This window comes from Algoriphagus sp. (assembly GCF_029254265.1).
Lineage (GTDB): Bacteria > Bacteroidota > Bacteroidia > Cytophagales > Cyclobacteriaceae > Algoriphagus.
Genome location: NZ_JAQWXX010000097.1, coordinates 1 through 57,671, shown reverse-complemented (window position 1 = coordinate 57,671; position 57,671 = coordinate 1). Strand labels below are relative to the sequence as shown.

53 protein-coding genes and 1 riboswitch (1 of these 54 running past the window's edge) are annotated in these 57,671 nt (G+C 39.4%); of the genes, 26 read left to right on the top strand and 27 right to left on the bottom strand.

Annotated elements, in window-relative coordinates; translation table 11 throughout:
* The 8 genes in view from P8O16_RS14810 to atpD are tightly spaced (at most 9 nt apart) and all read right to left on the bottom strand, a layout consistent with a single transcriptional unit that may run on beyond the window.
* Positions 1-218 carry the 5' end (the start) of an alternate F1F0 ATPase, F1 subunit alpha gene (locus P8O16_RS14810; protein WP_300316218.1) on the bottom strand. The gene continues 1,327 nt to the left of window position 1, outside the view, so the window shows 218 of its 1,545 coding nt (coding positions 1-218); its start codon is at positions 216-218; its stop codon lies beyond the left edge, outside the window.
* A 3-nt stretch (positions 219-221) separates the two neighbouring features.
* The gene (locus P8O16_RS14805; protein ID WP_300316217.1) at positions 222-995 is read right to left on the bottom strand and encodes a F0F1 ATP synthase subunit delta; all 774 of its coding nucleotides are present in this window, start codon (positions 993-995) and stop codon (positions 222-224) included.
* 9 nt (positions 996-1,004) lie between these two features.
* On the bottom strand, positions 1,005-1,274 hold the full coding sequence (locus tag P8O16_RS14800; RefSeq protein ID WP_075351392.1) for a F0F1 ATP synthase subunit C: 270 nt from the start codon (positions 1,272-1,274) through the stop codon (positions 1,005-1,007).
* Positions 1,267-1,974: a F0F1 ATP synthase subunit A gene (locus tag P8O16_RS14795; protein ID WP_300316216.1), complete on the bottom strand. Its 708-nt coding sequence runs from the start codon at positions 1,972-1,974 to the stop codon at positions 1,267-1,269. The genes P8O16_RS14800 and P8O16_RS14795 overlap by 8 nt, the downstream gene beginning before the upstream one ends.
* A complete protein-coding gene (locus P8O16_RS14790) occupies positions 1,964-2,272 on the bottom strand; it encodes an ATP synthase subunit I (RefSeq protein ID WP_300316215.1) in 309 nt (102 codons plus the stop codon). The genes P8O16_RS14795 and P8O16_RS14790 overlap by 11 nt, the downstream gene beginning before the upstream one ends.
* The gene (locus tag P8O16_RS14785; RefSeq protein WP_300316214.1) at positions 2,265-2,585 is read right to left on the bottom strand and encodes an AtpZ/AtpI family protein; all 321 of its coding nucleotides are present in this window, start codon (positions 2,583-2,585) and stop codon (positions 2,265-2,267) included. Before P8O16_RS14785 ends, P8O16_RS14790 begins: the two co-directional genes overlap by 8 nt.
* 1 nt (position 2,586) lies before the next feature.
* Positions 2,587-2,970, bottom strand: coding sequence for a F0F1 ATP synthase subunit epsilon (locus P8O16_RS14780; protein WP_300316213.1), 384 nt, complete (start codon positions 2,968-2,970; stop codon positions 2,587-2,589).
* Between the two features lie 7 nt (positions 2,971-2,977).
* The gene (atpD, locus tag P8O16_RS14775) at positions 2,978-4,387 is read right to left on the bottom strand and encodes a F0F1 ATP synthase subunit beta (protein WP_367182817.1); all 1,410 of its coding nucleotides are present in this window, start codon (positions 4,385-4,387) and stop codon (positions 2,978-2,980) included.
* A 408-nt stretch (positions 4,388-4,795) separates the two neighbouring features.
* On the opposite strand from atpD, the gene P8O16_RS14770 reads away from it, so the two are divergent.
* The 3 genes from P8O16_RS14770 to P8O16_RS14760 all read left to right on the top strand — a co-directional run bounded on the left by P8O16_RS14770 (position 4,796) and on the right by P8O16_RS14760 (position 8,928).
* Complete coding sequence (locus tag P8O16_RS14770; RefSeq protein WP_300316212.1) at positions 4,796-5,545, top strand: DUF6090 family protein; 750 nt, start codon at positions 4,796-4,798, stop codon at positions 5,543-5,545.
* A gap of 89 nt (positions 5,546-5,634) precedes the next feature.
* Positions 5,635-7,860: a prolyl oligopeptidase family serine peptidase gene (locus P8O16_RS14765; protein ID WP_300316211.1), complete on the top strand. Its 2,226-nt coding sequence runs from the start codon at positions 5,635-5,637 to the stop codon at positions 7,858-7,860.
* Between the two features lie 48 nt (positions 7,861-7,908).
* Positions 7,909-8,928 (top strand): aldo/keto reductase, encoded by a 1,020-nt coding sequence (locus P8O16_RS14760; RefSeq protein WP_300316210.1) that lies wholly within the window; start codon positions 7,909-7,911, stop codon positions 8,926-8,928.
* A 99-nt stretch (positions 8,929-9,027) separates the two neighbouring features.
* Here the strand turns inward: P8O16_RS14760 and P8O16_RS14755 are convergent, their stop codons facing one another.
* Positions 9,028-11,376, bottom strand: a complete 2,349-nt coding sequence (locus P8O16_RS14755) for an outer membrane beta-barrel family protein (RefSeq protein WP_300316209.1) — start codon at positions 11,374-11,376, stop codon at positions 9,028-9,030.
* A gap of 332 nt (positions 11,377-11,708) precedes the next feature.
* Positions 11,709-12,161 (bottom strand): nuclear transport factor 2 family protein, encoded by a 453-nt coding sequence (locus P8O16_RS14750; RefSeq protein WP_300316208.1) that lies wholly within the window; start codon positions 12,159-12,161, stop codon positions 11,709-11,711.
* Positions 12,162-12,535: 374 nt separating this feature from the next.
* On the opposite strand from P8O16_RS14750, the gene P8O16_RS14745 reads away from it, so the two are divergent.
* From P8O16_RS14745 to P8O16_RS14715, 7 genes are all read left to right on the top strand, one after another.
* Positions 12,536-12,985 carry a GNAT family N-acetyltransferase gene (locus tag P8O16_RS14745; RefSeq protein WP_300316207.1) on the top strand — a complete coding sequence of 150 codons (450 nt, stop codon included), beginning with the start codon at positions 12,536-12,538 and terminating at the stop codon, positions 12,983-12,985.
* 181 nt (positions 12,986-13,166) lie between these two features.
* Positions 13,167-13,400 carry a hypothetical protein gene (locus P8O16_RS14740; RefSeq protein ID WP_300316206.1) on the top strand — a complete coding sequence of 78 codons (234 nt, stop codon included), beginning with the start codon at positions 13,167-13,169 and terminating at the stop codon, positions 13,398-13,400.
* A gap of 133 nt (positions 13,401-13,533) precedes the next feature.
* Positions 13,534-13,812, top strand: a complete 279-nt coding sequence (locus P8O16_RS14735) for a hypothetical protein (protein WP_300316205.1) — start codon at positions 13,534-13,536, stop codon at positions 13,810-13,812.
* A gap of 239 nt (positions 13,813-14,051) precedes the next feature.
* Positions 14,052-14,225, top strand: a complete 174-nt coding sequence (locus P8O16_RS14730) for a hypothetical protein (RefSeq protein ID WP_300316204.1) — start codon at positions 14,052-14,054, stop codon at positions 14,223-14,225.
* A gap of 18 nt (positions 14,226-14,243) precedes the next feature.
* A complete protein-coding gene (locus tag P8O16_RS14725; RefSeq protein ID WP_300316203.1) occupies positions 14,244-14,429 on the top strand; it encodes a hypothetical protein in 186 nt (61 codons plus the stop codon).
* 72 nt (positions 14,430-14,501) lie between these two features.
* Positions 14,502-15,581: an acyl-CoA desaturase gene (locus P8O16_RS14720; protein WP_300316202.1), complete on the top strand. Its 1,080-nt coding sequence runs from the start codon at positions 14,502-14,504 to the stop codon at positions 15,579-15,581.
* A 65-nt stretch (positions 15,582-15,646) separates the two neighbouring features.
* A complete protein-coding gene (locus P8O16_RS14715; RefSeq protein ID WP_300316201.1) occupies positions 15,647-15,907 on the top strand; it encodes a hypothetical protein in 261 nt (86 codons plus the stop codon).
* A 65-nt stretch (positions 15,908-15,972) separates the two neighbouring features.
* Here the strand turns inward: P8O16_RS14715 and P8O16_RS14710 are convergent, their stop codons facing one another.
* Entirely contained in the window at positions 15,973-17,418 is a 1,446-nt protein-coding gene (locus P8O16_RS14710) for a sulfatase-like hydrolase/transferase (protein ID WP_300316200.1), read from the bottom strand.
* 136 nt (positions 17,419-17,554) lie between these two features.
* Between P8O16_RS14710 and P8O16_RS14705 the strand changes: the two genes are divergently transcribed.
* On the top strand, positions 17,555-17,938 hold the full coding sequence (locus P8O16_RS14705; RefSeq protein WP_300316199.1) for an STAS/SEC14 domain-containing protein: 384 nt from the start codon (positions 17,555-17,557) through the stop codon (positions 17,936-17,938).
* On the opposite strand, the gene P8O16_RS14700 is transcribed toward P8O16_RS14705, so the two are convergent.
* Entirely contained in the window at positions 17,935-20,088 is a 2,154-nt protein-coding gene (locus P8O16_RS14700; protein WP_300316198.1) for a toll/interleukin-1 receptor domain-containing protein, read from the bottom strand. The genes P8O16_RS14705 and P8O16_RS14700 overlap by 4 nt on opposite strands.
* Before the next feature lie 214 nt (positions 20,089-20,302).
* Between P8O16_RS14700 and P8O16_RS14695 the strand changes: the two genes are divergently transcribed.
* A complete protein-coding gene (locus P8O16_RS14695; protein WP_300316197.1) occupies positions 20,303-21,250 on the top strand; it encodes an alpha/beta hydrolase in 948 nt (315 codons plus the stop codon).
* 1,484 nt (positions 21,251-22,734) lie between these two features.
* On the top strand, positions 22,735-23,127 hold the full coding sequence (locus P8O16_RS14690) for an STAS/SEC14 domain-containing protein (protein ID WP_300316196.1): 393 nt from the start codon (positions 22,735-22,737) through the stop codon (positions 23,125-23,127).
* 93 nt (positions 23,128-23,220) lie between these two features.
* Here the strand turns inward: P8O16_RS14690 and P8O16_RS14685 are convergent, their stop codons facing one another.
* Positions 23,221-23,721, bottom strand: a complete 501-nt coding sequence (locus P8O16_RS14685) for a hypothetical protein (RefSeq protein ID WP_300316195.1) — start codon at positions 23,719-23,721, stop codon at positions 23,221-23,223.
* 52 nt (positions 23,722-23,773) lie between these two features.
* A riboswitch (SAM-I-IV-variant riboswitch) is annotated at positions 23,774-23,870 on the bottom strand.
* A 466-nt stretch (positions 23,871-24,336) separates the two neighbouring features.
* On the opposite strand from P8O16_RS14685, the gene P8O16_RS14680 reads away from it, so the two are divergent.
* From P8O16_RS14680 to P8O16_RS14665, 4 genes are all read left to right on the top strand, one after another.
* Positions 24,337-24,723, top strand: coding sequence for a hypothetical protein (locus tag P8O16_RS14680; protein ID WP_300316194.1), 387 nt, complete (start codon positions 24,337-24,339; stop codon positions 24,721-24,723).
* 711 nt (positions 24,724-25,434) lie between these two features.
* On the top strand, positions 25,435-25,575 hold the full coding sequence (locus tag P8O16_RS14675; RefSeq protein ID WP_300316193.1) for a hypothetical protein: 141 nt from the start codon (positions 25,435-25,437) through the stop codon (positions 25,573-25,575).
* Positions 25,576-25,695: 120 nt separating this feature from the next.
* Positions 25,696-26,256 carry a hypothetical protein gene (locus P8O16_RS14670; RefSeq protein ID WP_300316192.1) on the top strand — a complete coding sequence of 187 codons (561 nt, stop codon included), beginning with the start codon at positions 25,696-25,698 and terminating at the stop codon, positions 26,254-26,256.
* Positions 26,253-27,206, top strand: coding sequence for a DUF4407 domain-containing protein (locus P8O16_RS14665; RefSeq protein WP_300316191.1), 954 nt, complete (start codon positions 26,253-26,255; stop codon positions 27,204-27,206). Before P8O16_RS14670 ends, P8O16_RS14665 begins: the two co-directional genes overlap by 4 nt.
* A gap of 364 nt (positions 27,207-27,570) precedes the next feature.
* On the opposite strand, the gene P8O16_RS14660 is transcribed toward P8O16_RS14665, so the two are convergent.
* From P8O16_RS14660 to smc, 5 genes are all read right to left on the bottom strand, one after another.
* A complete protein-coding gene (locus P8O16_RS14660) occupies positions 27,571-29,865 on the bottom strand; it encodes a DUF2357 domain-containing protein (protein WP_300316190.1) in 2,295 nt (764 codons plus the stop codon).
* 3 nt (positions 29,866-29,868) lie between these two features.
* Positions 29,869-31,752, bottom strand: a complete 1,884-nt coding sequence (locus tag P8O16_RS14655) for a DUF3578 domain-containing protein (protein WP_300316189.1) — start codon at positions 31,750-31,752, stop codon at positions 29,869-29,871.
* A 300-nt stretch (positions 31,753-32,052) separates the two neighbouring features.
* Positions 32,053-33,576: a M28 family peptidase gene (locus tag P8O16_RS14650; RefSeq protein ID WP_300316188.1), complete on the bottom strand. Its 1,524-nt coding sequence runs from the start codon at positions 33,574-33,576 to the stop codon at positions 32,053-32,055.
* A 669-nt stretch (positions 33,577-34,245) separates the two neighbouring features.
* Entirely contained in the window at positions 34,246-34,692 is a 447-nt protein-coding gene (gene tnpA, locus P8O16_RS14645) for an IS200/IS605 family transposase (protein WP_300316187.1), read from the bottom strand.
* Between the two features lie 353 nt (positions 34,693-35,045).
* Positions 35,046-38,585 (bottom strand): chromosome segregation protein SMC, encoded by a 3,540-nt coding sequence (gene smc, locus P8O16_RS14640; RefSeq protein ID WP_300316186.1) that lies wholly within the window; start codon positions 38,583-38,585, stop codon positions 35,046-35,048.
* 482 nt (positions 38,586-39,067) lie between these two features.
* Between smc and P8O16_RS14635 the strand changes: the two genes are divergently transcribed.
* The 4 genes from P8O16_RS14635 (at position 39,068) to P8O16_RS14620 (ending at position 41,889) form a co-directional block, all read left to right on the top strand.
* A complete protein-coding gene (locus P8O16_RS14635; protein WP_300316185.1) occupies positions 39,068-39,679 on the top strand; it encodes a hypothetical protein in 612 nt (203 codons plus the stop codon).
* Between the two features lie 301 nt (positions 39,680-39,980).
* On the top strand, positions 39,981-40,469 hold the full coding sequence (locus tag P8O16_RS14630) for a Rieske (2Fe-2S) protein (protein WP_300316184.1): 489 nt from the start codon (positions 39,981-39,983) through the stop codon (positions 40,467-40,469).
* Positions 40,469-41,008: a YceI family protein gene (locus P8O16_RS14625; RefSeq protein WP_300316183.1), complete on the top strand. Its 540-nt coding sequence runs from the start codon at positions 40,469-40,471 to the stop codon at positions 41,006-41,008. The genes P8O16_RS14630 and P8O16_RS14625 overlap by 1 nt, the downstream gene beginning before the upstream one ends.
* Positions 41,008-41,889, top strand: coding sequence for a DUF5777 family beta-barrel protein (locus tag P8O16_RS14620; RefSeq protein ID WP_300316182.1), 882 nt, complete (start codon positions 41,008-41,010; stop codon positions 41,887-41,889). Before P8O16_RS14625 ends, P8O16_RS14620 begins: the two co-directional genes overlap by 1 nt.
* A 354-nt stretch (positions 41,890-42,243) precedes the next feature.
* On the opposite strand, the gene P8O16_RS14615 is transcribed toward P8O16_RS14620, so the two are convergent.
* Positions 42,244-43,830, bottom strand: coding sequence for a hypothetical protein (locus P8O16_RS14615; RefSeq protein ID WP_300316181.1), 1,587 nt, complete (start codon positions 43,828-43,830; stop codon positions 42,244-42,246).
* 119 nt (positions 43,831-43,949) lie between these two features.
* Here P8O16_RS14615 and P8O16_RS14610 point away from each other — a divergent pair, with 119 nt between their 5' ends.
* Positions 43,950-44,861 carry a YafY family protein gene (locus P8O16_RS14610; RefSeq protein WP_300316180.1) on the top strand — a complete coding sequence of 304 codons (912 nt, stop codon included), beginning with the start codon at positions 43,950-43,952 and terminating at the stop codon, positions 44,859-44,861.
* Positions 44,862-45,095: 234 nt separating this feature from the next.
* Here the strand turns inward: P8O16_RS14610 and P8O16_RS14605 are convergent, their stop codons facing one another.
* On the bottom strand, positions 45,096-45,314 hold the full coding sequence (locus P8O16_RS14605; RefSeq protein WP_300316179.1) for a hypothetical protein: 219 nt from the start codon (positions 45,312-45,314) through the stop codon (positions 45,096-45,098).
* A 277-nt stretch (positions 45,315-45,591) separates the two neighbouring features.
* On the opposite strand from P8O16_RS14605, the gene P8O16_RS14600 reads away from it, so the two are divergent.
* Positions 45,592-47,157: a S8 family serine peptidase gene (locus tag P8O16_RS14600; protein ID WP_300316178.1), complete on the top strand. Its 1,566-nt coding sequence runs from the start codon at positions 45,592-45,594 to the stop codon at positions 47,155-47,157.
* An 87-nt stretch (positions 47,158-47,244) separates the two neighbouring features.
* On the opposite strand, the gene P8O16_RS14595 is transcribed toward P8O16_RS14600, so the two are convergent.
* Together P8O16_RS14595 and P8O16_RS14590 are read right to left on the bottom strand one after the other, a co-directional pair.
* Positions 47,245-47,574 carry a nucleotidyltransferase domain-containing protein gene (locus tag P8O16_RS14595; protein WP_300316177.1) on the bottom strand — a complete coding sequence of 110 codons (330 nt, stop codon included), beginning with the start codon at positions 47,572-47,574 and terminating at the stop codon, positions 47,245-47,247.
* A gap of 7 nt (positions 47,575-47,581) precedes the next feature.
* Positions 47,582-47,983, bottom strand: coding sequence for a nucleotidyltransferase substrate binding protein (locus tag P8O16_RS14590; protein ID WP_300316176.1), 402 nt, complete (start codon positions 47,981-47,983; stop codon positions 47,582-47,584).
* A 143-nt stretch (positions 47,984-48,126) separates the two neighbouring features.
* On the opposite strand from P8O16_RS14590, the gene P8O16_RS14585 reads away from it, so the two are divergent.
* A complete protein-coding gene (locus tag P8O16_RS14585) occupies positions 48,127-48,252 on the top strand; it encodes a hypothetical protein (protein WP_300316175.1) in 126 nt (41 codons plus the stop codon).
* A 361-nt stretch (positions 48,253-48,613) separates the two neighbouring features.
* On the opposite strand, the gene P8O16_RS14580 is transcribed toward P8O16_RS14585, so the two are convergent.
* The 5 genes from P8O16_RS14580 to P8O16_RS14560 form a co-directional block, all read right to left on the bottom strand.
* Positions 48,614-50,719 (bottom strand): M28 family peptidase, encoded by a 2,106-nt coding sequence (locus tag P8O16_RS14580; protein ID WP_300316174.1) that lies wholly within the window; start codon positions 50,717-50,719, stop codon positions 48,614-48,616.
* Positions 50,716-51,891, bottom strand: coding sequence for a C40 family peptidase (locus P8O16_RS14575; RefSeq protein ID WP_300316173.1), 1,176 nt, complete (start codon positions 51,889-51,891; stop codon positions 50,716-50,718). The genes P8O16_RS14580 and P8O16_RS14575 overlap by 4 nt, the downstream gene beginning before the upstream one ends.
* A gap of 79 nt (positions 51,892-51,970) precedes the next feature.
* A complete protein-coding gene (locus tag P8O16_RS14570; RefSeq protein ID WP_300316172.1) occupies positions 51,971-53,272 on the bottom strand; it encodes an amidohydrolase family protein in 1,302 nt (433 codons plus the stop codon).
* Positions 53,273-53,285: 13 nt separating this feature from the next.
* Positions 53,286-54,665 carry an amidohydrolase gene (locus P8O16_RS14565; RefSeq protein ID WP_300316171.1) on the bottom strand — a complete coding sequence of 460 codons (1,380 nt, stop codon included), beginning with the start codon at positions 54,663-54,665 and terminating at the stop codon, positions 53,286-53,288.
* A 4-nt stretch (positions 54,666-54,669) separates the two neighbouring features.
* Positions 54,670-56,364, bottom strand: coding sequence for an amidohydrolase family protein (locus P8O16_RS14560; protein ID WP_300316170.1), 1,695 nt, complete (start codon positions 56,362-56,364; stop codon positions 54,670-54,672).
* 313 nt (positions 56,365-56,677) lie between these two features.
* Between P8O16_RS14560 and P8O16_RS14555 the strand changes: the two genes are divergently transcribed.
* Positions 56,678-57,037, top strand: a complete 360-nt coding sequence (locus P8O16_RS14555; RefSeq protein WP_300316169.1) for a response regulator — start codon at positions 56,678-56,680, stop codon at positions 57,035-57,037.
* 5 nt (positions 57,038-57,042) lie between these two features.
* Entirely contained in the window at positions 57,043-57,585 is a 543-nt protein-coding gene (locus P8O16_RS14550; protein ID WP_300316168.1) for a hypothetical protein, read from the top strand.
* Positions 57,586-57,671 lie beyond the last annotated feature (86 nt).

Genomic DNA, 57,671 nt, shown 5'->3' with positions numbered 1-57,671 from the left:
TCATCGATGTTATAAGCTATGCCATAGAGATTACCTGGAAACATCAGCAACTCTTCAAAACCCACTCCTGGAAGTCCAGATACTTTTACTATCCCTGCCGATACACTTACTACGTTTCCTACTTCACGAGGGGAAAATGAAAATTCATGATTTCCTCTGATTTCTTCGAGTTGTTTGAAAGTGTTTAGTAGGCTGGTATCTATTTCTTTTTTAGACATAGCTTAGGAAGAGGTAACACCTGATTTTTTAACAATTTCTTTTTCAAAAGCTCGCTCTTCCAAATCCTTAAGATAACCTGAAATGGACCAGGCTAGCTTATAATCTGAAGTACTTATCTCGATACCTCCAATCAAATCAGGAGAAATTTCAACCGAAAAGTCTAATTTCTTTTCAAGCAATTCATTGACTTCTTTTTCTATTTGTTTCAATTGAAGATCAGAAAGCTTAAAAGCACTTCGCAAAGTGATTTTACCACTTTTAAAAGCACTCTTAAATTGATTTAATTCATCCCCTTTTAGGGATTTTAAGCGCTTAATGAACACAGCTGTAGCTTGTTCTTCTAAACTTACCGAAGCAAGATCAGCGAGCGTTTTTCTGGAAATGGCAAATACTTCTTGCTTAATCTTGTGGGAAAGAGTCGCTTCTCGATTATTCTGTTTTTCTTTTTCAGTTTTTTCTAAATGATCTTTCAAAGCTTCCGCCTCTTCTCTAGCTTTTTCCAGAAGTTTAGTCTGCATTTCTTTAGATTCAGAAATCGCAGTATTCATAAGTTCTTTTTTCTCTATATCAAAGGCTGTATTTTTCTTTTTATACTCTTCCTGCTGTTTAAGAGCTTCCGCTTTGCTAGCCTCAGCATCATTCAATTGGTCTAAGATTTTACGCTCCCGTTTTTCAATAGCATCTAATATCGGTTTGTATAAAAACCGTTTTAGTAGCCACACTAAAAGGAAAAAGTTGAAAATTTGAGCGACTAATGTAAACCAGTTTATTTCCATCGTTTCGAATTAAAGTGCAGTAACATGATTCCAAAATGGATTGGCAAAAATGAGAATCATAGAAACCACAAAACAATAGATTGCTGTGGACTCCACCATCGCCAGTCCTACGAATAGAGTTCGGGTAATTGTAGGTGCTGCATCAGGCTGCTGCGCAATTGAATGTAAAGCTGTTGAAACTGCTCTACCTTCTGATATAGCTGGAAATATACTTCCAATAGCGATTGTAAGTCCAGCCATGATAATCGAGACAATTCCAATAATTGTGATACTATCCATTTTTTACCTCCTTTAGTTTAGTTGTTGTTTTTTTTCTTTTTTCACTCACCGCCGCAGCGATGTATACTGTTGCTAGAATACTAAATATATAAGCTTGTACTGTCCCTGTTAATAAACCTAGTACAGTCATAATAACCGGGAAAATAAAAGGCGCTACGCTCAGTAAAACTGCAACAATCAATCCACCACTCATGATATTTCCGAATAAGCGTATAGTCAGTGCAATAGTCCTTGAAAGTTCACCTATGATGTTAAATGGTAACATGATAAAAGAGGGAGACAAGTAGGTTTTCAAATAAGCCTTTAAGCCACTCTCACTTATCCCAAAAAAGGGAACAGCCAAAAGCACTGAAATAGCCAATGCTCCAGTCGTTGATAGTGAACCAGTTGGGGGTGAATACCAAGGAATAATAATCAATAGATTCGAAACCAGGATAAACAAGAACAAGGTGCCGATAAAGCCAATGTACTTCTCGGGCTTTGCTATGCCTACTTCCTTGATTTGACTATTAATTCCTGTCACAATAATTTCAAGCATGCACTGCCATCTGGAAATCTGTATATCTGTTTTTAATCTCCTTGTGATCAAAATTGAGCTGATTACCAGCAACAACATTATTCCCCAAGTAGTCACTAGGGTAAGGTTGATGGTGAGAAATCCATATTCCCAAAATATAGTTTCGTCAGGACTAAGCTTCATGAGTAGTTTCTTCTTTTTGATTCCTCAAATCGTATGCTTTGGTCAAGTGAATGACTAAAAACCGGGCTATAAAAAAACCAGTGAAACAACTTACCAATCGTATTAAATCTCCAACTCCGATTATATAAAACCCTGCCAAAACAAGTGTTAAGCGAAAAGCCAAGCTCCCTAAAAACCATAAAGCAGGTTTTTTTGAGTTGGTAGCGATTTTGACAGTCCACCATAAACCACCGAAGAAAATAAATCCCAGACCTATTCCTGCTAAAAGTGCTAATCCTATTAAAATTATCTCATTCATCGTTTTCGTTTTTATTATTTATCTCTCCATGTTCTTTTTTAATCCAATTCCAAGCCATCAAACAACCCACGAAAAGACCAACAACTAAAAGGCTTAAGGTCCAAGAAAAGGCTTGTGGGGAATTTTTATCTAACCAAATCCCTATGAGCGCACCTGCCATCGTGGGGACTACAATCGACCAACCTATAATCCCAAATAATCCAAAGCCTGACCAAACACTCCGTTTATTTTTTTGTGCAGCTATTTTTCGCCTTTCTTTATCAGCAACCAAATGGCTAAAGGGTGTTCCAGTTTTTTTCCTTCTAGGCTCCATTTTACTTTTTACCAAATTTTTCCAGCTGAAGCATCAGCCCCGTTTCCAGTTTTGATATGACTGAGCGGATGTTTTTCTCTGTTTCATCAAATTGCTTAAAATCCTTTTCCACCAGCTCATGTAATTTACCTAAATCAGCGCCACCGATTGCTTGACGAACAGAAACAAAGACTTCACTACCAGCCTTTATCATAATTCCCTCGTCTACTGCTATATAAGTCACTTTTTCTGATTCATAGGTTAGGATCCCTGGAACCAAGGCTGCCACACAGTCTTGACGTTGTGGTAAAAGTCCATAAGATCCTTCACTCGTTTCCATCACGATCCGTTTTACATTTTTCACCTCAGCGAATACTCTAAATGGAAGCAATATTTTGAGGTTCATTGTCATTTTATTTTTCTTCGGTAGTTGCTTCTTGGCTCTTCTCTTTTTTTCCTTTCATTAAAGCTTCTTCAACTCTTCCTATCATATAAAAAGCACTCTCGGGAATATCCTTGAACTCATCAGCAAGGATTCGTTCACATCCATCCAATGCTTCTTCAAGACTTACTTCTTTACCTTCAATACCACTGAATTTTGTAGTCGTAAAAAAAGGCTGAGTAAGAAACCGTTCTAAGCGCCGGGCTCGATTCACGATCTTATGGTCTTCATTTGACAATTGTTCCAAACCAAGCATTGCAATGATATCCTTAAGCTCTTCGTAGTGCGCTAAAGTTTTCCTGATTGCTTGTGCCAACTCATAATGTCTTTTTCCAATTATGCCCGGCGTTGCCATTTTTGAATTTGATTCAAGCAAGTCAATAGCCGGGTACATTCCTTCACTGGCTTTCTTTCTGGAAAGGACAATAGAAGCGGATAAATGCGAGAAAGTGTGCACTGCAGCAGGGTCGGTTAGATCATCAGCTGGTACATAAACAGCCTGAATAGAAGTAATCGCACCAGACTTGGTATTGGCGATTCGCTCTTCCAATTGTGACAGTTCTGTGCCCAAAGTTGGTTGATAGCCAAGTCTTGAAGGCATTTGACCCATCAATCCAGAGACTTCCATCCCCGCCTGAATAAATCGGAAAATATTATCGATCAGCAGCAAGACATCTCGATGTTCTTCGTCACGAAAATATTCCGCCATAGTCAAAGCAGCATGACCTACACGAAAACGTGCGCCTGGCGGCTCATTCATTTGTCCGAATAACATCACCATGTTTTCCAAGACACCAGCAGTCTGCATATCCTGATACAATTCATGCCCCTCCCGACACCGCTCACCAATTCCGCAAAACATACTCACCCCCTTATTATGACCCACCATATTATGGATCATTTCGGTAAGTAGGACGGTTTTACCAACCCCTGCACCGCCAAACAAGCCAGTTTTACCACCTCGCTCTAGCGGAACAAGAACATCAATCACTTTAATACCTGTCAGGAATACTTCTGACTTGGTAGATCTTTCTGCTAAGGAAGGGGGGGGCTGATGAATGTTTTTCCATTTCACATCGCTTAGCTTCCCTTGATGATCAATCACATTTCCAAAAACATCAAACATTCGCCCCATAATATTTTTCCCTATAGGCACTGCAAGTTGTTTTCCTTCTGTTTCTACAAGCATTCCCCTTGTTAACCCTTGGGTTGGGTTTAAAGCTATGCCTCGGACTCGGTTAGCGTCCAGTTGTGCTAATACTTCTATGGATATATTTTTATCTTTTCCGGTATGCAAAAGCGTATTGATAGAAGGCAAATAGTCCTCAAAACCAATATCTACCACACTGCCTCGTATGCTTATTATTTTGCCGGTTTGAATTTTAGTTTTCAATTTTATTAAGGCTTATAAAAGTGGTTTGATCAAAGAAATAACCATTTATATTTCAGTGAATTATAAATTTACTTATATCTCCTCTTTTTTTTCTTGAGTTAAACCATTTAAAAAACTGATAAAAATCAGTTCCCATTCAGACTGTAAGAACTCTTGAGTTATATCTTTCAAGTTCTAAAGATGAATGACAAACTAGTTACACGGATTAAACAAAAAGTTGCATAATTCAGATGTTTTTAGCATTTGTTTCTTCAATACAAACTCTGTAAAAAGTAGCTGTTGAAGGTTTTATTCTGCAAAAATCACTTTATTGGAGGTAGGATTTCAAGGAAAAGTTTTAGTATAATTTGTCAGGACCCGAGTCTTCGTTAGATAATTAAATCCAGAAAATAGAAAATGATTAAGTTCTTCAGAAAAATTAGACTCCAACTTATCGAAGGAAAGAATGTGGGGAAATACTTTCAGTATGCTATTGGGGAAATTATTCTTGTGGTCATCGGAATCCTTATTGCCTTGCAACTGAACAACTGGAATGTGGAACAAGGCAATAAAAAGAAGTTGAAAAACAATGTGGAAATTCTTATCGAGAACCTACAACGGGATAGTAGTCAGATCGTCAGAGACCAACGAAGAATGGAAAGAGACAGGCTTATTCTTGATGATTACGAAAAAAGGGTAACAGATCCCCAAGCGAACTTGGACACATTAATTAAGATAGCAAGTAAAGAATATAGTCCTACAGTAAATACAATAGAATTTACAAACAAGAGTGCCTACACAACGATGGTGCAATCAGGAGAAATTAATCTTTTTGATAAAGAATTGTTGCAGGAAATTTATGCAGTTTATAGTTTCCAAGCTCGGACGGAAATGGGAAGTGGGAATGCCTATGAGATCTATATGTATGCTGTCAATGAGTACCGAAATAGCTACACATTTAAAACTGATGTTGATGTTGTTTCTAGTGGTCCATTATATGACCAAATCTGGGAAGATATCGATCCAGCAGACTTTATTGCTAAGTTTAATTCGATGGCTGCCGGGAAGAGATTGAATTACAGCCAAACCGAAAATGGCTTGATACGAGTGTCTGAAGTGATCAATGACTTGCTGCCCAAGTTACGAGAACTTATCAAGGAGGATTAGGAGGGTATCCAAAGTTGATTGACCTAATAAAGGTTGATTGAATAATTTTTTCAAAATTGCCCTATCTTGTTTCAACCAAATATTGAAACATGACACAAATCAAATTTTTATCCCTATCCCTTTTCTTTTGGATAGTCGTACTTTCTCCAAGTATAGCCCAAAAAACTGCTTTTACCACTGAAGATGCCCTTCGGGTAAAAAGTTTGAGCAGCCAAACTCTTTCCGATAATGGGAAATACCTTGGAGGAATGATCATGGACGGTAGTGCACGATTTGACACGGACCATTTTAGATTTCAAGATCCAAGCTACCTGAATGTATTCCCCGGTGAATTAGTAATCATCAACACCGAAGATGCTTCTGAAATAAGACCTTATGCTGGGACTGCTAAAATCACCTCATTAGCTTGGGCACCAAACAATACCGAAATCGCTTTTTTGGAAGAAAAAGAGGACAAGCTGCATCTAATGATCTATAATGTAGATCGTAAAAAGCTAAAAGAGGTGAGTATTTCAGGAAACCCTCTAATCGCAAATTCAGACCTTACCTGGACTCCAGATAGCAAATCGGTATTGGTCCATACCCGTGAGTCATCTTGGTTAGGTAGAGCGATGGAAATTTATAATGAAGCTACGAATGGCCCAACTGTAGTTTATGATGGTTCAAAGCCATTCCTGAAATGGGATGAAATACGAAATACAAATAGCCTTACGGAAGTACATCAAGTCAATCTTTCAAATGGCAAAGCATCCAAACTTTTACCTGAATCAAATTATAATGGAATCTATATAGCTGCCGATGGCAAACATTTAATATTCAATGAGGTCTTTCCTTTAAAAACCGCTTATGAGCGAAATAAAGGAACAGAATATCAAACTGCTTACTTGAATCTGATTACTCAAGATACAGCAAAAGTCATCTATCCCCGAAATGAGAAAAGACGGAATTTCACATGGACAGAAAATAAAAGCAAATACGCTTGGGTGGATTCTGGGTATGTCTATATCCAAACGCTAGGGGAGGATAATGCAAAAAATCTAACCAAAGGAAAAGCATACTCTGATGAAGAAAAGAAAAAGGAAGTAAAGTTTTCTATCATGACCTGGAGTCCGAGCGATGGAAAATTATTGCTAAGTTCGGAAAAAGGGTATTGGCTGACTGATACAGCAGGTGATCAACTTGAAATGATTTATGAATTACTTGAGGATAAAGAAAAAGCTCCAAGTCTGGACCTTATAAACTGGTCAGAAGATGAGCGCTACCTATTTTTCAACTATTCCAGCAAAGAAAAATGGGAGAGAGGCTTCACAAGGTTTGATCTAGAAGCGAAGCAGATGGAAGATGTTTTGATCAATAGTAATCTATATACTAACGTTCAGAAATCTAAAGATGGAAGCAAGTACATCCTAAGTGTTTCAGACGGGGATATGCCATCAAATGTAATGTCAACCGATGCTAGTTTTAGCAATATGAAATCGCTGACAGATTTGAACCCATGGATGAGCAACAAGAATCTAACACGTTCAGAATTAATCAGCTACCGTGATATGGATGGCAAGGAATTAAAAGGGGTTTTGTACTATCCGGTAGATTATGAACCAGGCAAAAAATACCCACTGGTATGTGAAGTTTATGAGACGTTTTTTGACAATGGCTACAATCGCAACATGAACCTTATTGCTAATCAGGGTTACTTTGCACTTCGCCCTTCCGTTGATTTAGAGCTTGGATACCCTGGTGAGGCTTGGGTAAAAGGCATCAATTCTGTCATCAATAAACTGGTAGATGAAGGAAAGGTGGATAATGATAAAGTCGGGGTACATGGCGTGAGTTATGGTGGCTACGCAACATCCTTATTAATCACGCAAACGGATCGATTTGCAGCAGCAATCAATATTTCTGGGAAGGTTAATATAATCAGTTTCTTAGGAGATAGCCCTAAAATCGGAACCCGAAACTATGCTGCAGCAGAAGTAGGGCAAGACCGAATTGGAGGATCACTATGGGATGATCCATTGAAATACTTTGCAACTACCGCAGTATTGCACGCCGACCGCATCAAAACTCCCCACCTAATCCTAACAGGCGAAGGTGATTGGAATGTGCCAGGAACTAATTCTCGTGAGCTCTACTACGCAATGCGTCGATTGGGTAAAGAGGTGGTTTGGGTGAATTACCTAAAAGGTGGTCATGGAGCTGGTTGGGCTAGTGGTGAAAGTGACTTCCATGATCAATGGAAACGCATCTTTGACTTTTATGAAAAGCAATTCTCCAAAGAAAAGGAAAAAGAAAAAGGAGAGGATAGCGCAAACTAAGTAAAATACAGGCAACTGAATTATTTATAACTAAAACTCAAACTCAAAATGAAGTATAATTTAGTAGGTAAAACAGGCTTGATGGTTTCCGAACTCTGCTTTGGAACCATGACTTTTGGCGGGCAGAATGCTGGGATTTGGGAGAAAATCGGCAAGCTGCAGCAGAAAGAAGTAAATGAAATGCTTTCTGCCGTCATTGAATCTGGAATCAACTTTATTGATACTGCTAACGCCTATTCCTTTGGTCAATCGGAGCAACTTCTGGGGCAGGGATTAATTGACCTGAAAGTGAATCGAGATGAAATCATCATTGCCACGAAAGTGCTGGCAAGAATGAATGAAAAACCAAATAGCACCGGGCTATCTCGATATCACATTTTCAATTCCGTTGAAGCCAGTTTAAAACGAATGCAATTGGATTATATGGACATCCTGTATGTCCATGGAGTAGATCCATCAACTTCCTTGGAAGAGACTGTTCGATCACTTAATGACATTGTGGAATCTGGCAAAGTACGCTATATCGCCATCTGCAACTGGCCTGCTTGGATGGTAGCCAAAGCACAAGCAATTGCGCATTACCGAGGCTATCACAAATTCATTGGGCTTCAATACTATTATGCTGCCGTGAGCAGAGACATTGAGCATGAGCTGGTTCCAATGGCAGCTGATCATGACTTGGCGATCTTCCCTTGGAGTCCATTAGCTGGGGGTTTTCTCACTGGCAAATTCACCCGGGAAGGGGCAGACGCAGATTCCAGAAGGGCCAATTTTGATTTCCCCCCAATCGACAAAGAAAAAGCTTATGATTTAGTGGATGTAATGGGTGAGATTGCAAAAGCACATTCTGCTAGTATTGCTCAAATTGCTTTAGCTTGGGTAAGACAACAAAAAGGTGTTACCAGTACTATAATTGGGGCAAAATCATTGGATCAACTTCATGCGAATATTGCTTCAACTGAAATTCAATTGACTGCTTCAGATTTTGCAAAAATCGATGAAGTAAGTCCTTTGCCTATGCAATATCCTGGCTGGATGGTGGAGCGGCAATCGGCTTACAGAAAGTAACTTTAGAATTTACTTAATTTAATCAATCGAAAAAGAGCATAATAAAGGGCCTTTGCCATATTATTATGCTCTTTTATTTTATTTCTGAGCTGTTTTTGATCAGAAATTAAATCGTGCAGAAAGTAAGATAATTCTTGTTTCTTGTTTGGAATAGAAATCCTGAGAGAAGCTATTAGTCAGTGAATTGCCTGCATATCTTCTAGTATCAAATATATCCCTTACGCTCAAAGTGACACTTCCTTTTCGCTCCAAAAATGACTTTTGAATGCTGGTATCAATGAAATATACTGCGAGACTTTTTCCCTGAGCTTGAATTTCCGGTGATTCATAATTGGCAGCAATCTGAAAGTTGAATCCTAAAGGAAGTTTGAAATCCTGATTAAGCTTGGCATTCCAAGTGAAGCCCTTATTGGTAAACTCTTCACTGATATTCGATGCATTCACTTCAATTCCAGAAAAAGTCATCCCACCATTGAGTGAGTACCAATCTGTAAGTTCTGCTGTTCCTATAAATTCCACTCCATAGAGCTGGGCAAAATTTAAATTCTCTGGTTGGGAATAAGATATCCCATCTTCTACTATCGTGATAAAATCTATCTGATTGTTGATTTTTCGATAGAATAGGTTGGTCGTTAAGCTGGTCTTCTCAAAGTTGGCTAAGTGTCCTAATTCGAAGGAATTGATCATCTCAGGAATCAAGTTTGGATTACCTCTTCTGACATTCAGACTATCTGTAATATTTGGGAAAGGGTTTAGTCTCCAAGCTCTTGGACGATCTATTCTACGGCTGTAGGTGAATTTAATTCCATGTGTATCATTGACCTTGTATAACCCTTGGACACTTGGAAACAAATTGAAATAACGCTGCTGATTTGCTTCATCTGAATTGTACAGGTAGGTATCTACTTGAGTGAATTCACCACGGACACCGACTCCATACTCAAATTTTGATTTATTACCGGAGTAAATCAGGTAGCCGGCATGAATTTGATCTTCATAGACAAAGCGATTACTAACTGACGGATCAGTCACAAAATCTTGGCTTCCCTCATCAAATCGTTGGTATTGAAAATCATTATCAAATTTTCTAAAATTAGATTTTAGGCCAGTTTCAAATGTTCCGTTTTCCATCGGCTTAATGTAATCAGCTTGAACCACCGTAATATTTCGAACCTCATCTGTAAACGCACGTTCTTGTCCTGTCAAATTTTCAGGTAAAGGCTGAAGTGTATTATTGAAGATGTCAATATTCTGAGTTTTAAACTGATTTCGGTAGGAGTGACTGGCTGTTGCACGGAACAAATGACCTTTGTCTTTGAAATTATGTTCAAAAATCAAGGTATTGTCTAATCCATCATCAGTTTCATTTTCATCATTTTTGCGGACATAATCGAAATTCTTTCCCTGCCGAACCTGTTGGGCAAAAAGTGTATTGAGATTATTGGTTTCATTTGCCTGAAATACGCCTTCATAGCTAAGCGTATTGTTTCCGAAAGTGTAGTCTAAGCCGAAATTGAAGTTATTTCCGATATCCAGGTCTGAGCTTGTGGTATTTTGATTAAGTGTTTCGTCGTCTTCAAAGATTACTCGGGTAGATCTTCTTTCACCGATAGACTTCCAGTTTCTATGATTAAACCCTGCATAAACATTGAAATTGAAATTACGGTGGTTGATTCTTCCCCCTATATTAGATCTATTTCTTGTTCCGTAGGTTCCTTCTAATCCACCATGAGTTCCCAGTTCAATTCCTTTCTTTAATACAATATCAATCACGCCACCCTCAGCCTCGGCATCATAACGCGCGTTAGGATTATTGATGATTTTGATCTCCTCGACAATGCTAGCAGGTAACTGATCGAGGTTTTGAGTCAGTGATGAATTCCTTCCATTGATGAGCACATTGGTATTGGAACTTCCTCTCAATGAAATCCCTCCATCCTCACTTACGGATACTGAAGGGGTATTTCTCAGAATATCGAATAAGGTTCCACCTGCATTGGCCAAGTTGTTTTCTGGAGTGACAATCAAGCCCTCGAGGGTAGTTCGTACAGGTAGTTTGGAGGTAGTAACCAGTACTTCTTCCAAATTTTGACCTTCGCTCACAAAAACCAACTCACCCAAATTCGTAGCTCCGCTTATTTCAAGGTCTGAAACAATCAGATCCTGATAACCGAGAAAAAAAGCTTTGAACACATATTTTCCGGCGGGAACGTTCAAATTGAAAACTCCCTCTTCATTGGTATCTGAGTAAGCTTCAGGATTACTGCTTTCCAAGTTTCCAAACAGGGCAACTTGGGCATAACTTACAGGCTCCTGAGTCTTGGAATCAATTAGTCTTCCTGAAACCTGACTTGTCTGGGCAAAAGAGATTAATGGATTAAAAATTAGGAGAAAAAAAACAAAAGTAATTGACCTCCTTATTGGTTTACTAAGTAAAGTTGTATTCATCTTCAAAGGCTTCAATAGTATTAATTCAGTTCTGATTTAGACTCACAATAGACTTAACCGACTCTTAGTTAATATGTTTATCCTTTTTGATCAGTGGTAAATACTGGTGACACCTTTAATTATGGAAATTAAACCTAGCTTAAGCAGCTGCTTATTCAGTCTAGAAATGGAGGGTTAAAAGGTTGTTAAAGCTTCTTTTACTTATAAAAGCTTATATACTATGCAGACAGGAAACATTGCGGATAATCTAGCCTCCCAATTGAATTACTCAAAAAAAAACATCCCACTCCTAAGGAATGAGATGCTTAATAAAGGTTGGATGGGTTGAATCTTTATTGAATAGTCTCCCCAGCAGTCTTCGCTATTTTCCAAACTCCATTGACTTTTACCAGAGAGTTGGTGTATTTGCCCATGTAGCTCACCTTTTCACCTGTTCCCAATGTTCCTTTGACTTCATAAGTACCGGTTGAGGTGGCTTTATCCATCCCAGCAGGAGTGATTTCTCCCATAGAGATCTTTACCTTTAGATCATTGGCTTCGAACTCAGCCATAAAACCTGCCAATAACTCTGCAGATCCTTGGTAATTTCTACCATCATCAAAAGTTCGGACCCCGTCTTCAGTGTACATTGCTACCAATGTCTTAGCATCTTCTGAATTGTATGCTTTTTCATAAGTGGCGGTCATTTCTTTCATTACCTTGGCCATATCCTGTCCAAGGACTGGAGCAGCAAGAAGTAATGTGACAAAGGCCAGACTTAGGCCATACTTGATAATTTTTTTCATAAAAAGTTACTTTTTCTTGATGCCTACTCTAATCAGTTTTCGACTTCCCTGTAAGTACTCGCACTAAAAATTTATAATCAGTCAACTTAATCCATTCTAATCTCAGAATTAAGGTTTCTAAAATTAGAATTTACGATAAATATCTGATATATATAATTTTATGCTTCTATTTATACTTTTAAACTAGCTACTTATACAGTATCAACTTGTGGAGATTGAACTACAGCTCGGTATAAAATGATATTGATTTTTTGAATTTTAAAAGTAATGACTACCCATAAACAAGTAGTAATCCTCCGAGGACAGTCTTAAATTGCATCTTCATTAGTCTGGAATACCAATTAAAATCGCACATCCTTTCAAACTTTAAATCCATGAACCTAACCCATACTGTCAAAGCTTTTCAGGAACTTACTGTGGATGAACTTTACGATTTATTGCGATTACGAAGCGAGGTGTTTGTAGTGGAGCAAAACTGCGTGTTTCTGGATCAGGATAATAAGGATCAAAAATGCTACCATCTGCTATTGTATTCAGGTGATGAACTGGTAGGCTATAGTCGATTAGTTCCTGCTGGTTTATCCTATTCTGAAATGGCAATTGGAAGAGTGATTACCTCGCCATCGGCTAGGGGAAAGGGTCTTGGGAGAACTCTGATGGAGTTATCCATTGAGTATTGTCATAAATTTTTTGGGGATGGAGCTATCCGTCTTGGTGCACAAACCTATGCACATGGTTTTTATGCTTCTTTAGGTTTTGTATCCGATGGAGATGTCTATGATGAGGATGGGATCGAGCATATTGAGATGGTAAGAAAGGGGTAGTAGATTTTTTAATGAAGGAGTTTATTTAACCACCAAGTACGCAAAGGTTTTCACGGAGGAATCATAGGAAAATAGCTTTTGAAATTAGAAGGCTTAAGTGAGAAATCTAAAATTGAGCCCTATTGAGGCGAATTATACTTTCCAAAGGTTCAGCTTATAGAACCAAGAAGTAAAAATCAACTTGAATCAAGTTCAGAAAGATGGTAGTTTATTCCAAATGCCCGTGCAGATAGCTGTCCATTATAAGGATGGAAAAACTCAGATGGAAATCCTGAACGTAGATAAAAAGACCAACGAGTTTATACTCAAAGTAACTTCTGAACCCAAAGAGACTGTCTTAGATCCAGAACATTGGGTTCTGATGGATGCGGATTTTAAGAAAAAGCGGTATGGTGCAAATACAATCTCATTTTAGGGTTTCCCCGGGTTTTTGATAGGAAGAAAAAAGGTTCCAGTGTGCATTCCCATTTTGCTCGAATTTCATTGTCCTTTTTATTTCGTATATTCTGAGAGTAGCAAATTTTTATACTCTTAAAAAAAAATGACCCATGAATAAATTAGAGAAAGTAGAATTAATGGATAAAATCCTAAATGAATTTGAAGATTTGAGAAATAGCCAACTGTCTGTTTTGAAAAAAATATCGAAGATAGAAGCAGATAATATTAACCTAGGCGTTAGTCTCTTGGAGAAGAAACTCCCTGAAATGTGGCAGAATGTAGATGCCAATCTCAACTTAGTTTCGGCATTGGAAGAAGAGTTTCAAGAATATCGAGACAAGTACTATACAGACAATAATATTGCAGCCTTAGAAGCGGCAAGAGAATAAACTCAGTCAAGTTATTTTCATCCCTCTTAGCGAATAAATCATTCCTTGCTGACGGCAAGGAATTTTTTTTTAAAAAATAAAATATGCCTTTAGCTAAAGATCAAGCAAGTTTATTTTTCCAAAAGCAATTTTAATAAAATTCTATTTTCCCGAATCATGTACTTCATATTAGCCACTATGAATTAATACTGGTATTAAACTGTTGACTAGAGAGCAAGACAGACTAAAAAACAAACCCAATGGATACCCCAGAAGAAACCTATTTCAAAATAGGTGAGCATGTGACTACCAAAGTAGCTCCGAATGTCAAGATGATTGTCAGGAAATATTTCGCCAAGATCTACTACTGCACCTTTGTCGATGATCCTGAAAAGAAGGAATTGGCGCTATTTGAAAGAGAGATAATCCATTAAACACTAATCAACAAAGGCATGAACATAATACGGAGTTGGAGAGAGCAGAAGGTAATGCTCAAACAGCGATTCTCAATTTTACTTGATATGGATTTTGAATACCAAGAAGGTCAACGAGAACAGATGATGGAAAGTCTCTCCAAAAAATTGGAAAAGACCCGTCCAGAATTGGAATTGATTTTTGCCGAATTACAAACCTATTGAACGAATAAAACCCGCTTTGAAATCCGCTATACCTGAAGAGTATAGAGGTAGATAAGCGTTTAAAAAGAGCAAATGAAAAGTATAAAATTCGATAAAACTGGAGCTTCTGATTTTTCAAAAACCCTGCATTCAAGGGTGAATGAATATTTCAAAACCAGTAACAAAGATAAACATGGAGATCGTAGCATGGTGGTTAAAACCATTTTCATGCTTTCGGCTTTCTTTATCCCGCTAGGCTTTATTGGCTCGGGATTGGTGACTAGTACCTGGCTGCTGTTTGGGCTCTATATCCTCAGTGGTTTGGGTATGGCAGGCATAGGAATGGGAGTGATGCACGATGCCATTCACGGATCCTATTCTAAAAGCCCCCTGATCAACAAGTACCTTGGCTACACCATGAATCTGATTGGTGCCAATGCCAGCGTATGGAGAATCCAACATAATGTGCTTCACCATTCCTATACCAATATTGATCATGGGGATGATGATATCAATGCACCGTTTTTCCTACGTTTTAGCCCGAATGCCAAGCGCTATTGGATCCATCGATTCCAGTACCTCTACATCTGGTTTTTCTATGGTCTTTCTACCATCTCTTGGATTACTACCAAGGATTTTGTGAGAGCGAATCGCTATAAGAAAATGGGTTACTTCAAAGCTGATGGGGATTTCAGAAAAGAGATCTTGAAAATTACAGCTTGGAAAATACTTTATTACTCCTATGCTTTGGTGCTGCCTCTGATTATGGTACCACTACCTGCTTGGATTATCATCTTGGCCTTTTTGTCTATGCATTTCGTAACTGGAATCTTGATTAGTTTGGTTTTCCAGACAGCGCATATCCTTTCAGCAACTACCTTTCCCAAAGCTGATGAAAATGGGAAGATTGCGAATGAGTGGATTAAGCATCAGTTGGCTACTACCAGTAATTATGCTCCAAAAAGTAAGATCTTTTCCTGGTTGATTGGAGGATTGAATTTTCAGGTAGAACATCATTTGTTTCCGAATATCTGCCACATTCATTATAAGAAGATATCTAATATTGTTGCAGAAACAGCTCAAGAGTTTAAAGTCCCTTACCTGGAGAAAAAGACATTTCTTTTGGCACTAGGCGATCATGTGAAAATGCTCCGGCAGTTGGGAAGAGCTTAGGAAAATACCCGATAGATCAGTGAATCGAATGATACGGATTTATTGGAATTGAAAAATTGGAAGATTTGAAAATTGAAAGATTAGTCTATTCCAAATTTTTAATTGGTGCCGTAGGCACTCTACCTTTCATGCCTGTCCGCCTTGGAGGAACCTTGGGCGGAGCCAATGGTAAAATAGAGCCCCATACCATTCCCTCCCGCGCAGGATCATCATTTGGAATACATGGGTTGATGCGGGAGGATGGAAACGGGTTTATTTTACGGATTGAAAATTCGATAATAAAGATTCGACATTGCAAATTTCGAATAGCAGAAATAGGGTCTTAGATTCTATTTCAGGTAAGGGAAACATGCTAGCCGAGTTGCTAGGGAGGGAGTTACAAATGACCTGTTTAGTTCAATCCTAATGCTTCTATTTGAAGCTTTTGGAGTTCAGTTTTAAGTAGGACAATCGTTTCTGCGTAGGCTGGATTTCCGATCAAATTGTTCATTTCATAGGGATCGGAATTTAAGTCATAGAGTTCTGCTTCATCAAATCTGAGCCATTTAATGTATTTGAATTGATCCATTATGATTACCCGATAATCCAGTTGAGCAGTCCAGGGAAATGGCTGTTCATTACTAAAGTATTCTACTAAAGCGGAGGATCTGATTTCTTTCTTTTGACCAGTGATCAAAGGAATCAGGGATTTTCCCTGTATAGTTTTAGGCAATTCTAATCCCGCCGCCTCCAGTGCTGTGGCTGACAAATCGATGGACAATACCAATCCGGCTACCTTTGCTTTTTTGTTGCCTAGTGCTGGATAGTTGATAATCAGGGGTGATTTGATAGACTCTTCGTAAGGCAATCTTCGCTCAAGTGAAAATCCATGTTCTCCAAAAAAATAGCCATTATCGCTCGTCAGGATGATCAATGTGTTTTCATACACCCCTTGTTTTTTAAGTTCAGCGACAATCTTTCCTAGGCTTTCATCGACTGCAAGCATCATTTCAGCACGTCGTTGGATAGAGGCTTCCGACACACCTAAGTCCATACTATTGCCCCATCTGGGATCTTCTTGCAGGATAGTGGATCGGATTTTGAAGGCATTTTGAATGACTGGCTTGTCCCCATCCGCCTCCGATGTAGGTGAATAGGAGGGACTCCTTTTGAAGATTTTCCCTTCATACAATCCTTGGTGTCGTTCTGCAGGGATAAATTCCTTTGGTACGCTCAGATCTGTACTTCCATCATTCCGCTGAAAGGATTCCGGATGAATGGCTTTATGTCCAATATACAGGAAAAAATTGTCGCTCCCATTGCGCTCGATAAACCCCACTGCTTTGTCAGTAAAGATATCTGTGGTATATCCTTTTGCCATGTAAGACCGACCATCCTCATACAGCAAGGGATCGTAACTGCTGCCTTGTCCTTCCATGCATACCCAATAATCATAGCCTGGTCTTGGAGCCGAACTGTTACCCATGTGCCACTTCCCGATATGGGCTGTTTTATAGCCGGCTTGCTGGAGGTATTTTGGGAAAAGGTCAAGCATAAAGCTTGCCTGGTCCCGAGAAGTGTTGTCAATAATCCCATGCCTAGAGGGATATTGACCGGTAAGGATACTGGCTCTATTGGGAGAGCAAAGCGGAATAGCATGATAGGCCCGATCAAAAGTTGTTCCTTCGGCAGCCAAGCGGTCAATATTAGGAGTTTGGAGATACGTATGTCCACCACCGCTCCATTCATCAAATCGCATGTCATCCACCACTATCACCACAATATTTGGGCGTGTACTTTGGGCCATAGCTTGGAAGCTGAGGAGGCAAAAAGCAAAAATGGAAAGTAGAATTTTCATTTTAGAACGGGTCAATGGGGTGGATGATTTAGTAGCACAAAAGGAAATCGAATATACTAAAATACTCCAGGTAAAGTCTTCTGGTTAGGGGCTTTGGCTCGATCAAACTCTTTGATCCATTTCCTGTTTCTTTTGCATGGAACCCTACGCAATTATCGACGAATCTTCGTTTCCAATTATTAAAATTGGATTTACGGGAAATAAAAGCACTGATCAGAACTTTCAGTCTTATCTGGACCAAACCAAGGCTTGCTATCGGAACGGGGGCCCGCTAGTCCTAATCTTCGATGCTTCCAAAGCCAGTATTCCCAGCTTAACTCATCAAAAGATGCAGGCCAATTGGCTCAAAGAAAACGAAGACCTGATGAAAACCCATTGCATGGGTACCGCCTATATTATCCCAAATGCGGCGATTCGTGGGATTCTTAAAATGATTTTTTCCTTTCAAAAGCAACCTGTGCCATACCGAGTTGTTAAGACTGAAACCGAAGCCCTAGACTGGGTGAATGCAATGCTTTAATTTTCTTTCAATAAAAGCGTATCAATCCCAAATTGAAGCATCTCTAGATCTGATAATTCGTGGAATTGATTTTGGTTTACCCAATTTATCAAAAGCTTTATTTCAATCGGCCAAATGATGAGTCTAGGATCTGAGTCACACTCCGCGCAGCAACTTATAGTATAGGTATAAAAAGCCTTACTTCCCGGTAGAAACCCTACTTTACCCCCAAACTTTTTAATGGTTAATAGTTCATTCCCTTTACTATCCCATAACTTGGTTTCAGGAGTGCCAACCTTCGGGCAGGTGGCGGTCAGATAAAATTCACCGAAATCTGAAATATCTACTGAAGAAATAATTTCTGCGTGCCCTTCTAAAGAGACAACTTCACTTCCAAGAGAATCATAAACTGTAGAACCATTTATTTTCAATGCGCCATCATTTGAATAGGCGATAATATCTTCCTCAAATCCGTACGAATTAGAATACTTAGAATCGAGTAATGGGATCACTTTTAGATCTTTTAAAGCACTTTTGTCTTTTGAATTAGGCACAAATACACCTTGGATAATTTTACCTGTCCCTAAATTTTCACCAATCAGATTCCAAATCGTGGTAGTACTAGAATATTCTGCCAATACATAAGACCCGCTGCTATCACTGTAAAAAGTGGTCTTACTATCAAAAGGAATCGTTAATAATGGCATTTTTTGCAGGTGAAAAGAAACGGTATCACCTTTCAAATCAATCGTACTGACGATATGTTCTGAGGAGCTGTAATTTGCTCTGATCAATTGAGAACTTGAGCTACTAATTTGAAATTCTAAAGGTGTATACGTATCAAAATTCCTCCCTAGATATTCTTGTTCGATAAAGGGTAAGGAGATTATGTTTGCTTTATTATCTTTTGGTAAAACCAAATACCTATTGTCAAATGAAAAATTGAGATCGTCTAATCCATCCACCTGATTATAAGATAGATATTGCTGGTATAAAGGATCATTATACCAATCTTGAGTTTCTTCATTCCATCTGTTTCTTCCTAATCTGGTGAAGCGATCCTTAAGATCCCAAAGCTCAACCATATATTCAGCATTGTCAGTTTCCGGGATATAATAAAAAAGACCAAAATCCTTATGAGGAGAGAGAATAGTTCTGCTCAACAATAAAAATTCACTCATTTGCCTAATTCCATTTTTTATCAAAAAACGTTCAGATACTCTTATATCAGGCGGGGTATACTCAAATTCAGAAGACGGTTTTAAGTATTTCATCGGTTGAGCTTGAGCATCATAAAATGAATTTCCATGAAGTTCACCTAAATAGTAGTGAGGATTTGAATAAAAAGCCCTCAACAGGGCTGAATAAGCCTCCGTAATCGTACTATCGTATTTTAGAGAATATTCTGCCAGTCTGAAACTTACCGTGGCATCTGTCTGATTCAACAGATTTGAAGAAGCATTCAAACTACTGGCAATTGCCTTTTTTGCCTGGGTTCTGGCAATTACTGTCTGCTCAATTGCTTCATTTTTATTTTTAATGGCTTCAACTGTCTGATAAACAGAAAATCCTAAAAGGCCTATCAGAAGTATGAAAGCAGAATTCCTGATTAGTTTCCACCTGCGTTGTGCTTTAAGTTCCTCACTTGCCAGATCCTTTGGTGCTTTACCATGAAGTTGGGCTGCTAGCTTAAGAAGCTCCTTTTGAAAAAGTGGATTTGATAAAGAGAGATCAGTTTTATTTTTTAAGGGTCTAAGATCAATGTAAAAGGGCTCTTCCTGAAATTTATTTTTTAAAATATCAGGAAGGGAATTGTTTTCAGTTTCCTTAAACTCCTTTTTGGTATCATTCCAAATTATCTCCCCATCTGTCAAAGCGATTAAAAGCGTATCAATTGATTTGTTTTCAATCCAATATTCGATTTCTTTTCCAACCCATTTTGACTCAGTGGACTTGGGCGATGCCATATAAATTAAATACTCAGATTCACTTAAGGCCTTTTCTATATTAGCCCATAAATGGGGTGAAACAGAAAGACTAGACTCATCTCTAAAAACATTTAATACACGTCTCTTCCACCAGGGTAAACCAAATCTTTGCAGCCCTTTTTCCAATGCAGGGGCAAGCATACCATCAGCAGCATGAGAATAGGATATAAAAGCATTATACATCTATTGGAGAATTACTATTACAGTCAGGCAACATCTCAACTCTTTAACCTACAAAACTTTACAATTACTTGTTGTTTTAGCAGGGTTTAATTTTGAAATCACACAACTATTAGCTGTCAAACTTTCAAGCTCTAAACTTTCTTGTCGCTAATTTTTATTACCTTAATTCGATTCTATTCCTGTTTTAATCTTTCTTACTCAACCCTAACTAACCATGCTTCATTTACTCAAAAATCTGCTTAAACCTGCTTTTTTACTCTGCCTACTTTTCCTTGGCTTTACTGCCACAGCACAAGATGGGACCATTTACCCCCTTGAAAACCCAAGCGAGCCCAATGCCATCCTATTAGGGACAGGTGGGGTAGCAGATCAACCAGCACCAGAGACCTGGTTTCGACAGTGGGGTGATCCCATGGCTCGCAATATCTCTACGGCGACCTTAACGCCTTTTCTTCCAGCTCCAGGCACAGGAAATGGTGCCGCGGTGATCGTCGCACCAGGGGGAGGATTTAGCTGGCTATCCATGGGAAATGAAGGTTGGGAAGTAGCTGAGGCCTTGGCAAAGCAAGGAATTGCGGCCTTTGTGCTGAAATATAGACTTTATCCAACTCCAGAGACCTTGGATGATTTTTCTGCTTGGATGAACCGGCCAAGACCTGCTCCTGCAAGCGATGGAAGCGCCACGACCACTGCGCCTTCTCCTTTAGAGCGAGACCTTTCCAATCAACTCGAAGACGCGGAAGCTGCTTATGCGATGATCTTGGATCGGGCAGAAGAATGGGGGGTCGATGTATCCAGAATAGGAATGATCGGCTTCTCGGCAGGAGCCGGACTGACCATGCATGCCACGCTTCATTCGCAAACTATGGATCTGGCCTTTATCGGTCCGATCTATGGAGGAATGGGTGCAGTGGATGTTCCCAAAAATGCGCCTCCAATGTTTAATGTAATCGCTACGGATGATTTTCTTTTTCGTGGACAATTTGGGGTAATCGATTCTTGGTACAAAGCTGGAATCCCAGTAGAATTTCATCTCTACCAAAACGGGGGACATGGATTTGGTCTTGGCAACCCTGGACGTACCAGCAACCGCTGGTTTGATGCTTTTATCCACTGGCTGGATGTAAATAAGTTCCTTGTGAAAGCGAAGGAGGAGATTTGAGGGGAAGGTATTTCCTGAGAACAAGGAGGGCTTTCACGAAGGCACAAAGAAAACATAGTCTTTGAATTGAAAAATTGGAAGATTGAAAAATTAGTCTATTCCAAATTTTTAATTGGTGCCAAAGGCACAAAACCATTCATGCATGTCCGCCTTGTAGGAGCCTTGGGCTTAGCCCGTGGATAGCGCTAATCCTTGTCAATGCCTCCCGGGCAGAATCATCATTTGAATAAATTGGTTGGTGCGGAAGGATGGAAACGGATCTATTTTTTACCACAGAGACGCAGAGGACACGGAGTTTTAGCAGGGTTTTTAGTTTATACCACATAGCCACAGAGAAAACATAGCTTTTGAATTTTTGAAGAATTGAAAAATTACCGTAATTATTGTTTTTACAAAAGCTCCAGAGGAGCGATTTGATTGTAGCCCCGGCCCCGATAGTTATCTGGGTCAACCCGGGGTAATAAGTGTCATTTCTGTTTCCCTCCCGCGCAGAATCATCATTTGGAATAAATTGGTTGGTGCGGGAGGATGGGAATGGATCTATTTAATGAATTGAAAATTCGATGATCAAGATTCGACATTACAAATGTCGAATAGCAGAATGATTTTCTTTTTCGGGGACAATTCGGGGTAATCGATTCCTGGTACAATGCTGGAATTCCCGTAGAATTTCACCTTTACCAAAACGAAGGACATGGATTTGGACTGGGCAACCCTGGGCGTACCAGCAATCGCTGGTTTGATGCCTTTATCCACTGGCTGGATGTAAATAAGTTTATGGCGGCAGAGTAAGGGGACCAAAGGGGGGTAACCGCATAGGAATCATAGAAAGCATAGTTTCTAAGCGTTTTTTGTTTACCTCTTCATTCAGCAGTCCGAAAATGACAAAGTGTACACGAATCTAATTCACCCTTTCAGCGGGCTAGGGGGTAAACCACCTAGCCACAGAGAAAACATGGTTTTTGAGATTTGTAAATAGATGAAAAATCAACTAAACACTCACCATTAACCAGTACCGTAGGTACGACAGCTCGGTAGACCGGGTCCCGATAGCTATCTGGGGCAACCCGGATAAATAGGGTGTCAATGATGTTTCCCTCTCGCGCATGATCATCATTTGGAATACATGGGGTAGTGCGGAAGGATAAAAACGATTTTATTTTACGGATTGAAAATCCTATGATCAGGATTCAATATTGCAAATGTCGAATAGCAGATTTCTTTTTAAAAGGCTTGAATGGGCTAGATGATTTGTAAAGGCAAAAGAAAATCGAAAATCCTAAAATGCTCTAAGTGAGGTCACCTGGGTAGTGGAGATCGCTTTCGATATCCCAAATCAAAAACGCCCAAGGCTTCGCCGCCTAGCGGTTTTTCCGCTTCCGATTCGAAACTAATTTGATGAAGGCTTTCCATGTCTTCCACAAACTTCCAGATGGAAATTATGGCTTAATCAAACTCTTTGAGTCATTTCAGGTTGATAGGGCATGGAACCCTACGCAATCATTGACGAATCTTCGTTTCCAATTATTCGAATTGGATTTACTGGAGCTAAGAGCACGAATGAAAACTTTCAGGCTTACCTGGATCAAAACAAGGCTTGCTATCGAAACGGTGGCCCACTTGTCTTGATCTTCGATGCTTCCAAAGCCAGCATTCCCAGGATCGCCCATCAAAAGATGCAAGCCAACTGGCTCAAAGAAAACGAAGAACTCATGAAAGCCCATTGCTTTGGTACGGCCTATATTATCTCCAAACCGGTTATCCGGAGCATCCTCAGCATGATCTTTTCTTTCCAAAAGCAACCCGTCCCATACCAGATCGTCAAGACGGAAACCGAAGCCCTAGATTGGGTCGAAGGGATACTGGCAGGAAAATAGAGGGAAGCAGGAATTACAAATTCCTGAAGAATAACAAAGCGTAGATGCAATCTACGCTTCGTCCTAATCAAGATTCTACACCGAGCGGGGGAATTATTCCTTTTTACCTCTCTGATGATCTTGTGGATGGCTTACTTTTTTGATAAAGCTAGTGGCACCTTTGGGTAATGTAATAGGCATTCTTCTTAACCCTTCTACAAAAATTTCCGCTGCAGATTTTCCGGACTGATCCAGTGCTATCCGTACCACAGATTCCAGTGGGAATTCCTTTTCAAAAGGGATTACCAAGGCTTTTCTGGCTTGAACAAGGATTCCAAATGAACCTGGCGTATTTCCGAAGCTTAGGCTGGAACCGGTGAATAATCCCTGCTCGTCAAATTGCAGGATGGCAAAAGGGGAGACCTCCGTTAAATCAAGCTGCGTATTTAGCTTGGAATGAATAAAAGAGAACAGCAGTATTTTTTGTTCCTCCTTTATCCATTCTTTTACTGAAATGGTGGTGGATGCGGACATGATTTCCAAGGCGGAAAATGTTCTAGTTTTTCCATCCTGGAAATGCAGGATTAAGTTTTGGGAAATAGTGTAAGGTTTCATGATAACATGGGTTTAGGTAAAACATGTCATCACCAAGAAATAGGAAGGGATTGCAGGTAAACACTTTTGGTCTGCAAAGACCCTCATCGTTTTACCACCGTGGCGTTTGACTCGGTTGGTATCAGACTTGCTGATTCTTGATGATCCTATGAAATAGCTAGATTATTTTTTTAAATGCAACATAAACGCTTAAATCTGACACTTTTTGTCAAGATGAATGTCTACTCAAGGATTTCTGACTTCTTGCTAAATCTTAGGTGGAACAAAAAATTCATCAGTTTAAAACATCAACCATCTTACTAAAAATCAAACGAGAGTGGGAAAACCCTCTTGAATTAAAAAATAATAGAAAAGTAAAAAATATTTTTTTAACAAAAACCGCATAATTGACCTAAAAATAAAGGATTTATAATACACTGACCAGTAATGTGTTGAAACATGACCTAAAGTCTATTGCTTTTTCAAACTAAATTCCCTTACTTCTAAAAGTTTTTATTCTATTCTTTCATTTAACCTTAAATTTTTATGGAAAACAAAGTTTCCATCTCGATCCCTGCGGCGGATCTCAAGGCGATTAAAGAAGCAATCGCAATTTTACAGGCTAAGCTTAGCCCAATGCTCATCGCCCTCACTCCAAAGCAGCGTAAAGACCTGTTTAAAATGGGTGAGGCCTCCAAACCTTTCGTGGAGAAAGTACTGGAGTACGCTAATTCCAATTCGGAATTTCTTCCTGCCTTTGCCAATGTGGAAGAAATGAATAAAGATTGGAAAGCGCATCATGAACTCAACCCTTGCTACAATGCACTCAATCAGATCGTGAGTAATCTGGGCGATACCGTATTGCTGCTAGGGGCGGATCTGATGAAACCATCCAATGCCTACTACAATTCTGTACAGATGGGCGTAAAAATGGATGTGCCTAATGCCAAGCCGATCTATGCAGATCTCAAGGTGCGGTACGAACAAAAGCCCAAGAAGAAAGAAAATGGGACTGAAGATTAGTTAAAGTTGATTTAATGCTTAACACCGATACTGTCTGCTAGTTGAGCAGGCAGTATTTTTTTTATGCCATTCCGAAAGGACTCTTTTTAGGTATAAAGTCTCTAAATACTCGTGCTGAACCTCGGAATACACGTTCCGAACCTCGAAATAGACGTTCTGAACCTCAAAATACAGGTTCGAATCCTCGAGATACACGTTCTAAACCTCAAAATACAGGTTCTAATCCTCGAGATACTCGTTCTAAACCTCGAAATACAGGTTCTGAACCTCGAAATACTCGTTCTGATCCTCAAGAACCTAGATTTGAACCTTTAATTAATCGTTCTGAGTCTCAAAATACACGTTCTGAACCTCGAATTAGTCTTTATGAAGTAAGAAAAGCATAATCAGATGGGATGTGAGCAATTGTAAATTCTGAAAAAATAAAAAAGCGTAGTTATAAACTTCGCTTAGTTCAATTGAAGATTAAAATCTATCCCCAGAAAGGGGATTAGGCTTCAATAAATGAAATTTCATACGATTATGAGGCCTTAAATTTGATTTTTTGATAAATAAATTGTCTAGTTTTTTAAATTTAAAAACTAAAAATATTCTTCACATCTTTTTTTTTAATTAACCTAAATCCATATTATTGGAACTTATTATTTCTAATACTTATGAATGATATTTTTCTAAAAGTCCAAGAAGAGGGGACTGAAAATCACGGAGGTTATGGAGCAACACTTTTCGATCCTAGATGGAAAGCAAGAAGAATTGAAATACTTGAACGTGATGGTAGAAAATGTAAAATTTGCAATTCATCAGAAAAACTTCAAGTTCATCACAGACAATATCATTTTTCAAGAAGTTTAAACAGGTTTAAAGACCCTTGGGAATACTCAAACAACTTAATGGTTACACTTTGCCAAAGTTGCCATCAAAAAGGACATCGAATATATAAAGTTCCAACTAAATACATTAAATAATTAAGCTATGGGTCTATTTGATTTTTTTAAAAAGAATAAATCAAGAGAAGGTGAAGAACACCTAGTAGGTAATCCTTCAAACGAAATCCCAAAAGATATTTTTGTGGATGATAATGAGCCAAATGAAAATTCTGAAAATTTCTTTAACAAAGAACAGGTTAAGGGAATCGAATCAATTTATCAATTTCTTCAAGCAGATTATGAAAGCCGTGGTTATAGTGATGCTTTGATCAATCCAGATGATTCCTATAAATCAGAAAACATAAAACTAATTAGATATGATTTAGAAATTTTGGTACAAAAGGTTACAACTTATTACCAAGATTTAATCAGAGAATTGGACTTTCACATGCAATCAAGGAGTAGAGCTGGTTTAATAGATCTCGTAGAGGAACTAAAAACACGAAAGGATATGGTTTTAGAACATATGGAAAAAGTTTCAGAACTTAAAAAAGATTCCGAAACAAATGCTGGTATGACACAAAGAATAGTTTTATCCTACCAAAGAGGATTTATGAGAGGATTATCTGCATTGACACAATCTAAAGTTCTAAATAAGATTTTATGAAAGATTGGTGGCTGAAATTTGGATGTTTCCTTACTGGATATAATTATCAAATAATTAAAAACTCAAGTGAAGTTTCTGCAAAAGCTGTAAAAAAATACTTGTCAGCACTTTTAATAATTTCGGGTGTATGGGGTTTTATTGGTTTCTTTTTCACACAACGGTATCTTAAGACAGAACTTCTTGGTTCTGTTATTGGATCAGTTATTTTAGTTTTTTTGATCATTCAAATTGAAAGACAAATCATTCTTTCTATAGGTAAAAATTTATGGGCATCTTCCTTCCGAGTCGTAATTGGATTAGTTATGGCAATTTTAGGATCAATTATAATAGATCAAATCATTTTTAAAGAAGACGTTGAAAAAAGAAAAATCTCTGATATTCAATCGGAAGTAAATAATTTGCTACCTATTAAGACCTTAGAGCTGAAAAACCAAATTGCTCAGATTGATTCTTTATTGAATTCCCGAGATTTTGAAAGAAATCAAATATCTAATGAAGTCTCATTAAGGCCTACTATTTCAATTCCTAGTTCTGAAGGAGAATTTGCTACTGATTCTACTGGAAAAATGGTTTTAGTAGGAAGAAAGGTATCAAATACAAGTATTTTAAATCCTAAAGCAGAATTGATACCTTTAATAGACAAGCAAATAGCCGAACTAAGGGACTCAAAGAATGAAAAGGAAAAACAAGTAATTAATATGCAAGAAGTTTTAGAACAAGAATTAAAGTCAAAAGTTGGATTTCTTGATGAACTGAAAACTCTTTTTTCGATTATTTTAGAATCTCCAGTTGCTATTTTTGTTTGGGTCCTTTGGTTTATCTTTTTTCTAGCGATTGAATTATTTGTACTTGTATCCAAACTCGGAGACAATTTAAATGACTACGATAAAACCATTACCCACCAGATGAATATTAGATTAAAAATGCTTGAAAAACTTGTTGAAGAATAAGTTTCAAACAAAAAAGACAGTAAAGAGTGGTAATTGTCTGGATTAAATCGAGCCTATATTAATGGGATCGAATAGAGCAAACGGAATATATCCTAGGAGGTAATTGTTAGCCTTGTAAAAGCATTGTAAATTTAATCGTTAAAACTTTTTCAAGTACGACCTATTAACTACTAACCCTCCAAACTGGTCATCCGAGGCATCCTCAGCATGATCTTTTCTTTCCAAAAGCAACCCGTCCCATACCAGATCGTCAAGACGGAAACCGAAGCGCTAGATTAGTTCGAAGGAATCCTATATTTTAATAAAAAAGAAAGCAGCGAATACCATCTTTTATTGCACAGGTTAAAAGTTTTTTCACAAAAAATTACTTATAAGATTTAACTAATTCAGCCAAACTAGCAGTAAAAGGGAATGCGGAAGCATTTCCTTTTTTGTATTTATCCAATTTTTTGAACGCCCAACTTTTTCTAAGAAATTCTTCATTTGTGATTGGTTCAAGGCTAATAACCAAATAAAAATCATTTGAAGTGGATGGGTATTTCAATTTTAATAGTTCAGTTTTTGAAAAAATCTTAGGTCCTTTACTTACGATTTTCCATAAACGACTTGAATCTTTATCTCCTTTTGTATGAAGGAGTAAATATTTAGCACTTACTGTTTCTAAATCTAGATTTAATGAACCATTTCCTGTTCCAGTTCTAAAATTGTATTTCCATTCTTTTTTAATCCAGTCTAAATGCGCTTCAGATTTGTAATATCCAATAAGCACATATGTTTCATCTGGAATCAAGTGTCTATTTTCTCCAAAAGGTTCAGGCAGTAAATCATCTACTCGATCTTCCTTAAGAGGTTTGTTCTTATAAACCTGAAGAGTTTTTAAAGCTATTTTTTCTCGCTGTGTAGCTCGATCGATAAAATGATTAATCACCTCAAGGATAAAACCTTTAAGTTGTTCTGTTCCATCTTCACTTTTAGAAGGTCTTACAGGGAATGCCCCCAAGCCTGGGATAATTTCATGGAAACCAGCTCGACTTATTTTTTCAGTCCCCGGGTAAAGTACATACGCACCAGCAGACCTTCTAATTGCATCTTTATAGGCATGCATCTTCAAGAGATCCGCGTTTTTGTATTCTCCTTTTCGATTTTCTGTTTTTTCTATATTTAAATCGGCTTCAATATCTTCATCAATAAATTTGATGATATTTTCCACCTTGTATTTAGCATCAAAATGAATATGAACAATCAATTCTTCTTTCTCTGCTTGAGTTTCATCAATTCCAAAGGGCCAAATGGACAAGGTATAATCTGGTCTTAAAGTAGTGGTCCAACTTCCAGAAGAGGGATAGTCATTTTTACCTTGGAATGAACGGTTGTAGTTGAATTGAACATTAAATTTTCTTGAACTCGAATTATACACTCCCTTTAAAGGGGTGAATTTTCCTTGCTTCAATTTTAGATTTAAGCCATTATCAGTTAGTACGATTAGATTTTGTATATCTTCTGGTTCAATAGCAAGCAAGGATTGTAACAGCTCTAATAATTTGAAGAATAACCAATATTCATATAACGTTGCAATATCCTTCTTTCCTCCATCATAGATATCTTCTCCGCCTTCCCAGATTAGTTTTGCAGCAAGGTCAAAGATTAACCAAACGCGCAACACTTCTCGATAGCCTTCTTTTCGCTGAAGTACGGGGCTATTTAATTTAAGGGTAGTGGGTCTGGAAATTTCACTAAACAAAGAATGTTGCAAATAGGATTCTAAATCTTGAATAAGTTGAAATGATTCCTTTTCAAGTTGATTCCCTTTCGATAGTTTTTGGGCTCTAGCATTAATCTCTACGCTCAATTTCAAAAAAGTCTCTAATGCATGTTTGATAAACCTGTTCTCAGGTGTATCTACTGAATCAGTTTTACGTGCACTTCTAATCTTAACTGGTACTGACTCTAATCCATATTGCCTTAAGGAATGGCTTATAGGTAAAGCAGTTCTGTTATTCCCTTTGACCAATTCTTGAATTGATGCTCTACTAAATCGTTTAATTTTTCGAATATCAGTGGGTTCCTCTTCCTCCCGCCAAGTAGTCACAGGATTTGAAACTATGCGATGAACTGCTTCTGTAAAATCACTTGACCCAATGATCGATTTTATAAATACAAATCGTTGATATAGCACCTCAGGACTGGTGTTATTAGAGTAATCAGGTTCAAATTTTTGAAATACTGGAGAGTTGATTTGTAATAAAAGGTCGGTAGTCCGTTCTGTGATGAACTCCAGCATATCTCGATAATCATCTCGATAGTTAGCCTTTCTAGATCGTACTTCGAGTTCTAAGGTATGTACTTGTATACCACCGGTTTTTTCATGAATAGGAATCTTTAGAGTTCCCACATAAATATTGGGTGCTATTGTTCCTAAATGGATTAATTTTTTATGGGCTTGGACGATATTTCCAGAATCCAGACTCAAATAATAATTTGGATCATTTATTTCATAATCATAGAAATGTCCTTCCAAGAGTTGATACCTCGCTTCATTATTAAGTGATGAATCAATTTCTTGGTCAAATAGAGTTCCTATTTGGCGCTCATAGATTTCCAAGACAAGTCCATCTTTAACCTGAGAAAGATCAATCGCTATTTTGGGAAATGCAGCCATGGTTTAAGCTTCTGCAAAACTTGCAAAACCATTCTCTATGGCACTTCGGTACATTCTGGCAATTTTCTCTAAGGATAGTGGGTATTTTACTTGATCAGAATTAAAGTCAAAATCCTCTTTATTTAAAACCTCAGTTTCAATTTTGAAATCTCCGACTAAACATAGCGGTGCTAATTTCACAAGTACCTTATTCAACTTATTCCTTGAACCATGAAGCTTTGGAAGTAATTTCTGAATAATGGCAATATCTAATTTCTGATTCAAAGTAAGAGTTGAATCAATAACCGATAGGTTTTTAATCAACCTTAGGATTTCTGTTGCAGATCTATAACCAAATTCAGCTCCTGCTTTCTTCAATTCCACAAAAAACCTTGCTAGCTCAGGATTGATCTTGTCCAGGTCTTCTTTCAAAGGGGATTTATCCAATGACAATTGGACAAAGCTCTTTGCCATTCCTGCTCCCTTAGAGATCAATGCTTCCATATTCACCTCACCAATGTTATCTAAAAAGTGATTCATTTCAGAAGCATCAATCCGAAATTCCAAGGTGTTTGCTCGGTCCAAGACTTTCGGGCTAAACATATGAGTAGTCTCATCAATATTGACAGTACCAATTATGAAAAGGTTTTTTGGAAATTTGATACTTGAAGGAACTCCGCTGATGGATTTAGACTCTTTATGTAATGAAATTTCTTCATTCGATTCCATAGCACTAAGGAAATCAGCAAAATATCGCTCCACATGACTTAGATTCATTTCATCCAAGATCAAAAAGTAGGGGAGTTCGGGATTTTCTGTTGCAGTAATAAGCAAGGCTAAAACTCCATTATCTGGCTTTACATACTCTTCCATATTTAGCGCATTCGGATAACCTAATAAGGGTTCTCGATTAGTCCAATCTGCACCAACAGGAACAACTTTGTATTGATTGTTTGTTTCGCAAACCCACTTCACAAATGCCTGTGCAAGTTTTGTTTTTCCAGAACCAGAAAGGCCAGTTAGAATTAGAAATGGCTTCGTAATTAAAGAAGAAATGCACCTATTTATTAAGATATAATCGAAAATTAATCCTGCGTTGGATATATCTGCAATAATATGTTTGGAATCAAAATCATCACCATGATGATCAATAGGATCAGGAGTTGAAGAAATTAATTTTGAATATTTCTCTATAATTTCATTTAAATCGTTTTCTATTTTATTCTTTTCTGGAAATGAGTTTATATCATAAGCCTGAAAAACATAAGAATCACCATATCTATATGGGGGTTTTAGGTTTTTTTCTTCAAAAAGTTCGTTTATGGTTTTTATTCCTTGGAGATTCCAAGTCTGGTTTGGTATATGCGTTTCACTAACGCCATGTGCAAGAATTAACAAGTCCTCATCTTTATAAAAAAGATATACTGGGTATATACCATCAGCTGTGGTATGAGGGGACTTCAGAAAAGAAATCCAAGGTATTTTCGCTTGAGAACCTTGACCAAAGCTTACTTTAACTTTTAATCCCTTATACTCCCTTTTATAATCTCGCGTTTTTAAATCCTCTGTTTTAGATTGATTTAAAAACTTAATTAATTCGTCATAATACCCCATAGTTTTTTCGCTCTTAAGAATAGTATCACCTTCCTTTATTTTAGTTTCTATTTCAAAACCTGCTTTTTTCAATAAATTGAAAGGAATTTCAACAGAATTTCCAAAATCTTCTAATGTCAAATCTTTTCCCTCTTTAATCTGATTTGCAATCGAAAGAACTAAAATTGGGGGGTAATTTTTTTCTTCATAAATCAAATCATAAGTAGAGGAATGTCTTCCCTTTTTTAATTCTGGATTCTGATCGATTTTTTGAATTGCTTGGATTAATTCATCCTTAGAAAAAGAAATTTCCATTTTTTGATCTTTAAAAATTATAGTTCAATAAGAATACATAACAAAGAAACTCGATAGCGCAATTGGAATTAAGCCAACTCCCTCAAATCCACCGGAACCACTCTCGAAACTCCCGCTTCGATCATGGTGATGCCATTAGCTAATATCCGTGCTAGCTAGGATGCGCTTGTTGGTTGTGAAGATAATAAATCAATCCAAAACGTATTTGTTAAATTTCATGTGTTTTTGTGTTGAATCAGATGTTTTAGTATCATTTCGATTCAACTTTAGCAATATACCTTGAGCTCATTCCGACTCAACTTAAGGATTAACAGGTCTTAGTTTGCTGTCCGATTTCCATGCTGGAGTAACTGTGCCATCGGCCACCTTTTCTACGAGTCCATAAAAAAACGTGTTGAACTTTGCTGCTGCTTCCCAGTCTATCTTTTGGTTAAGATCATCCTTGGGAGTATGATAGCCTTCACGGTACCATTGTCTGTAGATTTTTTCGCTCTCAGATCCAGGGGCAAAGCCAAAGACAAAATTGATAGCGGGAATTCCGGCTTGGATAAAGACCCATTGATCAGAGCGTCGGATGAGATTACGTTCGGGTTCAGGGTCGTTTTGAACTTTGATCCCCATGCTAGTAGCCACTGCTCTTGCATCGTCTCCAAGGGTAGTTTCATCCAGTGCATGGACGGTCATGATGTCTAGGGGAAATAGTGGACGGAGTTGATCCAAGTTGATGTTTGCAGCGATGCTTTCTTTAGGCACAGGAAGATGCTGCATCATATACTTTGAGCCAAGCAATCCTTTCTCTTCACCTGTGACGATTGCAAAAATCAAAGGTCTTTTAAATCCTTTTCCAGCTCGCCGTTCTGCCAATTGAATCAGTAGCGCCACATAAGCGGCATCATCCAGCGTACCATTATACAAACTGTCACCATCGACAGGAGTACCATAGCCATAGCCATCTAGGTGTGCGGTAAGCACTATTGCCTGATCAGCCAAACTAGGATCTGTTCCCGGTAGGAGGCCAATGATGTTTGGGGATTGTAAGGAACGATTTGATTTTGTGAAACTGGCACTAAAGCGGTCTGGCACTTCAAAAACTGGTAGTGGCTGGCCATTACTGCCCAAATCGATCAATTCTTTTGCGTTTTGTCCACTGCCTGCTATGATTTTGTTTAATGCATCAGAACCCGCATTGATGGTGAAGGTTGGTAGTGTAGGTGGGGTAGGATCAACAGCATCTGCAAGCCTCACGCTTCGACTGTAGGCAAATGGCCATCTTGGGGGTTCTATCGTAAAACCGGGATCTGCTATGAAGATGATTCCCAAGGCACCGCCTTCGCTCATGTATTTTATCCGGTCGGAATTATTGGGGAGTTCTTCACGTCTTGTCGCATGACAGATCACCCACTTGTCCTTCACGAGGGTTTGGCTTGTGGAATCACAGTAGCCACAATAGATCATCGGAGCTTCTGCGATTTCGGTAGCGCTTCCAGGCGAAAGATATATATCATGCAAGAACCTAAGTTCCCGTCCACCTACGCTGAAACTAGCTTGGGTGATCGCTTCTTCTTCCATACTCACCTCCTGAAACCAAGAGCCGTTATCACCCAGTGGTTCGAGTCCTGCGGCAGCGAATCGCTCCGCAACTACTTCCGCAGCTCGTTCATAGCCAGGAGAACCCGCATCCCGTCCTTCCATGGCATCGCTGGAAAGTACAGAAGTGGTTTCCCACCAAGCTTGGGTGTCTTTATCGAGTGAGGATGAAGTTTCAGTTGGTTGATTACATCCTAAGAGGAGTAAGACAAGCAGGAGAAAAGAGGAGTTGCGCATCGGAAATATGTTTTGAATTAAGATAGGGGGATTTTTTTGAATATTCTCTAAAATGAATTGGCTATAGGATTGGGCTAAAGCCCCCCAAATCTATGATTTCCCATTAGGTGGAATGGGCTAAAGCCACATTCCTATTTAAATGGCGCCAAATTTAATTGCCTCTAGAATATTTCTATTCAAATGTTGCCTGATTAATTTGCCTCCTGCTTTGGCTGAAAACATTTGGGCTAAAGCCCTTCTGATGCTCGAGATATTCTAATTGAGGAATGGGCTAAAGCCGCATTCCTATTCAATTTTGATTAAAATATTTCCATGATTGGGCTAAAGCCGTATTCCTATTCAATTGATTTCTATTGAATTATCTATATAATGAGCTAAAGCCGCATTCCTATTTAATTGGATTCCGATAGAATTGCCTCCTGCTTTAGCTGGAGGCAATATATTGATTGAGGTCCATATCTGGCTTTAGCCCAATGTTTTTCTAATTTGGGCTAAAGCCCACAAAATTATATTTTCTCATTAGGCGGAATGGGCTAAAGCCGCATTCCTATTTAAATAAAATCATATTTGGAATGGGCTAAAGCCACATTCCTATACAATTGGATTCTATTGAATTAGCTCTAGAATATTCAATTGAATTCCCTCCTGCTTTAGCTGGAGGGAAGGGATTTAGCCCAATCCATCTTTTATTTTCTGAAAACCAAATTTGACTATAAACTCCTCATATTCCTCCTGAAAAGCCTTTGTCCGATGATGATCTTCTTGGTTTTTGATATAATCTCGGACCTTGTCTATTGCTGATTCTGATACTGAAACCGCAAAATATTCATCTTGCCATTCAAATTTCTCCCGGGTTAATTTATTCTTATTGATCCAGAAAGCCGATTCACCTTTTAGAAGCATCATTATTTTTTCTATAGTTTGAGCCGTTCCTAAAGAAACCAAACAATGACAATGGTCTGAGTACCCATTTATGAAATCCACAAAAATCCCTTTACTGTGGGCATTTTCACGGATATGATTCCAAACGGTTAATCTGAGTTCTTTGGAATTCAAATAGGGTACCCGGTTTTTTGTACTCCAAACCAGGTGCAGGTAGACTTTTACAAATGGCATAATTGAAAAATTTAGGAAAAAATTATTTGGGCTAAAGCCCATTTGCACTCGTGATATCCTTTTAGAATGGAATGGGCTAAAGCCACATTCCTAATCAATTAGATTCTATTGAATTATCTATGGAATGAGCTAAAGCTGCATTCCCATTCAAACAAAATACCTTTTGGTGTATGGGCTGGGGCCACATTCCTTATCAATTGCATTAATTTATTAAATCTCAATTGAATTCCGAAATGGGCTAAAGCCGCATTCCTAATCAATTGAATTCCTCCTGCTTTAGGAAAAGGGGAAAGCCGCATTCCTATGCAAATTGAATTCCCTCCAGCTTTAGCTGGAGGAAAGTAAAAACCAAATCAAGCCAACTCCCTTAAATCCACCGGAACCACTCTCGAAACTCCTGCTTCGATCATCGTGATGCCGTAGATAATATCGGTGCTGGCCATGGTGCGCTTGTTGTGGGTGACGATAATAAACTGGGACTCGTGGCTAAACTGCTGGATAATCTGGTTGAACTTATCGATGTTGGCATCATCCAGTGGGGCATCCACCTCATCGAAGATACAAAAGGGCGCAGGCTTCAGCAGGTAGATGGAGAAGAGTAGGGAAGTGGCGGTCAGGGTCTTTTCCCCTCCGCTTAGCTGATTGATAGTCAGTGGCCGCTTGCCCTTTGGCTTCGCCAGGATCTCGATGGCAGATTCCAGTGGATTATCCGGATCGACTAGGGTCAAGTCACAGTCATCCTGCTCGGTAAAGAGGGAGCGGAAGACCTTGATAAAGTTCTCCTTGATCTTTGCAAAAGCATCTAAAAAAGTCTCCTTAGCCACCTGATCGATTTCGGAGATGGTGGAAAGCAAGGATTGCTTGGCTTTGATCAGATCTTCTTTCTGAGTGGTAATGAAATCGTACCGTACTTTGATCTCATCGTAAGCTTCCATCGCCATCGGATTGATCGGGCCGATTTTCTCCAGCTTTTCCTTCTGCTTGCGTACCAGTTCCCGGAGTTCAGCTTCTTGGAAGTCCGCAAATTCCGGAGCGAGTTCAGGATTTTCCGCCATGAGTTCATCCAGATCCAGCTCAAACTCCACGCTCAGTCGCTCCTTCATTCCAGTCATCTTCAGCTTGATTTCATTGCTCTGGTTTTCCAATTCATGCAGCTGCTGATCATGGGCTTCCTTGGCACGCTGATAGCTTCGGATCTGTTGGTCCGTCTCATCGATCAGCGCTCGGCTGCCGTAATAGTCTTTTTCTGCCTCAGTTACGCCGCCTTCGATGGCTTCCTTTTCGCTGTAGAGCTCGATCAGTTCATCGTCCTTGATCTCATTGGTATCGAGCAGCGTTCTGATCTCCCCATCCAATTGGGCCAGTTCGGCTTGGGATTTTTCGATCCGCTCCTTCGAACCCTCATAGGCCGATTGCTTGAATTCGATCTCCTGATCCAGACTTCCCACCCGATTGAGGTGTTGATGATACGTGATATTTTCTGCGTTGAAAGCCTGGGACTTTTCTGCCAATAGGGTAGATTCCTTTTCCAGACTTTCATTCAGTTCCTCGAGTTGGACTTGCAGCTGCTCAAAGCTTTCCTTTTCGAGGCTTAGTTCCGGTTGGATGCTTTCCAGACTTTCTTCCAGCGAAGCGATACGCTCCAAAATATCCTCCCGCTTATTGGCATTGCTGGACAAGAGTTCTGCCAGCTGTTCCTTTTTGGTGCGGATCGAGACATAGTTTTGGTTCGTCTCATTGATGCGGTTTTGCCAGTCTTCGAGCTCCTTGCGGTAGTTCTTTTCCTTCAGCTTCATCAGGTCCGAAAGCTTCTGATCCAGATTGCTTCGGGTGGTGCTGACTTTCTTGCTCAGCTCTTTGATTTCCTTGTCGAGCTTTTCTAGGTTCTTGGCTCTACCGATTCGCTTTCCTTCGAAAAGGCCTACGGAACCTCCGGAAATGGAGAATTTACGCTTGGTATATTTTCCGGATTCGGAGATAAAAATCGCATCTGTATTAGTTGGGAAATCCCGGTAATCTCCCGAGACGATGTAGACATTGTCCAGGATAAAGTTGATCAGTCGGGCATACTTCACATCGTACTCGATGATCTCCGTGGCTGCGATGGCATTGGGGAAAAGCTGGCTTTGGCTGGACTTGAACTTCTCAAAATGATCCAGCACAAAGAAATTGGCTTTGCCTCGGGCGGAGTCAGATAGCAACTGGATGGCGGCAATAGCCTGTGCTTCCGTATCCACCACATAATGATTCATGTAGCCATCCAGAAAATTCTCGATGGTAACCCGGAATTTTTCATCCGTAGTCAAGAGGTCGGAGAGGAGTGGAATATCCTTGCCCCAACTCGGGTTTTTCTTCAGGAATTTGATCGCCTCGGGAAATCCTTCCAGATTTTCTACCAGTGATTTTGTCAAGTTGAATTCGTTGGTCTTGGAGTCCAGCTTACGAGAGGAAGAAGTGAGTTCTTCCCGGATCCTTTCGATCACGCGGTTGGTTTCCTCGATCTTTTGATCAAGATCCTCCTGCTTGGCTTTCATCTGCTGAAATCCTGCCGTGGACTCATCCAGTTCGGATTTCAGTTCGACGATTTTACTTTCGAAGTCCACTAAAGAAGCCTCCTGCGAGGAATCATCGGAGGAAGTCCGCTCGAGTTCCTGCTTGAGGGTAGAGAGCTGAATCTGCTTGATCTCAACCTCTTTGCCCAGCTGATAGACCTTTTCCTTACCCTTTTCAAAAGCAAGGCTGATTTCCTTTTGGGCCTGTTGATGTTCCGTATGAATCAGTTTCTGGGCATCGTAGGCTTCCCGAAGTTCATCCACGATGAATTCCTTTTCTGCCAGCATCTTTTCTGCAGATTCCTTTTCCTGCTGTAGGGATCGGATGCTAAATCCTGCACGATCATTGGACTTTCGATCCGCATCGATCTGCTCCCGCAGTTTCTGGGAGCGGTCTTCAAGAAATCGGAGTCGTTCGTTTTTGATTTTCTTTTCCGACTCAAAGGCCCGGATTTTATTGACATGCTCATTTAGTGCCTTTTGGCGGGAGGCAAGCAGTTTTTCTTTGCTGATCAGGTCAGTCTTAAGCTGTGTCAGTACTGCTTCCTGATCGGTGATTCGAGTTTGAAATTGCAGTTTCTGATCACTTTCCTCTTGGATTTTCTTTGCCGCATCGATCAGAGATTTGCTGTATTTCTCGATGCTTTTCTTAGCCAAATTGATACTGGCTTCCCGGTATTCGGTTTTAATTTCAAAGTACTTGGTCGCTTGTTTGGCTTGCTTTTCCAGGCTTTTGAGGTTTTTCTCAATCTCGAAAAGCAAATCTTCCACTCGGGCCAGATCCCCGTCCGTATCTTCAAGTTTGCGAAGGGTTTCCCGCTTTCGGTTTTTGAATTTGGAGATTCCCGCTGCTTCTTCGAAAAGCTCGCGTCGGGAATTGTTTTTATCATTGAGCAGCTCATCGATCATTTTCAACTCGATGATCGCATAGCTATTCGAGTTGATTCCCGTATCCATAAAGAGGTTGGTGATATCCTTCAATCGGCAAGTGACGCCATTGATTTGGTACTCACTTTCTCCGGATCGATAGTAGCGACGGGTGATGGTGACGTAGGTGTATTCGGTAGGAAGGAGGTTTTTGGTGTTTTCAAAAGTCAGAGAAACCTCAGCCAGGTTGGAGGGTTTTCGGTTTTTAGTCCCGTTGAAAATCACGTTTTCCATCTTATCCGAGCGGAGCATTCGGGTTTTTTGTTCCCCTAGCACCCAGCGGATTGCATCCACGACATTTGACTTGCCACAGCCATTTGGGCCGACGACACCGGTGATCCCTTTATCAAAGTTGATCACCATTTTATCACCAAAACTCTTGAATCCCTTGATCTCTAGCTTACTGAGCAGCATACGCTATTTTTTCCTCCGAATTAAACAAACAAAATAAGACCAATCTGGGGATTGTCAAAGGAATTTTAAATATAGTGGGCAGTTGATTGTCAACAGACCACGGTCGACGGTCGACAGCAGATTTTAGGTTGTCCTTTGGACGAGGTTTTTTGTCAAAAGGACACAGAGGGCGGTCGACAGCAAATTTTAATCTGTCTTTTGGACGCATATGAGAATTACTTTTGAAAGATTCTTCGAAGACCTATTTGAATTAGCGGTGAACTGTGGTCTGTGGACCGTAGACATAAATAAAACATTCGTCGAAGACATTGTTGAATTAGCAGTGGACAATGGACTGTTGACCTTTGACTTAATTTTAAACATTCGTCAAAGACATTTCGGAAAATGCGGTGGACCGTCGTCCGTGGACTGTTGACCCCTCACAAACTTAAAATTTACTCCAAAATTCAGCTACTCTCCCAAGAAACATTTATCTTGAGCCTATGGATTTGGGAAACATCGTTTACATTTTGGCAGTGATAGGTTATTTTATCTATCAGGCTACGCAAAACAAAAAGAAAAAACAGCGGCAGATGGATGCTTCGGGAACTCCTCCGGAAGAAGAGGAGCGACTGGTTTCTTTTGAGGATTTACTAAAAGAAATCCGACAAGCCCAAAGTCCTAAACCTGCACCTCAAGCAAAGATTCCTACCCCACAGCCTCAGAAGCCTTCTCGTGGTTTTGAATCCACTTACGAAAAGCCAAAGTCAGACAGTAGCTATCACAAACCTGAATCCACTTACACGCAAAGGGAATCTACCTATCAGAAGCCCGTTTCTTCTTATGAAAAGCCTGCGAGTACTTATGAGAAGCAAAAGTCGTGGTATGATAAAAGCGATGATGATGAGATCAAGTATTACGAAGGGGCTTATGAAGAAAAAGTAAGAGCTAAAATCTCTGACTCAGGTAAATCACCAGAAATCCCAACTTTGGAAATTGAAAGAGGTGATGTGAAGTCTGGCAAAGTCAATCCCTATGCACAAATGCTTAAAAATCCCAAATCAGTGCGTGATGCTATAGTTTTGAATGAGATTTTGACGAAGAAGTATTTTTGATTTTGGATATAACATTTGAGAATAAGAGCCCCGATAGCTATCGGGGGAGAATAGTGATTAGGGATTGGAAATTTTTTATGCGTCCTAGGGACGGAATCTTAACTGATATCACAAAGCATATGTCGTGAAAGCATTATTTCACCAAAAGTGTATTTCTGCAAAGCTCTATTTCGCGAAGCGTATTTCAGCTAAGCTTTATTTCACCGAAGTTCTATTTCAAAAAATCCCTTTTATAATATTTTTTTTAAACAACATAATCCAAACTAGGTTCTATTCTCGTAAATCCCACAAAACGAGACCAATGGAACAAATCAAATCAAAGTCAGGTAGCCTGACAAAATCCCGAAGAGAATTTATCGAGCGCGCAGGAATGACTGCGGTGATGACCACATTTGGTCTTTCATTTTTTACAGCATGCTCAGAAACAGAAGAACCCAATCGCCCTAATACACCTCCGCCAACTAGCTCAAACGGCGTGACAGTATCGGGAAATACCATTCGAATTGATTTAACTTCTCAGGCTGCATTAGCTGCTGCTGGAGGTTGGTTGTTGGTGATCGATGCTCAAACACTTGTAGTCAATGTTGGAGGTTCTTATCGAGCTTTGACTTCAGTCTGTACGCACTCTGCCTGTGATCGTAACTGGACTTTTGCCAGCAGTAAGTTTACCTGTACTTGCCATGGTTCGGAATTTGACACTTCCGGAAATGTCTTGCAAGGGCCAGCCAATCAACCTTTACGATCCTTTACCACCGCCTTGAATGGAACAGTTCTAACTGTAACCAAGTAATGAAGCGGCTTATACTCCTTTTCTTTTTTATTACAAATGTCAGTGCCGCGCAAAGCTATTTGACCACATCAGGGAATGTAAATTTCCTTTCCAAAGCTCCTTTGAGTGAATTCAACGGAGTTTCTGATCAGTTAAATGGTTTGATTGATTTGTCCCAAAACCTACTCGATTTCTATGTGGATTTAAATACCCTGGATACTGGGATTGGACTTCGGGACAAACACATGCGGGATAATTATTTGGAAACGGAGAAATATCCCTTTGCAGAGTTTACTGGCAAAATCACACCGATTCCATCACTTTCTGCCGGGACCAAAAGCCCAGTGACAGCTGTGGGGAAGTTTAAAATTCATGGCGTGGAGCGAGATATAGAAGTGAAAGGAACGCTTAGTAAAAATGCAAAAGGTGAGTTGGAGTTAGAAGCAGGCTTTGAAGTGCTGCTTTCGGATTATAAAATTCCGCTTCCAAAGCTGGTCTTTTATGAGCTAGCAGAAAATCAAAAAGTCAGTATCAAAGCCACCTTGAAACCCAAAAAGTAATGAATCGAACTTTACTCTTTTTTATCCTTGCTTTCATTCCATTAACCCTTTCTGCACAGTTAGAGCGAAAGCTTGCAAATGAAAATCAACCTGTGGAGTTGATCTTCCATGCGCCAAGGCACATCAATTTATTGACCGTAGAGCCCTTGGATAAAAAGTCTATGCACTTTGCCATTATGCATACGTTTGGGACACTGGATGGAGGAATTGAGAACCTCTTTGGCTTGGACAATGGCGCAAATATTCAATTCAGTTTTGAGTTTGCTTTGAGTGATAAATTATCCCTTGCCGCTTCCCGAAGCAGTAGAGATAAAGTCTATAATGTCTTTGGCAGATATCATATCTTTCAGCAAACCCAAAACGGAAGCAAACCTTTCTCTTTGAGTTTGGCTGGTGGAGCCGGGGTAAATACTTCCAATTATGATTTTCTTCCTGAAGCCGCTCCGACTTTCGGAGAGCGGACAAGTTACTTTGGACAAGCAATGTTGGCTAGAAAGTTTTCTCCAAAGATTTCGATTCAACTTACACCAATGATGGCCTATTTCACTGATCCGAGACCTGTGTATCAGATTGAAGGCACGGAGCAATTCTATCTGGCATTAGGTTTTAGCGGGAAATTTAAGGTGACTGATCGCAGTTCGCTATCCCTTCAGTACATTCCAAATCTGAATACGGATCTTCGAAATAATTTTGGAATAGGTTGGGATATCGAGGCGGGAGGTCATGTGTTCCAGATGTACTTTGTGACTTCTCAAGCACTTAATGAGCAATACTTATTGGCTGGTGGAAATGGTACAATTGGGGATGAGTTTCGACTGGGTTTCAATGTGAATCGAATTTTTGCGACGGGGAGGAAAAAATCAGATCGCAGTTGGCAGTGAGCAGTTTCATCTATCCATTGGAGAAATATTTTGATCTGGAGAGAGGTCTTGGTAAAATGGATTTGGGATTAGGGATTTGGCATTAGAGAATGGGAGCTCTGATAGCTATCAGGGGGAGAATAAGAGATTAGAGAATAGGGATTAGGGAAAAGGGATTGTTTTTTTTCTGCGTCCTATGGACGGAATCTTAACTGACATCGCAAAGCAATATTTCACCGAAGGTGTATTTCTGCGAAGCCCTATTTCGCGAAGCATATCTCATCAAAGATGTATTTCTGCGAAGCCCTATTTCGCGAAGCATATTTCACAAAGTGTATTTCATCGAAGGTATCTTTCATGAAGCCTATTTCAAAATCATTCCTTCAAAGCATATTCATACACTAATACATTCCCGGATTTCCGTTCTTCGACGAGCTCATAGTTTTTCTCAAGCCATGGATTGATGGCATCCATATCCACTTGTTCTTCTGGGTAGGCATGTTGGTAATATTCGTAAATCAAGACTTTTAATCTTGAAGGAAAAACGCGAAAATCTGTAGGGAATTTGTACAAAGGAATGATTAATTCCTGAGCCATTGAATCATTTGGGATTAGTAATTTTTTACTAAAATCCAGGAAGCTATGGGAATATATAGGTTCTTCTAAATCAATACCTTGAGTTTCCGCACTTAGTATTTCAATTAAATTCTCATACTGCTTGAGATTCTTTTGATAATAGATCGAATACATCGCAGGCAGAATTAAGATAAGCAGTAAGGAAATCAATTGGAATTTTTGATTTCTAAGAAAAACCGGAAGGATTAATACAGCGTTGAATGCTGCCATTTTCCAATCCTGCATTAGAAAGGCGAAAACTACACCCAAGATCAAAAATCCTGCAATTCGAATCTGCCACTTTCTATTTGTTTGCCATTTTTCCCAACCCGATCCAATCAAATAGGCAAGAATAGGAATCAGAATAATCAAGTGACGAGGATTCAGGTAAATGGGATTGTAAAACTCCAACGTGGAACTCATAAACCAGAATCCTACGAGAAGGCAGATTAACGAGATTGAAAAGCTAAAAGAGGAGCAATCTTTATTCTTTAATCCGAAAATCAAGCCTGGCAATGCAAAAACCAACCATGGCCAATAAGCTCGCTCTACAAAGGTTTGAAAGGGAAGAATGGTCAATCGCTTCCAGATTGACCAGAAACCTTTGTCTGCATAGGTGAATTCGGAAATGTAATGACCTGCATTTATTGAAGTGATTCGATAAAATGGATCTCCAAAAGCAATCCAGAAATACCCTAAATAAGTTACACCGACAATGATTCCAGTAAGTACTATCCAAGTGTAGAATTTGAAATTTACATTTCCTTCTTTTCGATCAAAGTAGAAAAGTAGTATAGGGAAAGGAGCTAAGAATACAATCGTTTCTTTGGTAAGAAAACCCATAAAAAGCGCAAATACTAGAAGGATTCCAGCTTTGATCGGATGCTGATGCCGATAAATCGTGGCAAAGGGTACCAAACAAACCCAAAATACTAAGATTGAATCCGGATAGACTTTGGTCAAGAAATGAAGGAAATAAATCTGTGAACAGAACCAAAGACTCATCCAAGTCAATTGTAAGTTGCCTTTAGTAATTCTAAGAAGTAAGAAATAAGTGGCGATATAACTGATCAAGGAAATTGCAGAAACCGTATGGGGATCATTTCCAAATAGATATCCGATCAGCCCAGCTGGAATATAAGCTCCCCAACGCGTGCTGAAGTGATAATCCGAAAAAACCATACTTCCATTCCAGAAGCTTTCTCCCGCCAAAATATAAAATACATCATCACTGAAGGTGATCCCATCGAAGCCTACCCACCAATAGGTAATTAGAAAAAACACCGCGAAAAAAGAGATTTGATATCTCTTGACTTGTGCTTTGATATCTATGGAAGATTGACTCATTGCTCAAAAATAGCCGAAATATTTTCTTTTGAGCTTGATGATCAAAAATGACAATAACTGTCATCCGGTTTTTGGATCAGGGATTCATTCTTTAATTTGGAGTTCTAAATACAAAAGCAATGGCGCAAGCATCTCAGATCGAACAGCAGAAGATTTTACGGGTTTTCAAACTGATCAATTTACTGCAAAGTAACATTGGTAAGCCGGTTCATCGATTGGCAGAATTACTTGAAACAGATGAGCGTACGATCTATCGCTATTTTAAATTGCTGGATGCTCTGGGATTTGAGGTGGTTAAGGAATACAGCAAATACAAGATACAGCAACAGACTGGAATGGATCAAACCCTGAATTATGGAGCATTTTCTGCAGAAGAAAGCCAATGGCTTCGAAGCATGATTGAAAGTCAGGGGAAGGGAAATTTGCTCCACGATTCTATTCTGAAGAAGTTGGCCGTACGATCCGAAGTGAAAAAGGTGACTGAAGAACTGTTTAAGGCCAATCTTGGAAGATTGGTGGATGAAATTGGAAAGGGAATTCAGGAGAAGGTTCAGGTCTGGTTGAAGGATTACTATTCCCTGAGTTCTGATATCACAAGCGATCGATTGGTGGAGCCAGTTGCTTTTTCATCCAATTACGAAGCGATTCATGCCTTTGAGATCGAAAGTAAAAGCATGAAAGTTTTTAAGATCGAACGAATCGGAGAGGTGGTATTAAGTCAAATCCCATGGTCTTTCGAATCCAAGCATGTGTTGCCCGGAACACAACTTTTTGGATTTTCCGGAAAGAATAAATTTCTGGTCAAATTGAAGCTTAGTAAAAAGGCCTATCAATTGATGATGGAGGAGCATCCCAATGCCCGGCCATTTATGTATATCAAGAATCGGAACAGCTATTTTTTCAATGGAGAAATCCCTCAGCTTCCAGGTTTGGCAAGGTTTATATTAGGGCTTCCGGGAGAAATTACGGTTGAGGAAGGGGAGGAGATGAAGTCCTATTTGAATGAGCAATTGGCTCGAGTGAATTTTTGAATTGAAGTTTTTTTATTTCGGTTCTACTACCAATTTAATGAATACAAAACTTTGGTGCGGCTACAATTTCCTTATCCAAGATCTGTCGACGAAGTCAAATAGTTCCATTTCATGTGTTTATATTTGTTTTTTTATCGGTCACACGGAATTTAGCATGGATTATAATCATTGAAATATATGACTTTACAATCATTCTCGATTTCTTACTTCCAATCGAGAATCCTAACAGATCCCTCACTTTTTTGATTCTGTACTTTTGGCATAGCCCAAAAGTACCAAAAGGCCTAGTCGCCGGCAATGCTTCCCCCCGCATTCCAGCGCTCGGCTCGCTGCCGCGACTTTCCCACCGCATCCAATTAAGCTTTTGGTATAAAGTTGGAAGATGCAGTTTGCCCGCAGACTTAAGGTCAGCCAAATCATCCCGAGCTTGGAATAGCTGATGAATGGATACATTTTAAATTTGATGTTCTTCGCCTTTTCTTTTGCATCTATCCCTCCAAAATCCCGATGATTGATCTTTCCTTATTCCCAATTAGTTCCTTTATAAAATTTCAGTTATTTAAGTCTTCCACTAACTTAAGGTTAGAACCTCTATTTCTTTTAAATTACCATTTTAGGCTTTCAAATTGATCGCTTGAGAAAAGAAATCTATTTTTTTAAATATTGGTATTCAAGGCTTTAATTTTTAAATTCCTTTCTGTATCTATTTTTCATCAAATCCTTTTTAATCATGTTACAAAAAACCAAACTTATTTTAGGCCTTTTTTCAGTTGGCCTAGTACTGTTTTCCTGTGATCAGGAAGAGCAACCGGTGATTCAGAATCAGAATCAAGCCGAGGTCCAAACCACCTTGATACCTCAATCAGAGATCGATCAATTCATCTTGAAATCCCTCAATGAAACAGGAGATTTCATTTGGGCAAATCAATCAGATGAATTGGTATTTAGTGCGCTGATGTATTCAGACTCTACACTGACTATCGGCTATCAACCGGCAGATATTCAACAACCAAATTCAAGAATTGGAATTGAAGATGTCTCTAGTTCCACTTGGCAAAATGCGGCTTCAAAAATTATTTCTGTGGTCAATGAATCAATGGGGAGAAAAGCTACTCCTCAAGCAAGAACAGAGGATGAAGCAGCGAGTATTCATGAGGATTTGCCTTATCTCGAAATGAAGGTGACCAATATTCGGGTCTTACAAAATCTTCGAAATATGGGTGAATTACGGTATTTTGAACCTAGAAGCTATGAATTTGACTACAACCTACTGAATCAAAATGAAAATGAGAGAATCCTGAGTGATGCGGGATGCTCCAATGAACCAGATAGTGGAATTCCTGCTGGAGATTTTGTCAGTGTTTCTCCAAATGCTAAAGCCTCTTGGAACTATGATCAAATGGGAATCTCTCAGGCTTGGAGTCAAAGTACAGGAGCAGGGATTACGGTAGGTGTAATTGACACGGGATTATCCCCAAATCAACCTATGTTGAATGCCCAATTCAATAGCGGGGAATCTTCCAATAGAAGCGTGCAAGCTTTTGGTACTTACCAAACTGGATTTTGGTGGTGGAAGCGTCCAGATGGTCCAAATGATCAGTGCGGTCACGGTACAGCGATGTCAGGAGTTGTTGCCTCCCCAAGAAATACGGTAGGAAATGCTGTAGGGGTCGCTTACAATTCTAATCTTATTTCTGTCAGAGGAACAAGTGATGTGATTTTTAATGCTGGAAATGAAAAAGACGGAGTAGCTGATGCTTTGGTTCTTTTGGGTAAAAGAAGTGATGTGAAAATCATTAGTATGTCAATTGGAGATTTATTCTCAAACTCCAAAGTGGCTGATGCTGTCCGGTATGCACACAATCGTGGCAAGCTCATTTTTGCGGCAGCAGGAACCTCAACTACCTTTACAAATTGGGTAGGGGTCATTTTTCCTGCTACCATGTCTGAAACAGTGGCAGTCACTGGTGTAAAAGAAGGAAATGGATATCAGCGATGCAGCACTTGTCATTCTGGGTCTCAGGTAGAATTCACAGTAGTAATGGAGCGATCTGGTACTGAAAATAAGCCTTTGACTACTGCTTTATACAGTGATACGCCTGCTACAGTGGGAGGATCTTCTGTTGCAACTGCCACTGCTTCAGGTATAGCAGCATTAATCTGGTCAAAAAATCCAGGATGGAATAGAGACCAAGTGTTGAATCAAATGAGATCCACCTCAGCACTTTATCCAAATAAAAGCTCTGAATATGGCTATGGCAATCTAAATGCAGCTGCAGCTTTGGGAGTTTATTAGCAGATTGTTTTTCTTCGTGAGCAATTAAAAAGCCCCGAATTCTTGAAATTCGGGGCTTTTTAATTCTCCTTGATAGTATATAGGTCATTAGAGTTTCTCATATATCACTTTACCAACCCGGTTTATGTGGTCAAGTAATTCATCATTCTTGATATTTTGAAGAATTGCCACATCAAAAAAATAAGGCTGCCAACTTTCATCTAAATCCGCCCAAAAAGAAAGCTGATCTGCCAATTCTAACTTATCGCCTATTAAAACCAAATCAAGATCACTACCAGGTTTGTAATTACCTTTAGCACGAGAACCATACAACACTACTTGCATGATTTTTTTATTTTTCCGAGCAAAATCTCTAATCTCATTTAGATCGCTTTCTGACAGTCCAATTTCTTTGGCTTTAATTTCTTTATACATCATGGGGAAATTAGAGTTCTTGATCAAGCCTATCAATCAATTGCTTGAACATCCTGTGGTAATTTTTCTCTATTTCTTCTTCAATAGATACCGCTGTTTCCAAATTATAAGTATGGCTGGTAAGATTTCTACTCCTGACCATATCCATCCAAAGATTACCATTTTCAATTAATCCCAACTGAAAAGCAAGTCGAAAACTATCTTTGGATCCGATAATATCTGAATACCCTTTACTCAAAAGAAAATCTCTTAAAGTATTCCAAGCCAATTCATAAGAATATTCAAAAGCCTTGATTAATCCTTGTCTTTCCAATTCATTTAAGTCTCCCTGTAGGACCGCTTTATCCAATTGTGCAAAGGCCTTTTTAAAATTATCAAAACGCTGTTTCCAACGTATGTCTTGATTTTCCATGATTTAATTTATAAAATTTTCAAATCAAAGCTTACAATGCCTAAGAAATTTAAAACTTCTATTCTTTAAAAAGGTTCTACCCTTACTTTGTGGAAATATGTTTTATGTAGGGCTGGAAAAATATTCTTCAACACAGCGATTTCATGGAGTATAATCTGATTGTAGCTCTAAAACATTTCATTTTAAATGATGACGGTACGGTCAATCCATTTCTAGGCTATTCTTCCTTCTTTTGGCTTGGCCCAAAAAGAGGGCTGAGCGTGAAGTAAATGCCCAGTGGGCATTTATAGTGAAGAGCCAGGTATGCGGGTGGGCCCAAGACATGGAAATGCTTCTCCCCACATGCCACCGCCGGCCCGCTTCCATGTCTACCCACCGCGCCCTAAGAATGATAAACTTCAGAAACCTTCGGTTGACACATTCTATAAGAGAATTTGACTCAGTATATTCATAAAATGTACAAAGAATGTTTTTCAGCTTTTCTAACCAAAAACCTCCATGCCGACTCCATTAAATCGTGGTAGTACTTTTAAAAATATTTCGAATCTAAATGCAAAAGGGCGAATAATCATTCGCCCTTTTTTAGATTCAAATTGTCAGATTTCTCACTTCATACTTCTGACTTGAAAATCACTTGATTCTTTTAGTCAACTTATCCACCTTCTTGCTCAGATCAAGAATCGCTTTCGCATAGCGGGTATCCCATTCTTCCAAGCGGTCAGTAGATTTGATTTCTACCTCATATTGAATACCTGGAAGAATCCATGAAGCATAACCCGAGAATGGATCGTTACTCACATAAAGCGAACGATACCAACTGCCATAATACATTCCTTTTGGATCAATCCAACTTTTCTCCAAGGCCAGTAAACCTTCGTTTAGCTTATGAATAGTTTTTGAAGACAGGTTGTCTGAAGTCAAAGCGCCATTCAATGCGGTCTCATAAGCAGCAGAACTCAGTTCCAATTTCTTGATTGCTGCATCGACTTGATCAAATGAATTGAAATCAGGAGCGATGGTTTTTACATTTTTAACAGCATTGTCAAAGTGTCCACGAAGGTCTTGCGCATAGCGGGAAACATCGTAAGGAATCACTTCCGCATTTGCAAGTCGAAGTGTAAGGATCCCAATCACCTGAGCCACTGTACCGCCCATTTTGAAGCTAGGGTCCACAAATTTGCTGTAGTAATTGAAATTGTCATAATTGGAATGATAGGCTGTAGGTCCACCAACTCCACCACTCAAACTTGGTACGCCCACATGCATATAAAATGCAATATGATCCGAACCACCTCCAAGGTTTCCTATCCTTGGCTCTTCATTTTTACCAGCCCATACCTGAAAAACAGTTTTCGAGGAATCCGGGTATTGAACTTCTTTGGAAGCTTCTATGATCAAATTTTTCAAGGTAGGGGCAGAAGAAATACCGAAATTTCTGCCTGATACTCCACCATCAAAGTTCATATAAGTTACTGCTTTGGCTCCCAGTTCTTTTTGGTATTGCTCTACCCACTCGGTAGAACCAATCACTCCTTGCTCTTCGGCATCCCAATGTCCAATCATAATAGATCGGGCAGGGGCTTCACCATTTTTCACTAATTCACCAATGGCCTCAGCCAAAGTCAGCATCATTGCAGTTCCTGAATTGGGGTCAGTTGCTCCAAAGCTCCAAGCATCATAGTGGCTTCCTAGGATAATCCACTCATCGGGATATTTGCTTCCGACAAAAGTTCCAATGACATTATTAGCACGGATAAAGTCTGATTTCTGATCTACCATAACTCGCACTTTCAGATCAGATCCTCCCGTTATTTTATAGTCAAATGGCAATCCGCCTTGCCAAGCTTCGGGTACAGCGGAACCTTTCATTCGGCTTAGGATTTCTTTTGCGGCGCCATATCCAATAGGGGAAACTGGAATGGTATGAAAAGCAACTTCAGATGGATCCAGTCTTTTGGCTTGTTTTGCACCATCTCTTGGAAGTGCTGGCTTAAATGGAGTTAAGGGATCTCCTGTATAATCCAAAGTTAGTAATGAGCCTCGCTGTATAGTTGTTTCGTTGAAGAAAGGGCCATCTGGATACACTCCGCCTTTCCCAGAACCGGAATCTTCCGGATCGGTATAGATAATCAAAGCGGCAGCTCCGGATTCCTCAGCGAATTTTGCTTTGTAGCCTCTGAAATTGCCTCCATAGCGTGCGATCACTACTTTACCTTTTAAATCCACACCCATTTCAGCCAACTTTTCGAAGTCAGCCTTAGTGCCATAATTCGCATAGACCACTTCAGCAGTGACATCACCTGATCCAGAAAAAGCATTGAATCCTTTATGGAGGCGGGGATCTGTTGAGAATTCATCCCCCGGAATCGGTCCTTCCTGCTGCGAAAGTGTCATGGTCTCAGGACTAATGATCTGCAGCAAAGATTCTCCTGGATCATTTGGCAGATAGACATCATAGGGATGAGTTTTTACGTCCATTCCAGCATCGCTCATCACCTTCGTCATGTAAGCAGCTACAGCTTCATTTTCCGGAGTTCCTGCGATGTGAGGAGCTTTGGTAAGTTCCTTCAAATGCACTTTGAATCGGTCAAATTTGACTGCATTCAAATATTCTTGTTCAATTGTTTTTTCTTTGGACTGGCTTTTTTGGAAAAAACCATCCAATTGCTGAGCCTCAAGTCCAAAGCTTACAGTTGTAAGAAGGCTTAGGCTAAGTAAGGGTTTTAATATCTTCATGGCTGATTGGTTGTAAGTAATTTTGAAACTGAAAGGACATGCTCAGAAGGTACATTGACAATTCGTTTTGTCCTTAGGTATCGGTTAAGTTCGTATTCGTCATAGTTAGGATTTTCGGGATCGAAGCTGGAGATTCTAACCAGACCTCTGGAATGTATAAATTCTCCATTTCCAATCCACATTCCCACATGGACCACTTTTTCTTTTTTATCGGAAGTAGCTTTTTCACCAAAGAAAAGAAGATCTCCAACTTGAAGTTTCTCCCAATTTTTGTCTGCATCGATCAATTCACCTTCATTTATTTGCTGAGAAGCATCACGAGGAATAATCTGACCATTGAGATAAAATATTGTCTTGGTAAAGCCGCTACAATCCATTCCTTTGATGGAAGTGCCTCCCCAGAGGTAAGGTGATCCCATCATCTGCTTTGCCGTGGAGATCAAATTTTCAGGACTTGTGTTTCTGGAGGAGATCCAAGTTTCCCAATCTTGAGCTTTTGATTTCTCAATCCAACCTTTGCGTTGATCTGGAAGGGAAACTAAATAATGGCTGATGCTTTCATTCTCGATGGTCAAAATATCCCCTGCAACTAGATCTGAAATCATTTCCTTGGTATCTGGGCTTTTCCAGACATATCCCACCAAATCGGTAAAAACTAATTTGGGTGAACGATACCAGTTCTCCATTTCCTCCTCAGTCATCAGCTGAATTCCAGCTCGATCAACCCAAGATAAGTATTGATCTGGAGTTTGGACTAGAAACCAGCCATCATCTTCTTTTAACACATTAAGCGGTGTACCCATCAAGGCTTGGGTAGCTAATTCGGCTGAATGCTTAGGTTGGCTTCGGATGTTGGCCACTGAAATGGTCACGAGTGCCTTGACCTGATCCCCTAACTGCTTTTCCGGAAGCTGATTCACTGCGTCAATAAACTCGATTTCCCTCGCTGATAATTCTGCAATGAATTCATTGTAGGCTTGGAGCTGATCGGTTTCTCCTTTGAGCGAATCATTTTCAAAGGTTAGATTCCATAGCGCAACGCGCTTGTCAGGTGCATAGACAGATTTGTATTCATCGATTAGAACCGCAACCTCTTGATCCGCTGAATCTGATGAGCAGGAAGAGTAAAGTACAAGGAAGGTTAAAGAGTAGGCTAGGATAGATTTTTTCATAGGGCTCATAAAAATAAGAAAACCACAAGAAAGACCTTCATCAGAAAGTAATTCTTGTGGTTTAAGAATTTATGAATGATTACTTAGACTTAAGTCCTGGAGATCTTTCGAGAAATTCCTGGTATAGACGAATGTGTCTGTTTGAAAGTGGAATTCTATATCCATCAATAAACACATGCATGATCTGAGATTGAGTCTCGAACGGATCACCGGTCGCAACGATCAAATTAGCTACTTTTCCTTGCTCTACAGAACCATATTGATCTGCAATTCCAAAGATCTCTGCTGCATTTATTGTTACTGCTTTCCATGCTTCTTCTTTTCCCATTCCGTAGCTTGCTGCAAAAGCTGCATGGAAAGGTAGGTTTCTTACATTTTCGATCTCATCAGTTCGGATAGCTACTTTTACTCCAGCTTTTGCCATTTTACCTGCATTCGCATAAGGTGTGTCATAACGATCAGATTCACGAGTTGGAAGATCCTGAACAGGACCTGTGATTACCGGGTATCCAGATTTAGCGATTTCATCCGCAACTCTCCAACCTTCAGAAACACCACTTAAGATTACTTTAACATCTTTTCCTTCCAGCCATTTCAAAGCATTTTGAATATCGGAAGCAGCGTCTACTTGCACTAGCAAAGGAAGTTCTCCAGCGATAACTTTTGCCAGTTGATCCATCTCTGGGTAATATTCTAAGCTTGCACCTTCGTTCTTCAGTTTAAGGTAAGATTTAGCATTTTCCCAGATTTCATTTGCCTCTTTCAAAGCTTTCTCATTGGCTTTTTTGATATCATCATCTGATCTACGATCAAATCTTCCTCTTCTACCTGAGCTAGGGAAGTTCATTACAACCGCCTTGAAACCTGCATACATTTGATCTGGTGTATAGCCATTCAAATTGATCAATGCAGCTGTACCAGGAAATAAGCCTCCTGATGGCACTGTCAATACTGTAGTCACACCAGAAACCCGAGTAACCGGAATGGCTTCAGAGTTTGGATTGACTGCAGTCAAAGCCTGCATGTTAGGAGTGAAGTTTCCTACTTCGGAAAAATCAACAGTTTCAGGAACTGAGCTTACTTCGGCAAGTCCCAATTTGGTTCCACTGTCAATCATTCCCGGGTAAATAAATAGTCCGGTACAATCGATCTCTTCAGCTCCATTTCCAGCAATGGAAGTTCCGATTTCCTGGATTTTCCCATTTTCTACAAGTACTGAAGTATTATTCAAGATGCCTTTGGTAATGGTTACTACCGTAGCATTTTTCAATAAGAATTTGCCTGAACGAGGTTTAATAAACTCCCCGTCGATCTGAGCCATAGCCACCATGGGAAGCATGGCGATCAAGAAGGCGAAAAAGGATTTTGTTAGTCTTTTCATGTCTTCGGGGTGATTAGTTTTGATTAAATAAAGTACTCGTCATCTCAAATAGATGCTCGGTATCCTGCATACATCTTTCAGTTTCGATACGGAGATAAACATCTTCAACCATTTCGGTAGGACTAACTGCCAGACGCTGATCGTTTTTGTCTTCTTTGATATCAAAGTATTTCACTCCATCCACAAAAGTCATTTGTGGAACAGTGTAGGTTGACAGTGGATGTGAATCAAAAATCACCAAATCACCTTGTTTTCCTTCTTCAATGGAACCTACTTTATCAGAGATCCCAAGCTGACGTGCTGGATTGATAGTGATCATTGCTAAAGCCTCATCATCTGTCATTCCTCCATATCGCTGGGTTTTGGCAGCTTCATGATATAGGTGTCTGATCAATTCTGCTGAATCTGAATTAATAGAAGTGATTGCTCCATTCGCATTAAGAATAGCAGCATTGAAGGCTGTTGAATAATACACTTCAAACTTGTAAGCCCACCAATCAGCAAATACAGATGCACCCATAGTATACTGAGCGATTTCCGGAGCTACTTTGAAACCTTCATTTGTATGTTGGAATACCAGCTTTGAGATATTGAAATCTCTAGCCACATTGATCAACATGTAGATTTCATCTGCACGATAAGAGTGGCAGTGGATAATGATTTTTCCATCCAAAATATCCACAAGTGTCTGAAGTCTCTCATCGTACTCTGGTGCTGTAGCTGTACTTCCTTTTTGAGAAGCAGCAGCATTGTAGTCAGCCCAAGCTTTTTTGTATTGGATGGCTTCGTTAAATCCATTTCGGATTACTGCTTCCACACCCATTCTACTTCTTGGTTGGATACCATTACCTCTACCATGAACTCGAGTCGGGTTTTCACCGAGAGCAAACTTAATCGTTCTAGGAGCATCTGCCATGATGATGTCATCAGGATTTTTTGTTCCCCAACGGTGCTTTAGAGTAGCATTTTGTCCTCCAATCACGTTTGCAGAACCGTGCATCGCATGTGAAATTGTTACTCCACCAGCAAGAGCTCGGTAGATTCCGATTTCGGTAGGATTTACAACATCCTTCATCTGCACTTCTGCAGTGATAGGCGAGGTGGCCTCATTGACCACATCAAGTCCCACGTGGGAGTGAGCATCAATAATACCAGGCATTAAGTATTTACCTGTTGCGTCTATAGTTTGTACCCCGGATGGAGCGGACAAGTTAGAACCAACCTTTTTGATAATGCCATCCTGAACCAAAACATCAGTATTCTGAAGTGTACCTTTGGTTACAGTAAGTACTGTTGCATTCTTAATTAGCACACTGCCTTTCGGAGTTTGGGCTGAGGCAAATGAAAAACTCAATCCCAACAGTGCCGCAAGAAAATAATTTATCTTTTTCATGTATTTAGTTTTTAGCAGTTAGAGATGGGCTGAGTGTAGCTTCAAAAGGGAATGAACCAAATTGTCCAACGGCCATAATTCCTTCCATGGAATTACCTTCTACTTTTCCCGAAATTTCAACCACAATGGACATACCCTGTGCATTAACTTCAAAAGCAAAGGATAATGAATTACCATCTAGTTTGACATCCTTAATCGGAGCTGTTGCCTTACCGGATCCAGAAGGGTCGTCATAAGTTATTGTTCCTCCAAAATCGTTTCCTTCTTTCTGGATTGCTACAATTCCAGAACCACTTCCTGCAGGACTTTCAGTGGTATAGTCCCAGTTTCCTGCAATTTTCACAGCACCAGTAGCATTTCCGGCTTCTGAAGCTTTTTTCTTAGCTTTTGTCTCGTAGTCGAAAATGTAGCCATCCGCGATTACATGCTTAATTTGTGAGTCCGCACTAAAAAGTGAATCCGTTGTCAAAACCAGATTGGCCATTTTACCTTTCTCTATTGTTCCTGCTTCTCTGCTTAATCCCATCATTGCTGCTGGATTTGTAGTTAATGCTGCTAAAGCTGCAGTTTCGGACAATCCATTATCAATCATAGTCTTTAAAGACTTTCCAATATCACCGGTTTTTACACCTGCAGTTGTAAATGCAAATGGTATTCCTGCGGCTTCTAATTTTCCGGCTTGAGCAATTGATTTATCATAAGCTTCTTTTACTCTGGCATATTGTGCTTTCACATCAGCTGCGGCATCCTCTTTCTGAGCTTTAATTGCTTTGTCATCAGGAACCTCGGCCTTAATCAACACTCCTGCTCCTGATGCTTTAATTTCATTGATCACACCTTCATAGTTTTCCAAATCTGTCAAAATCAAATTAAAGCCTAACTCTTTCTGAAGTTTCAAAACTCTTCTGATTTCAAGTTCTGAAGATGCAGAAAACATCACTGGAGTAGTTTTGGATACGACATCTTTCATACCAGCATAGGTATCATTGATCGCTGGTCTTTTTACTCCTGGGGTGGATGCGAATTTGTCGGAGTTGGTTTTAGTAAGTTCAGCATTTTTATACACATCTCTAAACTTGGCCATAACACCTGCAGCTGTACCTGGGTACATCCCGCGACTTCCTCTGAAGCTTGCTGCCAATGCAGTATTCTCTTTAATCAGATTTGCAGAAGCTTCATTTCCCAAGATCATAACAGCTGACTTTCCTGCAATCATTCCACCTTCTGGAACAACTTGAATTAATGTAAATCCGCTTTTCCTGAGATCCTCTACCTTGCTATCCATTGCGAATTGATCAACAGCTGATCTCCAAGGGGTTATTCCTGCGATTTCATCCGGTGGATTCGAGGAGACAAAATTTTCTGGTCTTTCAGGATCTTTTGGTTTAGTGATACCGGCATTGCTTGCACCATCAATGAATCCCGGATATATAAATAGGGAATCTCCAGCGATCTGTCTTGCTTCAGCAGGGATACTAAGATTGGAGCCAACACCCATTATTATACCGTCTTTGATGAGCACAGTGGATTTGACTCCTGCTTTTCCCGGTGCGGTGAAAACAGTAGCATTAGTAATTGCATAGGTATCAGTCACTCTCTTTTTTCCTGTGGGGTCGCTCTGGGCAAACCCTTTAGTGGATAAGATAGAGCCTCCCAACAACATGCAAATCACACTTGCTTTGAATAGTGTTCTTTTCATAAATATTTAGTGAGGTTAATTTTAATTCAATAAAATACGGGGGTGAGAAAGTCCCAAACTGTTACTTCTCAATCGCCATATTTTATCCAGTTGATTGGTTTTTTTCAACTCACAAGCTAATAAATGCTATTTCAGTATCCTTTAGGAATTATTTTTTTCTTCCTTATTTTTTGATCAATGGTTTCTTTATGTAGTTAAGATACAGTTTCAATAATTCAAAAGCTGTCGGTCTGTTTTTAAATTTATTTGATTGGTTAAATCACTCTGAAATTATAAATGAGCTAGTATATTTATTCATTCGTTTAATATCGTTATGAAAAAAATATTACTCATTGAAGATGACTTGCTTATCTCTAGTTTAGTAGAATTTCGCTTGAATAAAGACGGTTATATCACCCTTACCGTCAGAGATGGAAACGAAGGAATTCATGCTATAAATACAGAGAATCCAGACCTAATTATAACCGATGTAATGATGCCATTCAAAAATGGGATTGAGATCATTCATCATGCGCGGAAGGAAAAACCTAATACTCCAATTATAGTACTAAGCTCTTTAGGAGAAGAAGAATCCATCGTACTAGAGGCGTTTAATCTTGGGGTATCTGATTTTATTTCTAAACCATTTAACCCGAATGAACTTGCCATGCGGGTTAAAAGAATTCTGAGATAGGTTAAATGAGCTTTGTTGAAAAAAGAATACTAGGAGTTTTATTGGTTCTGATTTTTGGATCAACAACAGCCTTCTGCCAAGAGAAAACCTACTTCTCTGACTCCACTAGTTTTTTTGAATTTCTAAGTAATCAAGAGCAGGTCCCTGGACTTAAGTTTCGATTTACATTACCTGCCGATTTTCAACTTTCTGCCAAAGATACTGCTACCTGGAAAAGAGCAGATATAGGTATTTGGTATTCGATTCCGATCGATTCAATTTCCCAACTGACAAGATTTGGATCAGAATTGGATTCGGTTTTAGCTTCCTCAGTAAACTTCCAATATTTAATCTACGACGAACCTTCCACGCAAGAGGCGGCCTCTGAATTTGTTTCAGCCTTGCTTCGAAGTAATGATATTTTTCCGGAAGAGAAGAAAAATATCAATTCCCAAGATTTAGTATTATTAGCACAGGACTCACCATTTCAACCAGGGTTTAATGTTGGATTTGGATACTTTTCTGATTTCAAAATCTTTGTATCCATCCGATCAACCCCATATTGCTAAAGGCCTCCTGACTGTATAATGTTGCAGGATGAAAAACGTAAGCAACGAAGAATACTATTCCCTTTTCTGTAAATGGAGGGAATCCG

Excerpts from the sequence above, each read along its gene's own strand:
- P8O16_RS14805 (WP_300316217.1), bottom strand. The coding sequence starts at position 995 with ATGGAAATAAACTGGTTTACATTAGTCGCTCAAATTTTCAACTTTTTC.
- P8O16_RS14800 (WP_075351392.1), bottom strand. The coding sequence starts at position 1,274 with ATGGATAGTATCACAATTATTGGAATTGTCTCGATTATCATGGCTGGA.
- P8O16_RS14795 (WP_300316216.1), bottom strand. The coding sequence starts at position 1,974 with ATGAAGCTTAGTCCTGACGAAACTATATTTTGGGAATATGGATTTCTC.
- P8O16_RS14790 (WP_300316215.1), bottom strand. The coding sequence starts at position 2,272 with ATGAATGAGATAATTTTAATAGGATTAGCACTTTTAGCAGGAATAGGT.
- P8O16_RS14785 (WP_300316214.1), bottom strand. The coding sequence starts at position 2,585 with ATGGAGCCTAGAAGGAAAAAAACTGGAACACCCTTTAGCCATTTGGTT.
- P8O16_RS14780 (WP_300316213.1), bottom strand. The coding sequence starts at position 2,970 with ATGAACCTCAAAATATTGCTTCCATTTAGAGTATTCGCTGAGGTGAAA.
- P8O16_RS14770 (WP_300316212.1), top strand. The coding sequence starts at position 4,796 with ATGATTAAGTTCTTCAGAAAAATTAGACTCCAACTTATCGAAGGAAAG.
- P8O16_RS14765 (WP_300316211.1), top strand. The coding sequence starts at position 5,635 with ATGACACAAATCAAATTTTTATCCCTATCCCTTTTCTTTTGGATAGTC.
- P8O16_RS14760 (WP_300316210.1), top strand. The coding sequence starts at position 7,909 with ATGAAGTATAATTTAGTAGGTAAAACAGGCTTGATGGTTTCCGAACTC.
- P8O16_RS14755 (WP_300316209.1), bottom strand. The coding sequence starts at position 11,376 with ATGAATACAACTTTACTTAGTAAACCAATAAGGAGGTCAATTACTTTT.
- P8O16_RS14750 (WP_300316208.1), bottom strand. The coding sequence starts at position 12,161 with ATGAAAAAAATTATCAAGTATGGCCTAAGTCTGGCCTTTGTCACATTA.
- P8O16_RS14745 (WP_300316207.1), top strand. The coding sequence starts at position 12,536 with ATGAACCTAACCCATACTGTCAAAGCTTTTCAGGAACTTACTGTGGAT.
- P8O16_RS14735 (WP_300316205.1), top strand. The coding sequence starts at position 13,534 with ATGAATAAATTAGAGAAAGTAGAATTAATGGATAAAATCCTAAATGAA.
- P8O16_RS14730 (WP_300316204.1), top strand. The coding sequence starts at position 14,052 with ATGGATACCCCAGAAGAAACCTATTTCAAAATAGGTGAGCATGTGACT.
- P8O16_RS14725 (WP_300316203.1), top strand. The coding sequence starts at position 14,244 with ATGAACATAATACGGAGTTGGAGAGAGCAGAAGGTAATGCTCAAACAG.
- P8O16_RS14720 (WP_300316202.1), top strand. The coding sequence starts at position 14,502 with ATGAAAAGTATAAAATTCGATAAAACTGGAGCTTCTGATTTTTCAAAA.
- P8O16_RS14710 (WP_300316200.1), bottom strand. The coding sequence starts at position 17,418 with ATGAAAATTCTACTTTCCATTTTTGCTTTTTGCCTCCTCAGCTTCCAA.
- P8O16_RS14705 (WP_300316199.1), top strand. The coding sequence starts at position 17,555 with ATGGAACCCTACGCAATTATCGACGAATCTTCGTTTCCAATTATTAAA.
- P8O16_RS14700 (WP_300316198.1), bottom strand. The coding sequence starts at position 20,088 with ATGTATAATGCTTTTATATCCTATTCTCATGCTGCTGATGGTATGCTT.
- P8O16_RS14695 (WP_300316197.1), top strand. The coding sequence starts at position 20,303 with ATGCTTCATTTACTCAAAAATCTGCTTAAACCTGCTTTTTTACTCTGC.
- P8O16_RS14690 (WP_300316196.1), top strand. The coding sequence starts at position 22,735 with ATGGAACCCTACGCAATCATTGACGAATCTTCGTTTCCAATTATTCGA.
- P8O16_RS14685 (WP_300316195.1), bottom strand. The coding sequence starts at position 23,721 with ATGAAACCTTACACTATTTCCCAAAACTTAATCCTGCATTTCCAGGAT.
- P8O16_RS14680 (WP_300316194.1), top strand. The coding sequence starts at position 24,337 with ATGCTCATCGCCCTCACTCCAAAGCAGCGTAAAGACCTGTTTAAAATG.
- P8O16_RS14675 (WP_300316193.1), top strand. The coding sequence starts at position 25,435 with ATGGAGCAACACTTTTCGATCCTAGATGGAAAGCAAGAAGAATTGAAA.
- P8O16_RS14670 (WP_300316192.1), top strand. The coding sequence starts at position 25,696 with ATGGGTCTATTTGATTTTTTTAAAAAGAATAAATCAAGAGAAGGTGAA.
- P8O16_RS14665 (WP_300316191.1), top strand. The coding sequence starts at position 26,253 with ATGAAAGATTGGTGGCTGAAATTTGGATGTTTCCTTACTGGATATAAT.
- P8O16_RS14660 (WP_300316190.1), bottom strand. The coding sequence starts at position 29,865 with ATGGCTGCATTTCCCAAAATAGCGATTGATCTTTCTCAGGTTAAAGAT.
- P8O16_RS14655 (WP_300316189.1), bottom strand. The coding sequence starts at position 31,752 with ATGGAAATTTCTTTTTCTAAGGATGAATTAATCCAAGCAATTCAAAAA.
- P8O16_RS14650 (WP_300316188.1), bottom strand. The coding sequence starts at position 33,576 with ATGCGCAACTCCTCTTTTCTCCTGCTTGTCTTACTCCTCTTAGGATGT.
- tnpA (WP_300316187.1), bottom strand. The coding sequence starts at position 34,692 with ATGCCATTTGTAAAAGTCTACCTGCACCTGGTTTGGAGTACAAAAAAC.
- smc (WP_300316186.1), bottom strand. The coding sequence starts at position 38,585 with ATGCTGCTCAGTAAGCTAGAGATCAAGGGATTCAAGAGTTTTGGTGAT.
- P8O16_RS14635 (WP_300316185.1), top strand. The coding sequence starts at position 39,068 with ATGGATTTGGGAAACATCGTTTACATTTTGGCAGTGATAGGTTATTTT.
- P8O16_RS14630 (WP_300316184.1), top strand. The coding sequence starts at position 39,981 with ATGGAACAAATCAAATCAAAGTCAGGTAGCCTGACAAAATCCCGAAGA.
- P8O16_RS14625 (WP_300316183.1), top strand. The coding sequence starts at position 40,469 with ATGAAGCGGCTTATACTCCTTTTCTTTTTTATTACAAATGTCAGTGCC.
- P8O16_RS14620 (WP_300316182.1), top strand. The coding sequence starts at position 41,008 with ATGAATCGAACTTTACTCTTTTTTATCCTTGCTTTCATTCCATTAACC.
- P8O16_RS14615 (WP_300316181.1), bottom strand. The coding sequence starts at position 43,830 with ATGAGTCAATCTTCCATAGATATCAAAGCACAAGTCAAGAGATATCAA.
- P8O16_RS14610 (WP_300316180.1), top strand. The coding sequence starts at position 43,950 with ATGGCGCAAGCATCTCAGATCGAACAGCAGAAGATTTTACGGGTTTTC.
- P8O16_RS14605 (WP_300316179.1), bottom strand. The coding sequence starts at position 45,314 with ATGTATCCATTCATCAGCTATTCCAAGCTCGGGATGATTTGGCTGACC.
- P8O16_RS14600 (WP_300316178.1), top strand. The coding sequence starts at position 45,592 with ATGTTACAAAAAACCAAACTTATTTTAGGCCTTTTTTCAGTTGGCCTA.
- P8O16_RS14595 (WP_300316177.1), bottom strand. The coding sequence starts at position 47,574 with ATGATGTATAAAGAAATTAAAGCCAAAGAAATTGGACTGTCAGAAAGC.
- P8O16_RS14590 (WP_300316176.1), bottom strand. The coding sequence starts at position 47,983 with ATGGAAAATCAAGACATACGTTGGAAACAGCGTTTTGATAATTTTAAA.
- P8O16_RS14585 (WP_300316175.1), top strand. The coding sequence starts at position 48,127 with ATGGAGTATAATCTGATTGTAGCTCTAAAACATTTCATTTTAAATGAT.
- P8O16_RS14580 (WP_300316174.1), bottom strand. The coding sequence starts at position 50,719 with ATGAAGATATTAAAACCCTTACTTAGCCTAAGCCTTCTTACAACTGTA.
- P8O16_RS14575 (WP_300316173.1), bottom strand. The coding sequence starts at position 51,891 with ATGAAAAAATCTATCCTAGCCTACTCTTTAACCTTCCTTGTACTTTAC.
- P8O16_RS14570 (WP_300316172.1), bottom strand. The coding sequence starts at position 53,272 with ATGAAAAGACTAACAAAATCCTTTTTCGCCTTCTTGATCGCCATGCTT.
- P8O16_RS14565 (WP_300316171.1), bottom strand. The coding sequence starts at position 54,665 with ATGAAAAAGATAAATTATTTTCTTGCGGCACTGTTGGGATTGAGTTTT.
- P8O16_RS14560 (WP_300316170.1), bottom strand. The coding sequence starts at position 56,364 with ATGAAAAGAACACTATTCAAAGCAAGTGTGATTTGCATGTTGTTGGGA.
- P8O16_RS14555 (WP_300316169.1), top strand. The coding sequence starts at position 56,678 with ATGAAAAAAATATTACTCATTGAAGATGACTTGCTTATCTCTAGTTTA.
- P8O16_RS14550 (WP_300316168.1), top strand. The coding sequence starts at position 57,043 with ATGAGCTTTGTTGAAAAAAGAATACTAGGAGTTTTATTGGTTCTGATT.